Origin of the sequence: Phenylobacterium conjunctum (genome assembly GCF_042679085.1) — a bacterium.
GTDB classification, from domain to species: Bacteria; Pseudomonadota; Alphaproteobacteria; order Caulobacterales; family Caulobacteraceae; genus Phenylobacterium; species Phenylobacterium conjunctum.
The window spans coordinates 1-54,233 of record NZ_JBHTLQ010000020.1; the positions used below are offsets into that span (position 1 = coordinate 1).

Below are 54,233 nucleotides of genomic sequence, written 5' to 3' on the forward strand. Positions count from 1 at the left end.
ACCTGCTCTTCTTCACGTCCGTCTCCTTGGGTGACGGACTCTCACTCAAATCGAGGGATCAGGAAGGGGGCAGGTCATTCTTTTGCGCTCATGGCGGCGGCTCCGATCTGTTGAAACCGATATGAGGCGCCGAAGGCCTCGCCGCAACTTTGAGGGGGAGGCACGTGGGTCACCCCCGCCATGGGTCTATGAATGGTACGCGGGGAATGCGGGATGCCGGAATCCAGTTTGGCCGGACATCCTGATTCGTAGGGCGCCCGGGTCCGCCCCCTGGGAGACACTAGGGTCGCCGCCTGGGAGACACATCCGTCCCCCTAGGGAGGCCCCTGTGTCCGGGGGAGGAGCCAAAAAAGTGACAGACCCCTCGGTTTTTACCCCGCTTGGGGCCGCAATCCTAGCCCAACTCTTCGGCCCTGGCCCCAGACAGTCTCTGGAGCCTGTCGCCAAGGGCGAGGCTAGCCATCCAGGGGCGGCCCGTTCCAGACAGACCTGGGGAACCGACCATGTTCCAAGGCCATATCGAAAAGGTCGTGCAGGGCGTTCAGAAATCTCGCCGGCGTCCGCAGGTTCTGCGACACCACATGAAGACCGGGGTAGTCGATCAGCATGATCGGCAGCTGCAGTTCGTCGATCATGGCAAGAACCGGTTCGCTATTGGCGACCTGGTCGTGATCGAACATCTCGCGGACCACGATGAGCCCGAGCAGCTGGCGTCGGGCTAACGGAACGCCGATCGGCTCTGGCCGGCTGGCGATGACGACGCCGTCGGTCTCCTGGGCATAGACCAAGGCCCGCTTCAGCTGCTTGGTCGCCTTTTCGATCTGATTTTGGATCGTCAGCCGCTTACGGTCCATCGTCCGGCCGAGCGACGCGGCGGTGTTGGGGCTGTCTTTGGTCTCGATGAACAGCATTACCTTGTCGGTGACGACCATCACATCACTGAGCTCCTTGCCGGTGTCGGCGCGGATGGGGTTGAGATAGATGCTCTCGGCCGGGAACACGCGACCAAGCATCACGGCGATGTCCCGCTCCTGGGGCGGACCAGGATCTTCCCGGACCAGCCGAGAGATCGCAGGGTGTTGGTGTGCGTCCCGGAAGGCGTAGGCCTCCGGCCTAGTGTCGTAGAGCACCAAGTCATCGGGATAGAGTCGCTCGCCAAGCGTCAGCGTGAAGGCGGCTAGGTCGTCCGCCGCATCCCGGATGGCGAAGCGCTGGGCCAGCCGTTCCGCCAGGGCGCCATAGGTCTCCAGGTCGAACGGCGCAAACGTCGCAGCCGCGACCTCGCATTGAAACCGACTGGCATCCGCGTTGCGGACGCGCACGCCCATCAACTCGCGGTCGTGTTCGTCGAAGAAATATGCGTCGAATTCGATCTGGCTCAGCGCCGCGGTGACGTCCGCCAACAGCTCGTCGCCGTCAAAGAGGGCGGTGACCACGGTGAGCGGCTCCTCATGGTCATCGAAAGACGCGGTCACGATCCCCAGGTGGCGGTCCGATTGGTCTGGATCGCTGAACAGAAAGACTTTCAGTTCGCCGCGGAGCCGCGCGGCCAGGATCGCTTCCTTGGTCACCTTGAGCACCAAAGCGACGGTGCCGTCCGGCCATTTTACCGGCATCACGCCATACCGAAGCTGGCGCAGGTCGGGCAGAAGATAGGGATGGTTGGTCGACAACATGCTTCCGCCCCCGGCGCAGACGGCCGCCAGGGCGGCGAGACGCCACGTGTCTTAGACCTCTTCGCCTTCGGCTTCCGCTGCCACCGACGCAGCTCCGCCCAGGGCTTCATAGCGCCTGGCTGAAAGCCATTGCAGGCGTTTGGCCTGTGTCAGCAGAACCCGCCGCAGACCGCCCTGGACCTTTCGTTCAGAAATCACCTGGGCAAGTCGCGAAATGATCAGCGCGCGTCGGGCGATGCGAAAATCGGGATGAGAGCGAAGCTCGAAGACGCGCTCGGAGACGATGCGCCCGCGCAACGAAGGCGGCGCCTGTACCGCGAGGGCGCCAGGCGGCGGGTCTTTCTCGTTGAGGATCGCCTTGAACTGCGATCCCTCGACCGCGCGTTCCGTGATCAGACGCTCCAGCGCGTCTAGGTGCTGGCGGGCGGCGTGGTCGGCGCGGTTCGAGTCTTGGAACTGGGGTAGGGGCCAGACCTCGATCTCGAAGACTTCGAAGGGATCGAGCACCGACATGGCCACGGCGTCGGTCCGCTGATTGGTGAGGTGGCGCCGGATACGCGTGCGCAGTCGCTCGTTAGTCTGGCCGACGTAGATCGGCTCGCCGTCGTAGTCGAAGAAGGCGTAGACGCCCCAACGGAAGTTGCCGACCGGTGGGGCCGGTCCGCCAGGCTGCTCAAACGGCGTGTCGAGGAAGCGCGTCAGGTTCTCCCGCAGGTCCTCGGTCTCGAACGGTGGGAAATTCACCGCGTCGGGATTGCGCCCGAAGGGGGGACCCGGATCAGACACGCTGGATGGCCGTCATGTCGGACGCGTGCTGTACGGCGCCGGCGCGCCGGATCACCGTCCGGCGGAAGAGCTCATCCGCCTGTTCCCCGACCTCGAAGTCCACGTAGTTGATCTCCTCGTCGCGTCCGCCGAAGGCCGCGTGGAAGGCGGCCAACAGCTCCACCTGTTGCAAAGTCTGCGCGGCCGACTGCGGATGGGCGCGCGATGGGATGGCGGCCGGGAAGACGTAGATGCAAGGCGGTGGGGTGAGGAACGGGCCGACGGCGGTGCGACGAACGGCGCCGTCCAGCGCCGCAAGCTTAGGACAGGGTCGCCCGAGCGCGCCGCAGATCATGTCCCAGATCACGACGCCATCGACGCGCTTATTGCGGCTGATCATCTCGGCGCTGAGGCGGGTGTGGATGCCGGACCAGGCGTTCCGGCGAGGGTCTGCGCCGGAGTTTGTGCAGAGGCTCCAAGTGATGAACTCGTCGGCGTCTGCGGGGCGTTCGAACTTGTTGGTGTTCTCGCCGTCGAGGCAGCCCTTCAGGTCGATGACGGCCAGGCGGCCACTATGCAATCGGACGTAATAGTCGTTGCGCGCCTTGCCCTGGGTCCGGTCCCATCCAGCGATGAAGCCGCCGTCTTCCATGTGGTTGAGGACGTGCTGCACGAACTCGCGCTTGCCCCGCATCGTCGCGGAGAATTCACCGCGTACCTTCTCGATGGCGCCGCGGAAGATCGGGGAGCTGTAGAAGCTGGTTTCGTCTAGCCCGTGGTCGCCCAGCTGATGGGCTTGGGTTTTCAGGACCTCCGCAAAGCGTTCGATCTCGGCACGGAGCCGCGGATCCTGCTCGCAGGGGATGACCGTCACGCGGCCGCCTGCGCCGCGTCACCGACGCCGAGAAGGGGCTCGAAGAGCTGTTCCGCCAGGTGGCGAACCACATGCACGGCGACGCCGTCGCCGGTCAGGTGATAGGCCTCGTTGTAGTTCTTCGGCAGCTTATAGCTCTCGTCCAATCCCATCAGGCGGGCGGTCTCACGGGCGGAAATCAGCCGGCTACGCACCTTCTTGCCGTCGACCACGACGATCACCTGGCGGCTGGAGCCGCCGGCCGGTGTCCGCAGGCAGCCGGCGACATCGTCGAACCGGACTTCCGCCCGCTGCACCTTCACCCCGCGCTCATCCAGCCGTGTGCGCTTGTAGACGCAGCCCACCATACGCCGGCCGGCGCGTTTAGCGGCTTCCAGCTTGGCCTTGTTGACCGGAGACATCTTGCCGATCAGCAGATCCCGCTCGGCGTCGGTGTGCCAGCTGACGCTGGTCGGGTTCTCTTCGATAAAGTCGGCGAAAGTGGTGTTGCGTCTCGCTGGCGCGGGAATGTTCCACCAAACCATCTTCTTCTGGGCCGTCTTGCTGACGCGCTCGAAGGCGCGCTGCAGGGCGGCGGTGTGGAACGGCGCGATCGGCTCTGGCGAAAGCAGGGCTGGGTCGACTTCGACGTCGTCGCGGACGCCGATGATGAACAGCCGCGGCCGCGACTGCGGTACGAACAGGGCGGCGTTGATGACCAGCGCGCCATAGCGATAGCCGGCGTCGGCGAAGGTCTTGCAGATCGCCTCGAAATCGCGGCCGCTGTGCGAGGTCAGGGTCCCGAGGACGTTTTCCAAGGCGATGAGCTTCGGAGCGCGCCCGTCGGCGACCAATCCCTTCACGATCTCCCAGAAGGGATAGAAGGTGCCCGAGCGTTCGCCCTTCAAGCCGGCGCCGCCGCCGGCCAGCGACAGATCCTGGCACGGAAAAGAGCCCCAGATCAGATCGGCGTGTCCGGGCAGTTCAGCCGCCTTGATCTTCCGGACGTCGTCAATCCTGAGCACGTCCCCGGTGGGATAGTTCAACTGGTACGTCAGGCCCTTCTTCGTGTCGAAGTCGTTAGCGAACAGACACGTCCAACCCTTGCCGAGGCCGGCCCGCGCCATGCCGCCGCCCGCGAAGAATTCGTAGAAGCTAGGCATGGTCCGCGCCGCCTTTTCCTCGGCCGCTCTCTGCGCGATCACGGGCCAATTTCTCTTCGACTGCTTCGGTTATCCAAGTGTTACGCGAGATGTTCCCCGGACGAGCGCCTCGGGCCGCATCAATGGCGTCGAAGGTTTCGCCCGGGAGCCGCAGATTGATCCGGTCTAGGGTGCGGACCGTCGCCGTTTTCGAATCAGGTATCATGGCGCCAGAGTGGCGCCACATGGGCGACCCGTCGAGCGTAGTTTCTATTTTGTTCTACTTCTGCCGTAGGTCAAGCTTTCCGAGGGGAGGCGAGAATGATCGGTGTTCGCGTCTACCCGGCCCCTCCCGAGCGTGAGATCGATGTCGAGGCGCTGGCCGTCCTCTCTGAGGAAGAGGCGGATGCCGGCGAGGACGATGGCCTGCAGGGCAACCAGCAATACCGCGATCTACGCGGCATCAGCTGGGAACAGGTGGCGGACGGCCTGAGGGCCGAGGCGGCGCTATTACAGCGCTTTGAGGCGAGCGAAGATCTCGACGCAGAGGCTGAGCGCTATGACGAGGAGCGGGACGAGGCCCTCCTGCCAGAGGACGACCATTGGGGGCTGGACGTCGGTGTGATCGGCGCGGCCTTGGCCTTGTCGGCCATGGGCGCCACGACGGTCAGCAGCTGCAATGCGGGCGGCTTCGGCGGTTTCCACGTCGCCCAGTTTCCACACATCGCCTTCTTCCTGCCCCGGGAGATCGCCGAAGAGGTATTGGCGGTCGCCGAGGCGGCCGGCGTCGGCTTGGCTATGACGACCGGCGGGCTGGTCTGCCTATCGGGCCGGACAGACCTTGACCTCCACCGGTTTGGCGAAGTCGCGTTGACGCGACATCGCAAGGCGGAATGACTCGGAGGCCTCGTCGCCACGCCGAGCGAACGGCTCGCTGATCGGCTCCGCCGCTACGCACGCGGCCGGTAGCGCTCGATCGCCAAGTAGGCGACGATGGCCAAGCCCGATGCCACGACCCAAAACGGCATCCAGGCGGAAGCGTCTGCGAGAATGGAAGCCATCACGCCGGCGAGGCCAGCCAGGGGCATGGCTAAGAGCAGGTCTCTGCGACGAAACCTCACTTGCTCACTCGGGCTTGGACCGGCCCTTGGAGTCGGGCGACGGGTGATCATTAGCGGCGATTTCACGGGCCAGGTCGGCGAGGCCCTTTCGGACGCTGCGCCTTCGAATGCTCAAGAAGGCCTCCGCGAGCGCCTTGCCGTTGGGTTCCGCGAGGAGCTCCTCGACGACTCCACTCCATGCTTTTGCATAGGCGTCGCCATCCGGCGTCGCAGGATCCGCGAGCCCTTCGAAGAAATGGCTAACCGGCACGTCCAAACATCGGGCCGCCTCATAGAGTTTTGAAGCGCTGATGCGATTCGTCCCACGTTCGTATTTTTGGACTTGCTGGAAGGTCAGACCAAGACCGCAGGCCAAGCGTTCCTGGCTCATGCCGAGCTGTCGACGCCTCAGCCGAAGGCGATTGCCAACGTGGATATCGACGTGAGCTGGCTCCGAGCCCATGTGAAGCATCTCCGCGGGTGCCAAATCCTACCGCCACCCCATCAATAGGACATATATGTCCTAGAAGTTGTCGACGCACCGTTAAATCCATCACGCATGGATTGGAATAGGGTCGTCGGGCGCAACGTGCGGCGTCTCAGGTTGGCGCGCAAGTTGACCCAGGAGGACCTTGCCGGAGAGGCCGGCCTGGCCATGCGGCACCTGGGCCGGATCGAACGCGGGACCAGCAGTCCGACGGTCGCCATCCTCGGTCGCCTTGCAGAAGCGATGGAGGTGCAGCCTGGCGCGTTCTTTGCGGACGAGCATAATGATGATGATGGCGTGTAGCGGTAGCCGTTCCGCATTTTGCCGGCCCGGCTCGGGACAGCTCGAAACCGGCGTCGCCGAAGCTGCAACATTCGTTCAGCCGGGCCCGCCAGTGCGCATCGTTTCGAGGAGAGCAACGATCTGGGGAGTGATCGCCGCCCCGATCGTCAGGACCGCGACGCACTCGCCGTAGGCCTCGGCCGACGCGAGATTGAAGAGCGAGCGTTCGTCAAACCAGCGCAGCCCGGCGGCGAGCGTTACGTCCTCGGACTGGTGGGTCATGGCCTCACTCCAGACTTGGCTGTAGAGGCTCGCATCGTCAAAGAGGATTCGCCAGATTTCACTTTCCGTACAGGATGGCTCGATTGCGATCTGCACGCGTCGAAGCTCGCTGTGCATCTTCTCAAGGAAGGCGCTCATGACTGCCTTCGGCTTGTCACCGGCCAACTTGCAGCGCGCCAGCTCGGCGTCCGCCGAGATCCAGGCGACAGCCATGAAGTATCGGGTCACGTCCGCCCTAAATTGCGCCTCGGCTGGATCGCTGAGCGGACCCATGACGACCTTGTCCCGGGTGCGTGCGACGATCTCGAACAGCCGGTCTCCAATGGGGTCCGTTCGTCGTTTCACCGTTCAGCTCAGGCCGGTTTGAGATCACTGCACCCGATTATGTATACGCACGGTGAGAGGGGTTTCCCGCACCCTCCCAACGTGGACACGTCAATGGTCGACCCCTCCCGCTGGCGCCGGCTTGGTCGAACCACGCCAACTCAGGAGGCCTTCGCGCCTACGAGCCCAGTAAATGTCGCAGCCTCTGCGGACCTACGCTTGTAGCCCAGTTGGCCCGCGGGTCGAGATCGGGATCAGCGCTTCAAGAGATCAAGCGTCCGCTTCTCCATGGCGTCTTGGGTCTCGAGCACGTTCAGATTGGCTTCGTAGGCGCGCATGGCCTGCTTCATGTCCAGCCCTTCGACCAGCCCATCAACATTGGGCAGCAGAACATAGCCGCTCGCGTCGGCGGCGGGGTGCCCGGGGTTGTAAGCCTTGGTGAACGCCGATGGGTCGGGTTTGACGCCGGCCATCTGGACGCCGTCGCCGCCCTCCATCCGCAGGACCTTGAACACAGGGACTTGACGTCGATAGGGCTCCCCGCCCGGGGTTTGCGCCGTCGAAGATGAATTGGCCATGTTTTCGGCGATGACGCGCATTCGGGCTTGCTCAGCCCGAAGCGCCGATGCGGCAATGGCGGCGACGCCGTCGCCCGGCATCCCGATCTTGGCCATGACCGTCCTATTCCTCGTCAGCTCAGCGTAGATTCAAGCGTCGTGGTTAATGCCGAGTTAACATCGTGTAAACCCGAGAAAAGACCGTCCCGGCAATCTCTCAAATCTGGGACAACAACTCTAACATTCCAAGAATGTTAGAGTTGTTGTCTGGATACATCTTAGGGGCCTCCGGCCCGGTGGTGACAGGCCGCAGTCTGAGCCTTAGCGCGCCGCCATTGGCAGTGCGCGCGATGACCAGTGCACGTGAACGATCCGCCAGGCCCCAGCCGCCTTCTCCAAGATCATGGTCTCCGTGGTGATCCGCGGCTGCGCCTTGCCTTCGGCTTGCGGGCGAACCGCGCCTTCCGAGGCGATCCAGGCAAAGTTACCGTCGCCGCCGCCACTGCGACGGTTCAGGGTTTCCGTAGCCAGCTTGGCGAACGCCGCGTCAGCCGGCAGATGATGGGCCGCGTAGTCCGATCTCGAGCGCTCGGCCCCACCGGCCTCGAAGATCAGCACGGCGTCCGCGAGCAGGCTCTCGGCTTTGGACGTGTCGCCCGCTTTCAGAGCCGAATGGAACGCATCGACCACGGTCGCCGCCTCGGCGGCGGCGGGGTTGAGATTCGCGGCTGTCAGCGAAGGGTTGGGGACCGGATCATGGGCGGACGCCGCCATCGGCGCGGCGAGCAGGGCCGCGGCTATGACCGGGACCAGTTTGGCGAGACGAACCATCTAAGGGCCTTTTCGACAGTGGGAGAGCTTGTGATCGGAGGTCGGCGCAGCGAACATGCGCGCCTGCGGGGGGATGGGTTTGTCCGACGAGTTGACACGTGAACTGCTGAGCCGGTGGCGGAACGATCCGGCGGGCGCCTATCAGAGCTGGTTCCTTTGGGAGGACCGCCTGAAGAACTTCCGGTCGATCCGACGCGGCGTCCAACAGGTGGCCGCTGAGATCGAGGCCGAGAGATTCGGCGTCGCCTACCGCGGATCGTCTCTGGAGACCGTCGTCCATTCGATCGCCGAGCAGCGGCAGGTGTTCAAGGGGGCGGACCACGCCTTCCTGTGGAAACCCAAGCTGCGCATCCCCGACATCTATGAGCACCCGGGCAACCAGCGCGCCTTCGGTCAGCTGCTGGACGCCTGTGTCTGTTGCGACACCGAAGAGCATGTCCTGGCCGAGATTCACCGGATCGATGCGCTGAAGATCAAGGGTCTGGGCCCAGCGGTGGCCAACATCCTCTACTTCCTGCATCCGACCATCGCGCCGCCGTTCAACACCGCGATCGTGCGCGGCTACAACGCCTTGACCGGCGCCAACGTGAAGCTCGGTCGCTGGGACGAGTACCTGGCGATGCGGCAGGGCCTGATCGCCTTTAATCGCAAATACCGCGACTTGCTGTCCAATGACCTCGGCGCGGCCGCTGCGTTCTGTTTCGACCTGGGCATGGGGCTTTATGCGCCGCCGCCGCGCACCAATGACGCCGCCGCGCGAGCCGACTGGGCGGCGGATCTGGCCAGAGTTCGCGCCCAGGCCGCTAAACCATCGGCGGCCGATGCGGACGCGCGGACCCACACCGAAATCCAGGGCTGGCTGCGCGATCTCGGGCGCGCGCTGGGCTACGATGTATGGATCGCGCAGAACGACCGTGGGCGGCCGTGTGGGCCCGGTCGCCTGGGCGATCATTGCCTGGAGCGATTGCCGACGGCGCTCGACAGTCGCCCAGGCGCCGAAGCCGTGCGCCTGATCGATGTGCTGTGGCTGAACACGGCGAGCGCCATCGTGGCCGCCTTCGAGGTGGAGCATACGACCTCGATCTATTCCGGGATCGTGCGGATGCTGGACCTCGCGCTCGGCGGCGACGCGAGCGGCCTTCACAGCCTGTTCCTCGTCGCGCCCGACAAGCGCGAAGCTGACGTGCGCGCGCAGATCGCCCGACCGGCCTTCAGCCGGATCGCCGACCTGAGCGTGCGGTATCTGCCGTATAGCGCCCTGGAGCAGCATCGGGAGGCGATGGCCCGTTTCGGATCCGGGGTTGCGGCGCTCGAGAAGGTCTCCCACCGGCTCACCTAGCCGAAGGCCGCATGTCGGTGTCGAGCTGCTCGGCCAGAAGTTTGCGCGCCCGGTAGACGCGGGTCTCGATCGTTTTGATCGAGACGCCGAGGATTTGCGCGGCGTCCTGCTGGCTCAGACCTTCGAATGCGGTCAGCAGCAGCGGCTCCTTTAGGGCGGCTGGCAGCCGCGCGACGGCCCGGTCCAGCCGTACCGCCTGTTCGTCCTCCAACACGCCGGCTTCGGCGCTGGGCGAGGGGTCCGGCGCGCTCAGAGCCTCGGTGTCATCAAGTCCGCCCGACCCGAAGATCACACGACGGACCACCATTCGGCGGCCACGATCGCGCGCCTTGTTGATCGCGATCGTGCGCAGCCAGGCGCCGAAGGGGCGTTGCGAATCGTAGCGCTTCAGCGCGCTCCAGGCGGCGATGAAGGCTTCGTGGACGGCTTCGTAGGCTTCGTCAGAGTCCCCGGTGTAGCGGCGCAGCAGGCGATAGAGGCCATCCTTGTGGCGACGAACGAGCACCGCGAAAGCCCGATCATCCCCGGCCGCGGCTGATCGGGCGAGGATGCTGTCGGACGCCTCGGCGTCCACGGTCACCTCGTGTCTTCGGTCAGGGACCTGACGACAGTCTCGTCGAACCTGGCCGTCTGAGCAGGCGTCAGCACCGCGCGCATCGCCAGGGTGTGCACGATTGTTTCTTTTTGGAGTTCGCCCATGGCGCGGTGGAAACGATCGATCGCCGCCTGCACCTGCGGCGTGTAGGCGTGGTTCTGCTGGAAGGCCTGCGCCAATTGAGCGTTGGCGGCCCGCATCTCGGCCTCGAGCGCTTGGCGCCTGGCTTCGTGGTCACGTTCCATCCCGGCTATGCGCCGCTCCTGGTCGGCGGTCAGGCCGAGCTTCTCATGCACCAGCTCATGCAACGGTGTCGGCCGCTGCATCCGGTGCATGACGTATTGCGCGCCGCCCCAGACCCCTAGGATGGCCACCAACACCGACAAGATCAGCGTCAGCGCCATGCTCCTCATAACGCTCACCGGCGGCCCTCCAACAGGTTGGACGGGGCGAGGTGGGCGCCACTGGAGAAGGCGCCATCGTGCTGCGGCGCCAGCGCGGCCGAGGCGGCGACCGCTCCGCCCGCCGTCAAGCCCATCGCCAGGGCGAGGCTCACCGAGGCGAAGCGAACCGGCGCGAGCGCGGCGAGCGCGCGCGCGTCGCGCCGACGCGCTGCGATGCTGCGGCCGATCCGCGCCTCCAGTCCGTCCAAGGAACGGTCAGCCGGGGCCGCCGCCAATCGATCGACCAGCTCGTCCAAGCGTTCGCTCATGTGAAATCCTTCAAGGTCGCCCCTAGGAACTATACGTTCCAGCCCGGCCTAACCCCTAAAGGATCATTGGACGACGCGCACGACGAGCCGCCGTCGACCGTCGGGACTCGCCGCCGCACCCGTTGGGATCAGCCGCCGTGCGCTTTGAGCCAGGCCTGGAGTTCGGCCTTGCCCTTGGTGTTCTCGTCGATCGTCTGCTGGGCGATCATCTTGGCGTCCGCATCGCTCCCGTGCCGAAGCTGGATCTGCGCCATGTCGATGGCGCCTTGGTGGTGGGCCATCATCTTGCGGGCGAATGTCACGTCGGGCGTGGAGCCCTTCGCGCTCATCATCGCCTGATCCATCTTCTTGATGGCCGCCATGTAGTCGTTCATGGCCATCATATTGTGATCGCCCTTCATGCCCTTCATCCCCGGCATGGCGCTGTGGTCCATCCCCTTCATGGGGCCTTGATTCGATTGGGCCGACGCCGTGGCCGCCCCGACCGAGAGCGCCGCGATCGCCGCGAGGATCGTCGTTGTCTTTCGCATCTTCTCTGTTCCGTCCTGACATTGAGGCGCGACCTTGGCCACTCGCCTGGTCACGAACGCGAATAGAACCGCCACAACCGGACTTCGTTGCTTGAACCCCGCAAAGGGTCGCAAGCCAAAGGCCTCCCATGATTGGAGGGTCGCGCGATGCGCGTCGCCTGTTTCTTGGCCATGACTTTGCGCGCGCTTCCAGAGCGCGACGGCAGGCAAAGCCCTGAGGGGCGTGCTTGCGCTCGCGCGTATCCCAAGAACAGCACCGACGGAGCCTTGACCTTCCCATGATGGGAAGCCCTATCTGAGTTGGGCATCGGAAGAAGGAACCCTGCGATGCCCGAAGCTGCGACCCTCGACGCCATCGAACTGCCCGTGCTCGGCATGACCTGTGCGAGCTGCGTGGGTCGGGTCGAACGGGCGATCGGCGCCGTGCCCGGCGTGCGCCGCGCCAGCGTCAATCTGGCGGCGGAGCGCGCCCATGTCGAAGGTGGCGATCCCGCTGCTGTGGCCGCCGCCATTCGCGCGGTCGGCTACGAGCCGCTCGAACATACCGTTGAGCTTCAGGTCCGCGGCATGACCTGCGCGAGTTGCGTCGGCCGGGTTGAACGCGCGCTGAAGTCGGAACCCGGAGTGCTCGACGCACAGGTCAACCTGGCGACGGAACGGGCCACGGTCCGGGTACTGGAGGGAACGGTGACCTCTGAGCGTCTTGCCGCGGTGATCGCCGAGGCCGGCTATGACGCAAGTATGGTGGAAGCGGCGGGGGGCGCCAACGAAGACCGCGAGCAGGCCGCGCGTCTGGCGGAGATTGGCGCCCTGCGCCGATCCGTCATGCTCGCCGCGGTCGCGACCCTTCCGCTTTTCACGTTGGAGATGGCGCGTCACGTCTCGCCCAGCGTCCACCACTGGCTGGCCACGACCTTGGGGGAACAGCCCTGGCGGTTGATCAGCCTGGCCCTGGCGAGCTTCGTGCTCTTCGGCCCCGGGCTGCGCTTCTACAAGAAGGGCGTGCCCAACCTTTTGCGGCGCGCGCCGGACATGAACAGCCTCGTCGTGCTGGGCGCCACCGCAGCCTGGGCCTATTCGCTGGTGGCGACGCTATTTCCCCGGGCGCTGCCCGCCGGGACGAATAACGTCTACTACGAAGCCGCCGCCGTGATCGTGACCCTGATCCTGCTCGGCCGCTGGTTCGAGGCCCGCGCCAAGGGGCGCACGAGCGAAGCGATCAAGCGTCTATTGCATCTGCAAGCCAAGACCGCGCGCGTTCAGCGAGGCGGGGAAGACGTCGAAGTGCCGATCGAGGCCGTGCGGCCCGGCGATCTGGTGATCGTCCGCCCCGGCGAGCGCATACCCGTGGACGGCGAGATTCTCGACGGCGGCTCCTTCGTCGACGAATCGATGATCACCGGCGAGGCGATGCCGGTCGAAAAGGGTCCAGGCGCGGTCGTGGTCGGCGGCACCGTGAACAAGACTGGCGCTTTTCGCTTCCGCGCCACCAAGGTCGGGGCCGATACCCTGCTGGCGCAGATCGTCCGCATGGTCGAGCAGGCGCAAGGCGCCAAGCTGCCGATCCAGGCCCTGGTCGATCAGGTCACAGCCTTCTTCGTGCCCGTGGTGATCGCGCTTGCCGCACTGACCTTTGGGGTCTGGCTGGTGTTCGGACCGGCCCCGGCGCTCGGGCTTGCGCTGGTCAACGCCGTCGCCGTGCTGATCATCGCCTGTCCCTGCGCGATGGGCTTGGCGACACCCACGTCGATCATGGTCGGGACGGGCCGCGCGGCCGAGCTCGGCGTGCTCTTTCGCCGCGGGGAATCGCTTCAGGCGCTGCGTGACGTGAAGGCCGTGGTCTTCGACAAGACCGGGACGCTCACCTTGGGCCGTCCAGCGCTCACGACCTTGCAAGTCCTCGAAGGATACGAGGAGAACGAGATCCTGGCCGCAGCCGCCAGCGTCGAGAACCTCTCCGAGCACCCGATTGGCGAAGCGATCGTCAGCGAGGCGCGGCGGCGGGGCCTGCCCCTCCATCCGGTCACGGACTTCCAGGCCACCCCAGGCTTTGGTGTGACGGCGGCGGTCGCCGGGCATGACCTGGTGATTGGGGCGGGACGCCACCTTCAGGCCGCGGGGATCGACGTCTCCTCCTTGTCGGATCGAGCGGACGCCTTGGCCGATGCGGGCGAGAGCCCCCTCTTCGTCGGCATCGATGGTCGCCTCGCGGGCTTGCTCGCGGTCGCCGACCCGATCAAGCCAACCTCGGCCGAGGCGATCGCGGCGCTGCACAAACTTGGGCTGAAGGTGGCCATTGTCACCGGCGACCATCACCGCACCGCCGCGGCCGTCGCCCGCGCGCTCGGGGTGGATGAGGTTCTCGCCGACGTCTTGCCCGACGGCAAGGCGCGCGCCGTGGTGCGCCTGCGCGAGCGCTATGGCGCCGTCGCCTTCGTCGGTGACGGGGTCAATGACGCGCCCGCCCTGGCCACGGCCGAAGTGGGCATCGCCATGGGGCAGGGGACCGATATCGCCATCGAAAGCGCCGACGTGGTGCTGATGGGGGGCGATCTGACCGGCGTGGTGACGGCGCTCGGCCTGTCCCGCGCGACGTTGCGCAACATACGGCAGAACCTCGGATGGGCGTTCGGCTACAATGTCGTGCTGATCCCGCTCGCCGCCGGCGTCCTTTACCCGGCCTTCGGTTGGCTGCTGTCGCCAATGCTGGCGGCGGGCGCGATGGCGCTCTCCAGCATCAGTGTTCTGACCAACGCCTTGCGCCTGAGACGCTACAGGCCACCGGGGATTTCGGCGGCAGGGGGAACTGCATGAACATCGGCCAGGCTGCGCGCGCCTCCGGCGTGTCCGCGAAGATGATCCGCTACTACGAGCAGATCGGACTGATCCGGCCGGCCGAGCGCACCGACAGCAACTACCGCAGCTTCAGCGAACGCGACGTCAACGATCTGCGCTTCATCAAACGCGGCCGTTCGCTGGGCTTCTCGGTCGAGGAGATCACCAATCTTCTGTCCCTTTGGCGCGACCACACCCGTCCGAGCCGAGAGGTGAAGGCGATCGCCGACGCCCACGTCTCGGACCTGCGGGCGCGAATCGCCGAGATGCAGGCCATGGCCGACACGCTGACGGCGCTCTCGGAGGGTTGCGCCGGCGACGAGCGCTCTGACTGTCCAATCCTCAGCGACCTTGCCGAGGGGCCCAAGCCGCGCGCGGCCCGGATCGCAGACCACGACGGGGCGAGCTCGTGATGCGCCGGGGCTGGCTCTTGGCGCTGACCCTCTGGCCCACTGCAAGCCAGGCGGGCCCGGCCGACTATCGGTTCGAAGCCGTGGCGCCCGTTGTCGAACGTGGCGTGGGCGTGCCGATCAAGATCCAGGTCTGGTCGCGCGCAGGCGCGGTCCTGGTTGGGGGCGTGGACATGGGAGAGGCGCGGGTCGACCGGTCGCCAGAAGGTCAGCTCGGAGGGGCCCTGCCGGCGTTCTTCACACCGAGCCTGGAATACGGGACCTACAACTTCCGCGCCGACCTGCCGACCGATGGGATCTGGGCGCTCAAGTTTATCGCTCGCATTCCGGGAGAGGCTCAGCCAATCACCGGGAGCGTCACCTTCAAGGTGGTGGGCCGGATCGTGGCCAATAAGCCGCCGGGACGGCGGCCCTAGTCTGGCGCGCCGTCCCGCGGACCGTCCTATTTGGGTTGAATAGCCACCACTTCGGGGGTGGCTCCCGGCTTCACGGTGAAGCTGACTTGCTGGCCCACCTTGAGCCCTTGCAAGAGGGCGGGGTCAGCCTTGAACGGCATCGTCATCGCCGGCCAGCCGAGAGTCGCAATCGGGCCGTGCTGCAGCGTCACGGAGCCCGCCTTGGCATCGAGCTTCTTGATCACACCCGCGCCTTGGGCGCCGGCGGCGGCCGGCTGACCCATGCCCGGCATCTTGCTCATGTCGTGGCCAGCCTGGGCGAAGGCGGGGCCGCCGAGGGCGAGCGCCGCGACGGTGGCGAGTAGCAACTTCATCCGAATCTCCTGGTCTTGCACAAAGGGAAAGAGGCGCGGGGCCTCACAGGTCATCTCGCTAGGATTACGCACGACGGACGTCGCGGCCCTCAACCGGCGCGTCTCACCGCCGGGGTGGGGCGGCGATTAAGCCGCCGCAGCGACGTAGCCGGCGTCCGCTATCGCCCGGATGACCGCCTGTGGGTCTGCAGCGGTTTCGGCCTCGACCCGCTTGGCGCTCAGGTCCACGCGCACGTCCGCTTTCGGATCGACGCTCTTCACGGCGTCGGTCACCGACCGCACGCAGTGCCCGCAAGTCATGCCCTCAATGTTTAGGCGAAGCATATCTCATCTCCTCGTTTCGGTTCACTTCGCCCCGGAACATAGGGATTCCCACGGTGGGAAGGTCAAGGGCAGCCGCTGTAAGTAAATGCGGGCAACCCTCCAAGGATAGTAAGCTTCTGTCTTTTCTCAGTAATCCGCCCTTTCTGCGGAACTCCGTCAGGCACTGCCGGTTCACGACCATGACCCCGAAGCCAGAGGAGAATTGCCATGCACGTCCAGCAGATGATCGCGACCCACCCCGACGTTCAGGGGAACACCAACGAGGCCCTGATCCGGTGCATCGAGGCCTGCTACGAATGCGCCCAGACCTGCACGAGCTGCGCCGACGCCTGTCTGGCGGAGGACATGGTCAAGGACTTGGTCCAGTGCATCCGCCTCAATCTCGACTGCGCCGACGTGTGCGCGGCGACAGGATCGGTCGCGTCACGGCGGAGCGGGAGCAACGAGCTGGTGATCAAGCGGATGATCGAGACCTGCGCCGAAGCTTGCCGGCTCTGCGGTGAAGAATGCGAAAAGCACGCGCAGATGCACGACCATTGCCGCATCTGCGCTGAGGCCTGCCGGCGGTGCGAGCAGGCGTGCCAAGAGGCCGCTGACACCATTACGCCAACGCTGCAATAGCGCCTGCTGATTGAGGCGTCAGCCGCGCGCCACGGGCCGCAGGCCGTCCAGCGTCACCTCGACGAGCCGGCTGACCGCGGCCTTGGTCGGCAAGGCGCCCGCGGCGGTGAGGGCGTGCAGGCAGTAGCTGGCCAGTTCGTCCGGGGCGATGTCGGACCGCAGCGCCCCGCTTTCGGCGCCCTCCGCCAGGAGTTCCCCGACGAGGTCGCGCAGGCGTTGATGCGCGCGGACAACATGGTCGCCTCGATGCAGCAGCGCCGCCAGGTCGGCGTCGTGGCGTTGGTGCGAAATCATCGCGAAGGCCATGAGCACCGCCTTCAGCCGCTCGCCGATATCGCCGCCCTGGTCGCGGATCCGGGTCAGCTGGTGCAGGTGGGCGCCGATCTGGCGCTCGTGCCAGGCCGTCAGGATCGCCTCGATGTCCGGGAAATACTTGTAGAGCGTGGCGCGCCCGATGCCGGTGGCCTCGGCGATCTTCGACATGGTCACCGACGCCAGCCCGTGTTCGGCCACCAGCGCCGCCGTGGCGTCCAGGGTGGCATGACGCACCGCCTCGCGGTGGCTTTCGATCGTATCGTTCCAGAGTCTCGGCACCCGGCCACCATAGGCGCTCCGACTGGTCTGTCGATATGCGAGACGGATTGACTCTAGCGAGACATACTGTCTCGATAAAGGGCGAGGGTGAAACAACCCCGCTTGAGAGACAGGCCATGGCCGAACCCGCCGACAGACCAAATGATGACCCTGCCCGCCGGGCGTCTGCGCCGGGTGCGCCGCGCTGGGTCAAGGTGTTCGGCCTTATCGTCGCCGCCCTGGCCCTTCTGTTCGCGGCCCTGCATCTCACCGGCCTGCCCCCAGGTGCACACGGGGTCCACGGTGCGCACGCGGGGGCCGCGAGGACCGGGGCGGCGTCGTGACCCTGACGCCGGCTCAGCGCAAGCTCGTCCTCACCGTGCATGTGATGACCTCGGTCGGCCTGCTCGGTGCGATCGCGGCGTTCCTGGCGCTGGCCATCCTGGGTGTCGCCGCGGCGGACGAGCAGACCCAGCGCGGCGTCTATCCCGCCATGGCGTTGGTCGCGCGGGCCGTGATCCTCCCCCTGGCCGCCGCGGCCCTGGCGATCGGGCTCGTCCAGGCGCTGTGCACGCCTTGGGGGCTCATCCGCCACTACTGGGTGTTGCTCAAGTTGATGCTGACGAGCTTCGCGACCGCGATCCTGCTGATCAAGATGCGGATGATCGGCGACGCGGCGCGGCTGGCGAGCGACTTCGCGGTGTCCCGCGCCGAGCTGAGCAGCCTGGGCGTTCAGCTTCTGGTCCATGCCGCCGGCGGCTTGGCGGTGCTGCTCGTCCCGGCCGTGCTGTCAATCTACAAGCCGCCTGGTCTCACGCCCTATGGCTTCCGTCGCCAGCAGGGGTGCCGCGCAGGGTCCTGAGGCGGCGGCATCTATCGCCGCGCCAGGGCGACCTCGGCCACGCGGCCCGCCAGGGCGGCGCGTCGGCGCATGAAGGGCACGCCATGGCGCCGCATGGCCTCGCGGGCGGGACGCTCGACGAGGTGATGGACCACCATGGCCGCCGGGACGACGCCGACGAACAGGACCGCCCAGAGCAAGGGCGGCAGGGTCTCGCCGGAGAGGCCGAGCAGCTTCCTGGCGCCATGCTCGAAGACCAGCTGCCAGGGGATGCAGACCATGTAGACGGCGAAGCTGACCTCGCCCAGATAGACCCAGAGCGGGGCCGTCAGCAGCCGCGATCCCGTGCTGGCTAGGCTTCCCAAGCTCAGGATCAGCGCCCCGAACAGGCAGACGCTCAGCCAGTCGGGCGCGCCGACGAAGGCGCAGGCCGCTATGGCCGCGACCGAGCCGAGCACGCCGGTGACGGCAGCACGTGGAGACCGGATGACGTCCGACCGCCACAGCAGCCAGACCGCGCAGCCGAGCACGAAACAGGGCACGATCCGCAGCGCGCCCCAGGCGATGGTCGCCCGGGTAAGCGGGAAGCCGGCGACCTGCTGGAAACCGATGTTCAGGCCGATGACAAGCAGGACGGCCAGCGCGATGGCGACCCAGGGGCGGGTGCGCAGCGGCCAGATCACGAAGGCGAAGACCGGGAAGGTCAGATAGGCGAACCACTCGGCCGAGATCGACCAGGAGGGATGGTTCCAGCCGCCCGCCAGGCCTAGGCCCCAGGCCTGGGTAAGCGTTAGGTGCGCGGGCAACGACGACCAGGCGAGCACCTTGTCGCCGGCGTCGACACCGGCGATGGCCGCCGCGGCGACCACCAGGCCAAGGCCTGCGAGGGTGGCCAGATGGACCGGGTAGATGCGCGCCAGACGCGCCCACAGGAAGTCGGGATAGCGGAACCGCCGCTCACCGAACGACTGCATGTAGACATGGCTGAGGATGAAGCCGGAGAGCACGAAGAACAGCTCGACCCCTAGATAGCCCTTGGCGATCAGGGCGGGCATGCCCAGGCCGAGGCTCGGCGTGAAGTGGAAGGCGACCACCCACATCGCCGCGAAGAAGCGCATGGCGGTGAGGGGCTTGAGGTTCTGAGGCATGGGACCGGTCCGGATGCTGGCAAGGCCATCCTCGGTCAGCGATCCTAACATTCCGCAAATGCAGCCTCGCCGGGTCGAGAATAGAGACCGCGCCGACAAGCGTTCCAGTCGTGGAAAGGATGTCTATCGCGACGGCGACGAAACATCGTCCGTGAGCAACAAAGCACCCCTCGACCAGCTTTGCTGGAGGAACGGTCTGGTCCGTCTTGCTGTTTGCAGACCGGAGGCTGGTCAGATTCTCGTGTCGACCAACTTATCACACCATAACAGTACAACCGTTGGAAGGTACGATGGTAAATTCAAACAATAATAGCCTGCGCGGCTCGGACGCGGTCCATGAGACCTTTGGTGAGTACGACCTGTTCATCGGCCGGCCGAACAGCAACTTCCATTCCAGCAGCATGCCGATGAGCGCCCAATTCGGCCGTAACGGAGCGGATTTCCTGACCGGCGGGGCGATGGATGATGATCTGATGGGCGGCCGCGGTACGGACGTCTTGAACGGCGGCGGCGGCGCCGATCACCTCGACGGCGGGGACGGCTCGGACTTTCTGACCGGCGGGGCCATGGACGACGCGCTCCGCGGCGGCGACGGTCGCGATTTCCTGGATGAGGGTGACGGCCATGGTGACCTCGAGGGCGGGAGGGGTGACGACTTCCTGCGTGGCGGGCGCGGCGCCGATGCGTTCGCGGTCGACCCGACGAGTGGCCACGACATCATCTATGACTTCAAGCCGGGCGGTCCGATGTTCGACCACCTGGCGATACGCGACATCAAGCCTGAGGACCTGCGGTTCGCAGACACCATCTTCGGCGTGAAGATCAGTTGGAACAACGACCAGGGATCGGTCCTCCTGGTCGGTGTGCAGAAGAACGAGCTGGCGCAGAGCGACTTCATGTTCGCAGACGACCGCTATCTGCTGCAGCCAACCGATGCCTCTGCAGACCGCCTGACGGCGATCAGCTTCGCCAAGGACGAAGGGGGCGCGCTCACCGCGCCGCCGGCGGCCGGCAACACCGCCGCCGAGACCTTCGATTTTGACGATTTCCACGTGCAGAAGGGCGCCGAAGCCGCCGATGTGATGCAGGCCACTGGCGATCGCGACGCCTTCTTCGGACTCGGCGGCGACGACAAGCTGTTCGGCGGCGCCAACGACGATCACCTAGCCGGTGACGGCGGAGCCGACACCTTGGACGGCGGCGACGGCATGGACGATTTGCGTGGCGGCGCTGGAAACGATCAGCTCTACGGGGGCGCCATGGCGGACAACCTGATGGGCGACGACGGTGACGACCAGCTGTTCGGCGGCGGCGGTCACGACATGATCGATGGCGGCGCCGGAAACGACACCTTGAACGGCGGCGACGGCGCTGACGCCTACATCGTCACCCCGACCAGTGGGCGGGATGTGGTGGTCGCCGGATTCGACGCCGGGCCGGGAGCCTTCGACCACATCGCCTTCGAAGGCGGCATCATGCCGAACCAGGTCCAGGTGGCCGACACCGCTCAAGGCGCGCTCGTCACCTGGGGCACGAGTGCGTCGATCCTGCTGGTGGGCATTACGACCGCGCAGATGTCGCAAGACGACTTCATGTTCAGCGACGTCGAGGGCGGCGGCTACGTGAACAATGCGCTGATCCAGACGGCCGGCACGGACTTCCTCTTCGTCTGACCTTCCTCGGGCGGGCCTTAGCGGCCTGCCCCGGGCGTCGTCGCGACATAGAGGGAGATCGACCCGGTCGGCGTCGGAACGACCCGGCGTTCGGCCACGCCGAGCAGTCCTGCCTCGGCCATCAGATCGGGCAGTTTTCCCTTGGCGTTGAACCCGGTCCGCTCCCAGCCGTCGAGGGCCTGAACCTGGCGGAACAGCAGCCGCATCAGCAGGGTGCGTTGCAACCCGTAGTCAGCAATCACGACGCGGGCGTCCGGTCGCCCCAGGCGAACCATGGCTTTCAGGATCTCCGCCTTCACCGGCACGTCGCACTGGTGGAGCACGAGGCTCGAGATCACCTTATCGGCGACGGCGGAGCCCAATCTGCGATCCGCCTCATCGCCATAGCCCTCGAGCCATTCGACCTCGACCCCGGCCGCCGCCGCCTTGTCCTTCGCAATTCGCAGGACCGCAGGATCCGGATCGATTCCCACCACGCGGGCCCCCGGGCAGCGCGCCTTGATGGCGATGGCCTGGGAGCCGGTCCCCGCGCCAATGTCGACGATCAGCTCGCCGTCAGAAGGATCGAGCAGATCTAGGAGAGCCGCCCGCCATCGGCGTTCGCGGGTCATGACGGCGATCACGCGGTCGTAGTCGCCGGTGAGCTCGGCCCGCCCCAGTGCGGGTATGAAGTCTTTCTGGTCGGACATGACGCACCTCTTGCCAACAGGATGCGCCGCCGGTCCAAGCGGGTCTTGAACCGAACGCTTGCAGCCCCGGGCGCCGTCCCTGATCATCTGGCATGAGGTCAGTGCATCCTTGGTCAGGACAGGTCTGGTTTGCCGAGGACTGGGCGTGCTTCGAAGGTCTCTGCGGCGACGCCCAAGCGCATGGCCATCTCGCAGCCCAGGTCGTCGTCGGCCTTTCTGGCCCGGTAACAGTTGAGGGCGCGAGGGGCGCTGTGGTCGGTGAGGCCGTGCTGATTGCGCCGGGCGCCCTGCATGCGATCGTCCCATCCGACCGGATCGTGCGCGTGGTCTATTTGCAGAGTTTCGGGCGGCTTGCGCGCAGCTGGGGCGTCGAGACGTGGCCCGCCACCCCGTGCGCCCAATCTGCGCGATGGGCGGGCCGCCTGCGCGGGGCCGATCCCGGCCGGAGCTTGGCGGCGGCCGCCGCCGCATCCGAGCCGCAGCGTCTGGATCCGCGGTTGGCAGCCGCGCTGCAGGAAATGCGGAGCTCAGCCCAGGCCAACGACGATCTGGGCGGCGTCGCCCGACGCGTTGGTCTCTCGCCGGCGCGTCTGCGTGCGCTGGCCCGGAAGGAGCTCGGCGCGCCGCTTGCCCACTGGCGGGCATGGCTCCAGCTCGAACGGGCGATCGGCGCGCTGCGCCGCGGCGAACCGCTCGCCGCCGCGGCGGCGTTGGGAGGTTTTAGCGACCAGGCCCACCTCAGCCGGACGATGCGCCGCTTCTTCGGAATCACGCCGCTGACAGCGTCGCGTGTCGTGCGTGCGCCAGCGGTGGCCTGAAACGTGATGCGTTTTTCGACATTTCCATAAGGGCGCCAGCCGACCCCGCGCGTATTCCATGAAAATGCGCGGCCCAGCAGCCGCGTTATTCATTCGCCTGGGATACCGCATCGACATGAAGGACTTCGATCGTCGCCAGTTGCTGCGTGGCGCCTCACTGATGGGCGGCGGCCTGGCCCTCAGCACCTTGCTGCCAGGTTGGGCGCAGAGCGCCACGATGGGCGCCGGTCCGACGTTGCCGACCTTGAGCGGGCCGAACATCGACCTGCGGATCGGTCACTCGAGCCTTACGGTCGATGGTCGCGCCGGCCACGCGGTGACCATCAATGGGACGGTCCCGGGGCCCCTGCTGCGGCTGAAGGAAGGCCAGAACGTCCGGCTGTCGGTCACCAACGACCTCGACGAGGACACCTCCATCCACTGGCACGGCCTCCTCGTGCCGTTCCAGATGGACGGCGTCCCGGGGGTCAGCTTCCCGGGGATCAAGCCCCGGCAGACCTTCGTCTACGAGTTCCCGATCAAGCAGTCGGGCACCTATTGGTACCACAGCCACTCTGGTCTGCAGGAGGCTGAAGGGCACTACGGGCCCATCATCATCGACCCGGCCGGGGCCGATCCGATCGCCTATGATCGCGAACACGTCATCGTGCTCTCCGACTTCAGCTTCATGCACCCGCACGTGATCTTCAAGCGCATGAAGCAGCAGGGCGGCATGTTCAATTTTCAAAAGCAGACCATCGCCGGCCTGCTCGCCGGGAAGGACCAGACGCTTCAGGAGCGGATGGAATGGGCCAAGATGCGGATGGACCCGACCGACATCTCCGATGTCACGGGCGCGGTGCTGAAGTTCCTGATCAACGGCCACGGGCCGAAGGACAACTGGACCGGCCTGTTCACACCGGGTGAGCGGGTGCGCCTGCGCTTCATCAACACGGCCGCGCAGATGGTGTTCGATGTGCGCATCCCCGGCCTGAAGATGACGGTCGTGGCCGCTGACGGCCAAGATGTCCGCCCTGTGGAGGTGGATGAGTTCCAGATCGGCAACGCCGAGACCTACGACGTCATCGTGCAGCCGACGGAAGACAAGGCCTTCACCATCGTCTCAGAGGCTGTCGACCGCTCGGGCATGGGCCGGGCGACGCTGGCGCCGCGCGTTGGGATGACCGCACCGGTCCCGCCGCTTCGGGACCGGCCGCTCGCGACCATGAAGGACATGGGCATGGACATGAGTTCCATGAAGGGCATGAACATGGGCGGGTCTGGCGCGATGGCCGGCATGGACCATGGCGCGGCGGGCCACGACATGGCCGCGATGCCTGGAATGGCTGGCATGCCGGGCATGGCCGCTGCGCCCGGAATGGCCGCCCCGAAGCCGCGCGGTTCCGATGCGATGGGCGACATGGGCGGCATGAAGATGTCGATGCGCGACCCGCAGAACGCCCCAGGCGTGAAGCTGGGGCCCGGGGTCCAGACCATCGCGCCGATGCCCATGGATCGGACCGGCGAGGTCGGCCAAGGCCTGGAGAGCGTCGGCCATCGGGTGCTGGTCTACAAGGACCTGGTCGCGCTGACGCCGAGCGTCGATCCGCGAATGCCGACCCGCGCGCTCGACATCCACCTGACCGGCAACATGGAACGCTTCATGTGGGGGTTCGATGGCCTGAAGTTCAGCGAGACCAGCAAGCCCTACACCTTCGAAAAGGGCGAGCGGGTGCGGGTGACGCTGATCAACGACACCATGATGGCCCATCCGATCCACCTGCACGGTCACTTCTTCGAGCTGGCGCACGCGCCACCAGGCCAGGGACCCAGAAAGCACACAGTCATCGTCGCGCCCGGCGGCAAGGTCTCGTGGGACTTCACGGCGGATCCCGGAGACTGGGCCTTCCACTGCCACATGCTCTACCACATGCACGCCGGGATGTTCCAAGTGTTCAGCGTGCGGCCGCTCGACGGAGGCGCCGCATGAACCGGTTGGCCCTGATCTCGCTGATCCCTCTGGCGCTGGCGACCTCGGTCGCGGCCCAGACGATGGATCACTCCTCGATGCCCGGCATGGCCATGCCGGCGCAGCCAGCCCAGAAGCCGAAGCCGAAACCAAAGGCGAAGCCTGCGGCGGCGCCTGCCCGCAAGACCCCTCAGTCGAAAACCGCCTCCAGCCCGGCTGCGACACCCTCAGCCGCGCCGATGGATCACTCGACCATGCCCGGCATGACGATGCCGGCGCCCGCCGCCCCGGCGGCCCCGGCGCCGGACCATAGTGCGATGCCCGGCATGGCGATGCCTGCGGGTGCGGCGCCGATGGACCATTCTGCCATGCCTGGCATGGACATGGGCCCGACGGCCCAGCCGGACATCCCCAAGTCTCCGCCCCCGCCGCCGCCTGCGGATCGCGCCGCTGACCGCTTCTTCCCGCGCGCCGAGATGGACCAGGCGGTGGCGCAGCTGCGACGCGAGCATGGCGCCGCCATCACTTCCAAAGTCATGACGAACCTCGCCGAATTCCAGGCCCGGAAAGGCGCTGACGGCTATCGCTGGGATGGCCAAGCCTGGTTCGGCGGCGACATCAATCGCTTTGTGCTGAAGAGCGAAGGGGAGGGGACCCGCGGCGAAGGGGTTGAGGCCGCTGAGTTGCAGGCGCTCTATTCGCGCGCCGTCGGGGTCTACACCGACGTTCAGATCGGGGTGCGCCAAGATTTCGAGCCGCACAATCGGACCTACGCAACTGTCGGTTTTGAAAGCCTGTTCCCCTACTGGTTCGATATCGAAGGGGCGGCCTTCTTGTCCAACAAGGGCGAGCTGCTCGGCCGCATCGAAGGCACTTACGACCTTCGCCTCACCAATCGCCTGATCCTGCAGCCTCGCGCGGAATTCAACCTGGCGGCCCAGGACACGATCGAAACCCGGACCGGGTCGGGCCTGTCGAATGCCGAGCTGGGACTTCGCCTGCGCTATGAGATCCGACGGGAGTTCGCCCCGTACATCGGCGTCTCCTGGGACCGCAAGTTCGGCAAGACCGCGGACTATGCGCGGACCTTCGGTGAAGACGTCAAGGCAACAAGCTTCGTCGTGGGTGTTCGCGCCTTCTTCTAGTTCTGCGGCCCAACAGGGAAATACCGGCGCAATGTCGAAGCGATAGAGGTCGCTCGGTAACTAGAAGTCCGGGGGCACCATGCTGCGACTGTCGCTTCAACTGCACAAGTGGATCGCCTTGGTTGTCGCGATACAGGTGCTCGGCTGGGTCGCGGGTGGGCTCATCATGACCGCGATACCGATCGAGCAGGTGCGCGGCGAACAGCACATCGGTTCCGCGGCGCTGCCGCCGATCGACACCAAGCGCTTGCTGCCGCTGGAGAAGCAACTGGCTCTCGCGGACATGACGGATGTCGGTGAGGCGACGCTCAAGAATACACCGCGAGGCCCAATCTGGGTGCTGAAGTCGGCCGCGGGCAGCGAGGGCTGGTGGAATGCCTACAGCGGCGAGAACGTCGATGAGATCACCGCCGCCGCCGCCCGGACCTATGCGCAGATGGCGTACAAGGGAGCCGGCAAGCTGCTCGCCGTCGACTATGAAGAGAGCGCGCCGAAGGAAGCCCAGGTCAGCGGACCGCTCTGGCGGGCGCGTTTCGGCGATAAGGAACACAGCCGGCTCTATCTCGACGCCTTTACCGGCGAGGTGCTGAGCCGACGCTCGGACCTGTGGGCGTTCTACGACTTCTTCTACCAGATCCACATCATGAATTTCGGCGCTTCGCGCAGCTACAATCATCCGCTGATCGTCGCCGCCGCAGCGGCGACCCTGGCGGTCGTCGTGACCGGGATCGTCCTGCTCGTGTTGCGCCTGGGAAGCGATCTTCGGCGGCTGAGGGCGCGCCCGCGCGGCGGAGCGCTGGCGACCCCAATCGATCGGAGGCCCGGCGTCTGATCTCACCTGGGCGGCCCGCAAGCCTCCAAGCCTGGAGGTGGCGCTCAGGGGGGCTACATTCGGCGCCTCACCTACCCGAAGGAACTCGATCGACCTCCCGGAGTGCACAGTTCCGGAGCTGGCGGCTGAGGGCCGGCGTTGTCCCCGCGCGTATACTGAGGAGTGGGGCGGGGATCAGAATGGGAAACGGCGAGCCTTTCAAACCTGAAGGGACGACAGGGTCGCCCTTCCCGAACAACCTGCCTGCCCTGACCTCGGTCCGCTTCGCGTTGGCGCTGGGGGTTGTGCTCTTCCACTACCAACTCCAGTGGCCTTGGGACTCCATGGCGTCGACCGGGATCCTCAATCGGGCCCGGCTCGGCGTCGACGCCTTCTTCATCCTGTCCGGCTTCGTCCTCACCCATGCCTATCGTCAGGCGCTGGAGGACCGGCGGCTGGACTACCGCCGCTTCCTGGCGGCGCGCTTCGCACGCGTCTACCCGGCGCACGTCGCCGTCCTGGCGTTCGTCCTCGTGATGGTCGGCGCGGCGACCTTGATCGGCGCGGAGTTTGATCACGGGCTCTACAATCCGCTCGGCCTGCTCACGACCTTGTTGTTGGTGCATGCCTGGTTGCCCGAAACCGTCGTGGCGGAATGGAATGGACCCTCCTGGTCGCTTTCCGCCGAATGGTTCGCCTATCTCGCCTTCCCCGCCTTCGCCTGGGTGGGTCTGGTTCTTGCGCGCCGGCCCTGGGTCCTGCTCGCCCTGTCGGGGCTGGTCTTCCTGGTGCTGGATCTGATCTATCAGGCGGTGTTCGGCGATGTGGTGGTCCATGCTGAACTGAATATGGGCGTGCTGCGGATCATCCCCGAGTTCCTCTATGGCATCGGTCTCTACCGGTTGGGACAGCGCCTGCGGCCCACGCGGCAATGGGCGATCGGCGCGGCTTGGCTGTCGGCGATCACCTTGCTGACGCTGATGCATCTCAAGGCGGACGACCGGATCGTCGTGGCCGCGGCCGGGCCCCTGATCCTCAGCCTGGGCCTGCTCTCGAAAGCCAGCGCGGATCGCGCGCTTGCACACCCCTGGATGCTGGCCGGGGGCGAGGCCTCCTACGCGCTCTATCTGGTTCACATGCCCATCCTGATTGGATGGAAGGGCGTCAATTCCGCTCTCACGCAGCGGCCGAGCGCCTATGTGCTGGCGTGGTGGGAGATCGCATGCCTGCTCACGCTCACGCTCGTCGCCGCATTCGCCCTGCACTACTTGTTTGAGGGGCCGGCCCGAACCTGGATCCGGCGCCGAGCTGACCGCCTATGGCCGGCGCCCGGCTCGCGGGCGGCCATGGCGCCCGGATCACAGCCCCCCGACGTCTAGCCGAAGGATGAGGCAAGAATGATTTCCCAGGCAATCCACCGGCGCGGCCTTCTTCTCTCCGGCGCCGCTGCGCTCTTGGTGAGCAGTTGCGCCCGCGCGGCCAATCCCAAGACATTGGTCGTCTACAAGACGCCCTATTGCGGCTGTTGTAAGGGTTGGGTGGCCCACATGACTCGCGCCGGCTTCACTCCGACCATCCATGAGGTGGAGGATCTAGCGCCGGTGCGCGCCCGCTATGGCGTGCCGTTCAAACTCTCCTCCTGTCACACCGGCGTCATCGGCGGCTATGTGATCGAAGGACACGTGCCCGCAGACGATGTCGCGCGCCTGCTCCGGGAAAAGCCGAAAGCGCTTGGTCTCACGGCGCCGGGCATGCCGATCGGTTCCCCGGGCATGGAAGTCCCGGACCGTCCGGCGGAGAGATTTGACACTTTGCTGCTCCTGGATCGGTCCGGACGGACCCAGGTCTTCGCGACACATGGGGCCTGACTAGCCGGCGTGCGCGAGCGCGATCTCGCGCAAGCCTTTGGAGGCCATGAGCCGTTCGGGGATGACCCCCCGTCGAAGCATGGCTGGGCGTGCCGACCGTCCGAGGCTTTCTGATGTCTTGATGTCGCCGGGTCGTATTGTGCCCAGACTTTCTCGATCTGAATCGCGCTGCGCGGAAAGCCTCGTGCTATACTCCGAACATGGAGCGGTTACGGTTCTTCGTCCTTGTGGCGGCGATCCTCACGTTCGCCATCAGCGTGCCCTTCTCAGTGAACCGCGCGGCTCAATGTCCGTGTGCCGCATCAGCGCCCTGCCACTGCCCGCTCGTGGACTGCAAACTGCTTCCTGCGTCCGGTTCGTCCTGTCACTGTTCAGTCTCCGCCTTGTGCTCCGCGGACGTTTTCGACCATGCCGCGGGTACTGGTCCGAGCGCCTGGCCGACGCCGGTGCGGCTTGACCCGCATGGGCTCCGCCTGGTCCCGCCCCTTCGACCGCCCATCCCTGAGACGACCTTCGCCGCCTGAAGGCGGCCGTTCACACGCGGCCGGCGTCTGTCGGCCGCAAAGTCTCAGGAGAACATCATGAAGATCATTGTGACGGCCTTGAGCGCACTTTTGCTCGTCGCAATCAGCGCCTGCGCCAGCACGACCGGTGATCGCGTCCACTGGCGACCGGGAAATTCCAAGTTCACGACCGGAATAAACGCTCCGGCGCCTGTCGTGGAGGATTCACATCGGTAGCTGCGAAGGCCACTGGGCGCGGCTTCGGCCGCGTCCAGTGGCCATGCGCTCACTCACTTGGGCAGGATTCGGGTGCGCGGCGCTGGGCGCGCTGGGGGAGGATCGACCCAATCAGCACTGGTGCCATCGGCGAAGCGCTGATGGACCTTCCACTGCACGCCAAAGCTTGGCTCCGTTGGATTCTTCGCCACAAGTGCCAGCTGCTGGCGGCCGCCAGGCGGAATATTCACGCTCCAGATGATCCCGACAATTCGGTCCGCTGACTTGGTGAGCGTGTATCCACTCGCCGGACCGTTTACAGAGACGATGGTCATCTCAGGCGGGACCTCGAGTTCGACCGCTGTCGTCGGACTTTTGCCCTCGGTCGGCACGTTGAACGTATAGGTTTCCGTTTTCCCGGGCGTGGACTCGCTCGGCGAGACCGTGACATGAGCGTGAGCCACGACTGGAAGCAGGGCGAGAGGAAGCGCCAGAGCCGTGAAGCGGTTCATTGAAAGTCCTCCCCTAGATTTGCCGCCCGAGCTTGATGCTGGATCAGGCGGTAAGTCTAACCTGGACCGGGAACAGAGCAAGCGAACGGCGACGCCGCTAAAGGCGCCTGCGCCGTAGCAGCAGATAGCCTGCGGGAATGACCAGCATCGAGAGGAGGGGCGCAGTCAGCATCCCCCCGATCATGGGGGCGGCGATGCGGCCCATGACCTCCGAACCCGCCCCATGACCGATGAGCATGGGCAATAGGCCAGCGATGATCACCGCAACCGTCATCGACTTCGGCCGGACCCGAAGCACCGCGCCGTCCCGAACCGCCTCTTCAAGATCCTGTCGGGAGGGGTTCGGCCCACGCGCCTCGAGGGCATGTTTAAGGTAGATGAGCATGACGACGCCGAATTCGGCGGCGACCCCGGCCAGGGCGATGAACCCGATGCCGGTCGCCACGGACTGGTGGAAGCCCAGCAGGTAGAGCGTCCAGAGCCCGCCGGTCAGGGCGAAGGGCAAGGTCCCCATGATCAGCGCCGCTTCATCCAATCGGCCGAAGGTGACGTAGAGCAGCACAAAGATAATCAGCAGGGTGGCCGGGACGACGATCTTCAGCCGCTCGACGGCGTGCTGAAGGTACTCGAATTGGCCCGAATAGGAGAGGCTGATCCCCGGCGGAACCTTGACGTCCTTGGTGACCGCCACCTGCAGATCCTTGACGACGGACGCCAGGTCGCGCCCGCGCACGTCCACATAGATCCAGGTCGAAGGCCGGCTGTTCTCACTCTTGAGCATCGGCGGCCCCTCGGCCACCTCGACCTTCGCGACCGTGCCCAGGGTGATCTGTTGCCCCGAAGGCGTGAAGATCGGCAGGGCGCGCAGCTCGTCGAGGCTGTCGCGAATCTCACGCGGATAACGCACATTGATCGGATAGCGCGCCAGGCCTTCGACCGTCTCACCGACGTTTTCGCCGCCGACGGCCCCGCCGATGATGTCCTGGACATCGGCGATGTTCAGTCCGTAGCGAGCCGCCGCGGTGCGATCGATGTTCACATCCACATAGCGGCCGCCGGTGAGCCTTTCCGCAAAGGCCGTGCTGACGCCGGGAACGGTCTTGGCCACGGTCTCGATGCGATGCGCGATCGCGTCGATCTGGCTGAGATTGGCGCCGGAGACCTTTACGCCGATCGGGCTCTTGATGCCGGTCGCGAGCATGTCGAGCCGGTTGCGGATCGGCGGCACCCAGACATTGGTCAGGCCCGCCACCTTCACCTTGCTGTCGAGTTCCTCGATCAACTTGTCTGGTGTCATGCCTTTGCGCCACTGGCTCTGGGGCTTGAACTGGATCACGGTCTCGAACATCTCCAGCGGGGCCGGGTCGGTCGCGCTCTCCGCGCGTCCGGCCTTGCCGAAGACGGTGGCGACCTCAGGCACGGTCTTGATCATCCTGTCGGTCTGCTGGAGCAGCTCGGAGGCCTTCGCGGCCGACAAGCCCGGCAGGGCGGACGGCATGTAGAGCAGGTCGCCTTCGTTCATGGCCGGCAGGAACTCGCCGCCTAGGTGGGTGAGCGGCCAAGCCGTGGTCGCGAAGGCCAGGAGCGCCGCGAGCAGCGTCTTCCTCGGGTGTTTCAGAACCCAGTTGATGGCGGGTCGATAGAGGGCGGTCAGCCCCCGGTTCAGGAAGTTCGAATTCTCCGGCGGGATGCGGCCGCGGATCAGGTAGCCCATCAGCACCGGCACGAGGGTGATCGACAGGATGGCCGCGCCGGCCATCGAGTACGACTTGGTGAAAGCGAGCGGCTTGAACAGCCGGCCTTCCTGCGCCTGCAGGGTGAACACCGGCACGAAGGACAAGGTGATGATCACCAGGCTGAGGAAGAGCGCCGGCCCCACCTGGGCGGCGGCTTCCGTGATCACCCGCCAGTGCTCGGCGCCTTTCAGCTTCTCTCCGGGATGTTCGTGCTCCCACTGCTCGATATGCTTGTGCGCGTTCTCGATCATGACAACGGCCGCGTCGACCATGGCGCCGATGGCGATGGCGATGCCGCCCAGCGACATGATGTTGGCGTTGACGCCCTGCACGCGCATGACGATCAGGGCCATCAAGACGCCGATCGGCAAGGACAGGATCGCGACCAGGGCGGAGCGCATGTGCCAGAGGAACAGCGCGCAGACCAGCGCCACGATGATGAACTCTTCGATCAGCTTGCCACGCAGGTTCTCCACCGCGCGATCGATCAGCTGCGAACGGTCATAGGTGGTGACGATCTGGACGCCAGGCGGCAGGCTGTGTTTGAGCTCGTCGAGCTTCGTCTTGACCGCGGCGATGGTCGCCCGGGCGTTCTTGCCGGATCTGAGCACCACCACCCCGCCGGCCACCTCGCCCTGGCCGTTCAACTCGGCGATGCCGCGCCGCATCTCCGGCCCGATCTGGATGGTGGCGACATCGCCCAGGCGGACCGGGACCCCGCCGGCGGCGGCCCGCAGCGGGATGGCGCGGAAGTCGTCCAGCGACTGAAGATAGCCGCCCGCGCGGACCATGTACTCCGCCTCGCCCAATTCGAGGACGGACCCGCCGGCCTCCTGGTTGGCGCGCCGGATCGCCTCGACCGCCTGTTGCTGGGTGACGCCGTAGCCGGCGAGCTTGGTCGGCTCGAGGACGACCTGGTACTGCTTGACCATCCCGCCGATGCTGGCGACCTCGGCGACCCCGGGAAGCGTCTTCAGCTCGTAGCGCAGGAACCAGTCCTGCAGGCTGCGGAGCTGCGCCAGGTCGTGGCGGCCGGTCTTGTCGACCAGGGCGTATTCATAGACCCACCCGACCCCGGTGGCGTCCGGCCCCAGCGAGGCCTTTGCCGAGGGCGGGAGCCGGCTTTGCACCTGGTTGAGATATTCGAGCACCCGCGAGCGGGCCCAATAGAGGTCCGTCCCCTCGTCGAAGATGATGTAGACGAAAGAATCGCCGAAGAATGAATAGCCGCGCACCGTCTTGGCGCCCGGAACCGACAGCATGGTCGTCGCCAAGGGATAGGTGACCTGGTTCTCGACAATCTGAGGGGCTTGGCCTGGATAGTTCGTCCGGATGATCACCTGCACGTCGGAGAGGTCCGGCAGGAAGTCGACGGCCGTCGACTTGACCGCCAGTCCGCCGGCGACGGCAATGGCCAGGACGGCCAGGAGGACGAAGAAGCGGTTCCTGACCGACCAGCGAATGATCGCGGCGATCATTGACCGGCCTCCTTGCTGAGGCGGCGCAGGGTGGGACCGGACGCCGGCTGGTCGAAGGCGAACCGCACGCGGTCGCCCTTCTTGATACCCTTCAGCAGCGCTGGATGCCCGACGCGGAACGTCATGGTCATGGCGGGCCAGCCGACGGCGGGGACCGGCTGATGGGAGATCGTCACGCCGTCGATGCCGATCGACTCGATGTGGCCGGTCGTTTCGGCCAATCCGGCCGCGGCTTTCGGGGCGGCCGTCGGGGGCGCGGGCATGGTCATGCCGCCGCCGATCGGGCGGGCCTGGACACCGGAAAGGCTGGCCTCGGAATCGATGAGGAACTGGCCGGAGGCGATGATACGCTCGCCTTCGGAGAGCCCGGCCAGGATCTCGGTCTTGTCACCGCCGCTCTGTCCGACCTGCACCTCGGCCGGCTGGTAACGGCCGCCCGGCAAGGCCAGCATCACAAGGCTGCGCTTGCCCGTGCGGATGATCGCTTCGGTGGGAACAAGGATCGCGGGCCGTGCGGTGGAGGTGAGTTGGACGTTGGCGAACATGCCCGGCTTCAGCCGACCGCCGCGGTTCGGCAGCTCGATGCGCACCTGCAGCGTTCGGCTCTCCACCTGGGCCTGCGGCAGGACCGCCGTCACCCGTCCCGAGAAGGTCTCCCCGGGGTAGGCCGCGAGGGTGGCGGTGACCGGCTGCCCCGGCTGGACCTGGCCAGCCATCGCCTCGGGCACGGCCGCGTTCAGCCACACAGTGCCCAGGCCGGAGATCTCCGCCAGGGTTTCGCCGGCCGAGACCGACATGCCGCTGCGCACGTTGAGCGTCTTGATCACCCCGCCGATCGGGGCGGTGACGGTCACCACATTGCGGGCGCGCCCGCTCTGGTCGATCTGGCGGATGAGCCCAGGCGACATCCCGAGCAGTTGTAGCCGCTGCTGGGCGGCGCGGATGAGCGCTGGATCTCCCGTCCGGCGCACCGCCAGGTACTCCGCCTGCGCGCCGCCCCACTCCGGGACCAGGAGGTCCGCAAAGGCCGCGCCAGCTGGAATGATGTCGCCGGGCGCGCGGCCATAGACGCGTTGCACGAAGCCCGCCGAGCGCGGCTGCACGATGGCGACGTCGCGCAGATTGAAGTCGATCGTGCCGGTCGCCGTCACCCCGCTGGCGAGTTCCCCGCGCGTGGCGGTCGCGATCCGAAGCCCGAGGTTGGCGACCTTGGCGGGATCGATCTTGAACCCGACCGCGCCGGCGCCGACGCTCTCGTCGGCGTACTTGGGCACCATGTCCATGCCCATCGGCGACTTGCCCGGAGCCGGGAAGTGCTGCTGGGGAACCATCGGGTCGTACCAGTAGAGAACCTTCTTGCCGCCTGGGGCGCTGGCCTCGGATGCGGCCTGTGGCCGGAGTTTCAACTGGGCGAGGCCGTAGCCGGTCGCTGCGGCGACGATGGCGATGACGCCGGCGACCGAGAGGGTTCGGAGGTTTGACTGTGATGCGGAGCTCATGGCTGGCGGCTTTCGTGGGTGGTGCTGGCTTGGATGTGATCGCTCGGATGGGTGTGTTCTGCGGCGCACCGGACAGGGTCGGGCCGCCTGAAGGCTGAGGCAACGCTCATGGTCGGTCGCTCGCGTAGGTGAGCACGAGGGTGGCGGCGTCGGCGGCGACCGCCGCCTCGCGGTCCAGCAAGGTGAGCTGGGCGTTGGCGAGCGCCGTGAAGGCCTGGAGCACGTCGGTCAGCCCGCCGCGGCCCGCGCCGTAACTGGCCGTCTCCAGGTCGGCGCGCCGCTTGGCGAGCGGCAGCAGCACGTCCTTGGCCCGGCTCCATTGGTCGTGACGCATTAGGTAGTCGGCCAGCCCTGCCTCGAGCTGGGCGGCGAGTTCGCGACGGGTCGCCTCGGCTTCGGCCCGACTTTCGGCCGCCGCGGCGAGTTTGGCCGCGATGATCGGGTCCTGCCGCCGGGCGGCGAACAGCGGCAGGGTCACGGTCACGCCCGCGGAGATCATGTCGCCGAACATCGGGTCTCGGCGCTGGTAGGCGAGCTCCCAGCTCCAGTCGGGGCGCTTCTGGGCGCGGGCGAAGCGCACTTCGGCCTGGGCTTGCGCGGTCATCGCCGCCCGCTCCGCCAGCCGCGGGTGGCCGGTGAGCCCGGCCCGCAGTGCGGTGGCATCGACCTCGAACCTCGGCGGGGATCCGGCGACGTCGGCCTGCGGATCGCCCGTCCAGCGCACGAGGTCGGCGCGCGCGCGTCCCACGGCGGCCAGGATCTCACTGCGCCGGTCCTGCAGGTCGGCCCGCATCTGCTCGACCTCCAGGGACTGCGCGGGCCGCGCCGCGCCCGACGCGACCGTGGAGGGGGCGCTGTTCCACAGGGGATCGAGGCTCTTCGCCAGCTCGTCGATCGCCGACAATCGACGTTCGGCATAGTAGAGGTTAATCCAGGCGAGGGCCGTGGCGGTGCGCACATCGCGGGCTCCGACCTGTGCGGCGGCCCCGGCGGCCTGGATGTCGGTCTGGGCGCGGGTGCGTTCGGCGGCGCGTTTGGCCCCGTTCGGCATGTCCTGCATGATGCCGACCCGCGCCATGGTCATGCTTTCCTTGTTGAACCGTCCGGCCGGTGGACCGGAGACGGGGAAGTTGTCGAGTCCGAAGGCGATCTTCGGATCGGGAAGCGCGCCCGCGGCGCGCGCGGCGGTGCGCGCGCTCTCGATCTGCAAAGCGCGGGCCTGGAGGCTGGGCGAGGTCCTCTGGGCTGCGTCGAGCGCGGCGGCGTAGGTCAACGGCGCGGCCTGCGCGCCGCTGGCCACCAGCAGACTGGCGAGGGCGATGGGAAGACGCATGTTCGGGATCCGAAGGGGCATGGAGCAAAGCCGGTCGGGACACGCCGGCGGAGCGCGGGGCTCCGCCGGCGGCCCGTCAGGACCGCGCCCAAGGGGATAAGAGGACGCGGCCCCTTGGCGGTTCAGCCGTTGGGCGTCTGTGACGCCGGGCCCTGCATCATCGGGCAGGGGCAATCCTTGGCGGCGACGGCCGCGTCAGGTTTGGCGGTTCGGATCACCGGTCGGAAGACGTCGTGCGGGTTGGAGGGCGGGGGCCCCACCCGGTACTCATATTGCCCGTCTGGAGCCGAGGCCGCGAGGGCGGAAGTGCTCACGGCGGTGAGCGCGGCGACGCAGGCGGTCGCGGCAAAGAGCTTGGAAAGGTTCATCGTAATCGTCCTGAATGACTGATGAGGCCGCGGGATTGCGGTCCTCTAGCCCACATGCGTCACGGCCTCAGAAGAGTGTCGGCCACGACCTGTGAGCGGGGCCCGCGCAGGTCGCGCGGACAGTTCAGGCGATCGATCTCGGTGGTCGCTCCGTCCGGGGCGGCGGGCGAGACTTCAACGGCAAGACCCGCTCGGCGACAACCAACGCCTTCGGCCGTGGGGCGACATAGACGTTCGCGGTCGGCAGCGCTGCGGTGACGCCGCACATCGTGGCGCAGGCCTGCGCGCATGCCTTGCCGTCCATCGCCTTCTTGCCGTGGTCGCAGCATGGGTCGGGGGCGTTTGGCGCGGCGTGATCGGCCGCCGTCGCCGCCATTACCATGCCAGCCATCTCGGCGCCCGCCTCGACGCACGATCGCTGGGCGGCGGCGGCGGCGGCCGGGCTGTAGAGCAGGCCCAAGAGGGCGAAGAGGACGAGGAGACGCCGCATCGCCGCGGAACCTACGCCGGCAAAGGGTCCAAGTCGACAGCCGCCCCGTTTCGGCGCGGCTGCGCCATGGCGGGAGGAGCGGCGGGCGTTCATTGCGCGGACACCGGCGCGAGCATGCCCAACCAGGCGATCACGCCCAGCACCAGGAAGGCCAGCGCCGTCTCGACCACAAGGCTTTGACGCAGGGCGGCCAGCGCCTCCTGTCGAGTTTCGTTGTTCTCTAGAGCGGCGCCGAGAGCCGGGGTCAGGCGGAACCGATTAGCCGCAGCCAATCCCAACATCCCGGCGAACAGCACCAGCTTCAAGAGGAGGAGTTGTCCGTAAGGCGTCGTCCAAAGGCCGCTGATGCGCGCAGGGCCCACCAGGAACCAGCTGTTGACCAGGCCTGTGCCGACAAGGACCGCTACGAGCCCGGATCCAACGCCGGCGAAGCCGTGGAGGGCTCCATGCACGGCGTGATGATTTCTTGCGTCGCCCGTGGTCGGGTGAAGCAAGCCGAAGAAGACCACCAGCGCACCGATCCAGACCCCGGCCGCGAGCGCGTGAAGAATGTCGGCTGTCAAATGAACCGGGCCGCCCGCTCCTTCGCTCGCCGCGCCATGGCCCATCCAGGCGAGACTGGCGCTGACGACAGCGCCGAGGGTGGTGCAGAGCCAGAACAGGGGCCGGCCAGGGCGGAGCACGAGCACCGCGCTGAGCGCCAGCCCCGCGGCGACCGCGCGGACGATCGCCGCCTTGCCCAGCGACATGGTGGTGACGACGGCGGTCAGCGACGACAGTTTCAGGCCCTCAGAAATCGATCCTGCGAGGACTGACGTCTGCGCCGCCAGGCCGAGCAGGGTGGCGCCCAAAAGGGCGCCAGCGCTCCATCCCAGTAAGGACCGGGACCAGTTCAATTGCGCCCCGGATCCAGGACCCGCGCTGGGCAGGGCGTAGATCAGGAAGAGCGATGATCCAAAAAGGATCATCGCCCCTGCGAACTGAACCAGCCTGAGGAAGATGACCGCAGGCTCAAGCACGTTCTATTTCACCGTAAAGGCGAGGTCGCCATTCATCTTGTGGCCGTCGGAGGACGCGGCATGCCAGGTGACCTTGTAGGCGCCGGCCATCAGCGCGCCCTGGGGCGTGCCGACGATGGACAAGCCGTCCTTCGAGACCGTGGTCTTCACCGGCATCTTCATGCCGCCGCCCATCTCCAGCTCGAATCCGGAGAAAGCCGGCGTCAGCTTTTCGTTGAAGGTGAGCGTGATCGTCTTCGGCGCAGCCACCGTAACATTGGCGGCCGGGTTCGACTTGACCAGGTGGGCGTGGGCCGAGGCGGTCCCGGCGACCAGCAAGGCTGCGCCCGCGACGAGGCCGGCGATGGAAAGGCTTCTGTGATTCATTGGGTATCCCCGAGGTTTGAACGCTGTCCCTTGAGAGAATACGCAGCGCCTTGCCATTTCCCCTCATGCGACCTCTGCGACCGCAGGACGCAAGTGGGAAGCCTGGGCACATAGTCCGCATAACGGGCCCGCCGCGCCTGCTGACCAACTTCCGATCCTGCGTGCTCTTGTGCATCGCGGCTCCGGCTTTGAACCTCGGCCATGAAGCGGCGTTGTAGTCGATAGATCTGCGGCGAAGCCACAATCTAGAAAATGAGTCGGACAGGAGAGGTGACGTGGAGGCAGAGCACAAGGGTGGGGGGTCAATGGATCGCCAGATGATGCAGCATCACTACAAGATGCTGGCGCTCAATCTCGCCTTGAGCTTCGTCATCATGTATGTCGCCATGTTCGCGATGATCTCGAGTTGGGGCGAGTTCGTTCAGAACATCAACTTCTTCTATATGGCGCTGGTGATGTGGGCGCCGATGGCGGTTGTGATGCTGCTGACAATGAAGTCGATGTACAAAAACACCAAGCTCAACCTCCTGCTGTACGTCGCCTTCGCCATGGTGTTCGTCCTTTCGTTCGCAGGAATACGCGCGCAGGGGTTCGTAGGCGACCGGCAGTTCGTTCGATCAATGATACCGCACCACTCCGGTGCGATTTTGATGTGCAGCCAGGCACCCATCAAGGATGCTGAGATCCGCGAACTTTGCTTCGGCCCCAATGGGATCGTGGAATCCCAGAAGCGCGAGATCGCGCAAATGAAAGCTATTCTGAAGCGCCTTTAGCTTCACGCGCCCAAATGCTCTTGTTTAGGTCGGCCAGCCTCACGATCGATCTCCCCGCCAGCTCAGCCGTCGCCGCGCGCGGGCGACTAACGGAGCGCCGGCTGAGCGGTTGGGCTCACGCGCCAGATGGATCAGACACCTAGTGTCCTGGTTCAGAAGTTCGTTGGGTTATTGTAGACACAGAAGCGTTCGATGGAGGCGAGGATGTCATCGGCGGACATGGTCCACGTGAAGCGCTTTGGATCGGCGTTGTGGGCCTCGATGAAGAAGTCGCCGACGGCCCTATGAGGCCAACCATCAACTTTGCGTTGGCCGACAACGCTCGCGGTCTGGCGACGCTCCGCTATGCGCCACACCCCCAAAGCGGCGCAGTTTGTACCCGACCTCACTAATGCGACGCACCGGCGCGGCAAGCTGATTCCGAAACGGGCCATGTTTGGCCTATTTGGTTGACAAAATAGGTGTAAACGGCCATATACGGCCTCATGTTGAAGACCCCACAGGAGCTCCTCCATGAACTCGGCGAGGCTATCCGGGCACGTCGGATCGGGCAGGGCTGGTCACAGAATGAAGCCGCTTCGCGGGCCGGCATCGGTCTTCGCACCTGGCGGCGCCTGGAAATCGACGGGCAGGCGACGATAGACACCCTGGTCAATGCCGCCATCGCCCTGAGGTGCGAGGAGGGGCTGTCCCAGCTCTTCCCGGCGCCGGCCGCCAGCAGTCTCGACGATCTCCTCACGCGACAGGCTTCAGCGGCGAAGCCCAGGCCCCGTCAGCGCGCGCGCCGACACGGAAAGTCCCCATGAAGCTGGCGCCCGGCACGCCGCTCTCCATCTCGCTCGCCTTCGATCCGATCCGGCCGCGCCTGCCTGTCGGACGCCTCGCCATCGACGCTGGCCTGGCGCAGCTGGAGTGGTCCCGGGAGGTGATCGCGCGCAAGCTGATTGTTGCGGGGCTCTTGTACCCGCCCGAGGTCGGGCTGCAGGCGGCGCGCGGACGCGCCTTTGACGGGCTTCACGGTTTCCTTGCCGACAGCCTGCCCGAGGGGTGGGGCTACCTGTTGATGCGCAAGCGCCTCGCCAAGCTGGGCGTCGACATCGCGAGCCTGACGCCGCTGGAGCGTCTCGCCCTGATCGGCGATCACGGCCGCGGCGCCTTGGTGTTCGAGCCCTCGACCACGCCGCCCGAGGATGTGGAGACTCTGGATCTCGACGTCTTGGCCGAGCAGGCCACGGCGCTGCTGACCGGCGAGGAAGCCCGTTTGGCCGACACCCTGGCGGGCCTGGCTGGCGGCTCTGGCGGCGCGCGGCCGAAGGTGCATGTGGGTTTCGATGGCCAAGGGGGCGTCTCGGTGGGCGAGGGGGAGATCGCGGCCGGCCACGTCGCCTGGCTAGTGAAATTCCGCGCGCCCGAGGACCCGATCGACATCGGCCCCATCGAGGAAGCCTATGCCGCGATGGCCGAGGCGGCCGGCTTAAAGCTGAGCGCGCACCGTCTGATCGAGGCCCGACATGGCCCCGGCTATTTCGCGGCGGAACGGTTTGACCGGACTGATGGCGGAGGACGACTGCACATGTTGTCGTTGGCCGGCGCCATCGAGGCGCCCGCCAGCGTGCCATCGGCCAGCTATGACATGTTCCTGCGAGCAACGAGGGCGATCACCCGCCGGGCCGACGATGTGGCGGCGGCGTTCCGGCGGATGGTGTTCAACGTCCTGACCTCCAACCGCGACGACCACACGCGCCAGCACGCCTATCTGATGGATTCTGCGGGGGACTGGCGGCTGGCGCCAGCCTACGACTTGACCTATTCGCCAGGGCCCGGCGGCGAGCACTACATGGACATCGCGGGCGAAGGGCGACGGCCGACACGCGCCCATATCACGGGCCTTGGCGAAAAGCACAGTTATACCCCCAGACAGGTCTCCGCGGTGATCGACGAGGTCCGAGCTGCGGTCGCTGATTGGCCCACGCTCGCGAAGCAATCCGGCGTCACCGTGGCCTCGGCCAGGACCATTGGCGAGGCGCACGCGAGGGTCTGGGCGGATTTCGAGCCGAGGTAGAGGACGTGGAATTATCGATAATGTCGAAAACTGGGCTGGCCCGGGCCCAAAAATTGTTGCGCCTAAGGTTCGTTATCGGAAATTGCCAAGCAATATCAGCAACATAGAGCGAGACAGAAATACCCTCTTCTTGAATGACGCGCCAGACGCTTGGCGAGAGCGGATCGATCCGGCCGCCTCGGGGCCAGGCTCCTCGCGAAGTTCGTTGGCCGCGGTCTGACGTGCGCGAATAAGCGGCTTGATCCTCTAGCGGCTTGAGGTCGTAGGCTTCCCGGCCTTCGGAGGCCGAACCTGATGGCCGAGAGCATCCTGCTCGATACGCGCAGAGCCGCCAAAGCCGATCGGGCGGGCATTGAACGCCGCCAGCGCGCCCGCCTCGCCGACATGGTCGCGTTTGCGCGCCAGCATTCGCCCTACTACCGCGAGCTCTACCGCGATCTTCCGGACCGCATCGAAGATCCGTGCGGCCTCCCGGTCACTGATAAGAAGACGCTGATGGAGCGCTTCGACGACTGGTGCACAGACCGCGCGGTAACGCTCGAAGCCGTGGAGGCCGTCGTCGACGACCCGGCTCGGATCGGTGAGCGGTTCCTGGGAAAGTACACGCTCTACACCACGTCGGGCACGACCGGTCGGCGCGGGATATTCCTGGCCGACGATCGCACGATGGCGGTCGTGACCGCGATGATGCTCCGCTGGATCGGTGGCTGGCTGAGTCCCGGCGATATCCTCAGGATCATCGCGCGGCGCGGGCGGACTGCGATGGTCATGGCGACGGGCGGCCACTTCGCCTCGGCGGTCGCCGCCGCCCGCCTCAAAAAACGGCAGGGGAAGCGCCTCGAGGTGCTTTCGGCCCACATGCCGATGACTGAACTGGTCGATCGTCTGAACCGTTTCCAGCCGGCGATGCTTGCGCCCTATGCCAGCATCGCCGCTATGCTCGCCAACGAGCAGGAGGCCGGCCGGCTCGCCATCCATCCCGTGCTCCTGGCGCTTTCGGCCGAGGGCCTGCCACAGGCCGAATACGGCCGGATCGCCCGGGCGTTCGACGCCAAGGTGGGCAACAGCTACGCCGCCTCGGAATGCGTGTTCATGAGCGCGATGTGCGGCGAAGGCTGGCTGCACGTCAATGCGGACTGGGTGGTGTTCGAGCCCGTCGATGCGAACCATCAACCCGTCGCGCCAGGCGAGCCGTCGCACACGGTCCTGATCAGCAACCTCGCCAACCGCGTGCAGCCTATCCTGCGCTACGACCTCGGCGACAGCGTGGTGCAGCGGCCCGACCCCTGCCCATGCGGGAACCCCCTGCCCGCAATCCGCGTGCAAGGGCGCTCCGCCGACGTTCTCACCTTCCGCACACCGCGCGGCGAGGTCAGAATTGCGCCGCTGGCGCTCAGTCAGCCGATCGAAGCTGTCCGCGGGATCACGCTCTTCCAGATCGCGCAAACCGCGCCGGAAACGCTCGAATTGCGCCTGCAAGTCGCGTCGACGGCGAACGAGGACGCGGTCTGGCGCGAGGCCGAGACTGGCCTGCGCAAGGTGCTTGCCGCGCACGGGCTCGAACAGGTCGCGCTCGAGCGCGGCGGCGACCCGCCGGAGCAGGGGCATGGCGGCAAGTTTCGCGAGGTTATCCCGCTCGCGGACTGATCCCTGGCGGGCTCGGACAGCTACTCACCCTGCCTGAGCCGCCGCGCTACGACGACCCGTCCATAGGCGCCGACGTTGGCCGGGCGAGGAGTTGGTGAGCTGTGGCCGAACCGGCCTTTCCCGCTCTCGCGCGCAGGCTTGATCTCGGTCAAGGCGGCCGTTGCCGCGCGGCGCAGGATTGTATGGAGCCGGCGAGGTGGGCTCCCCGGACATCCCGAGCGGAGGTGTACTCAAATGTGTCTATCGACAACCGCATACGCCTTCGCGGCGACGGTGGCGGCCTTCGGCCTGGCTGGCGGCGCCCTGGCGCAGCCCGGACCGGGCATGATGAACCACATGAGCGGCCATCCCATGATGATGCATCGCGGCATGATGATGGGGAACGGGAACTGGTGCGGCGGCTGCGGCTACATGGGTCCCGGCTGGTCCTCGCAGCGTTCGAACCTGAATCTCAGCGCCGCCGACGTCAGGGCGTACATGGAGCGCTACCTCCAGTACGAGGGCAACCCGCGGGTGAAGCTGGGTTCCGTGAAGGAGACGGACGCCAACACGATCACCGCCGACGTCGTGACCACGGAGGGCGCGGCGCTCGTCCAGCGCTACGTGTTCGACCGTCAGACCGGCGCCTTCCGGCCCGGCTAGGAGATCGAAGTGGCCTACTACTTCGCGACGACCCTGCCCGTCGCCTTTGAGGAAGCCGTGCAGCGCGCGACCGACGCCCTGAAGGCGGAGGGGTTCGGCGTGATCACGCAGATCGATGTCCGGGCGACCTTCAAGGACAAGCTGGGCGTCGATTTCCGCGACCACCGCATCCTCGGCGCGTGCAACCCAGCCATGGCGCATGAGGCCCTTCAGCTGGAAGACAAGGTCGGCGCGATGCTGCCGTGCCACGTCGTCGTGCAGGCGCTCGGTCCTCGGAGGACGGAGGTGGCGGCGATCGATCCGGTCGCGTCGATGCAGGCCATCGACAATCCGCAGCTGAAGCTGGCCGCGGCCCAGGTGCAGGCGCGGCTGAAGCGGGTCGTCGAAGGCCTCAGCGCCGCCTGTCCCCTCCTGGAGCAGGAGCTCGATCGGGAGCTTGCGGATGGCGGCCCGGCGGGCGATCCGCCCTCGCTCACCGAACCCGCCGGCGGGGCCCGCGACTGCTGCGGACCCGCCCCCTAGGCCGCCGTGATCGCCTCGAAGGAAGCGCAGGAAGTGGCTCAACGCGTGGCGAGGACGGCCATGTCCGATGCCATGTCGAGGAGAACCCATCCATAGGCGCCGACCGCCGGAAGCGCCGTCGTGGCGATGCCGAACGCGCGGCCGCCCGCACCACGCGGATAGCCGCGCAGGAAGGTCGCGCGCCCGAGGCTGAACAGGATCACGGTCGCGACAATATAGGCCAGCGCGGCCTCGCCGCCGACGGTGGCCAGCGCGAGCATGCCGACGCTCGTGATGAACGCCTGTTCGAGGGTGTTCTGCAGGAAGGCCTTCGGCACCGCCAGGCGCCGGCTCGGCGGTCCGTAGGCCGAACCGGCGTTGTCCTCGGCGGACCTGAACCGCACCTTGGCCACCATCCGCACGCCCAGCACGACCCAGAGCGCAATCACGAGGTCGGCCCTCAGCGCGAAGGCGAGACGCTCGTCGAGGGCTTCCGGAAAGGTGAAGATCCTGGGCAAGCCGAGGCTCGCGAACACGAGAGTGGGCGCGCAGACGGCGAAGGCCAGGAGAGCCTGCCGGACGACGGCCCCCTGCTCCTTCGGGAGATCAACATGCGGCGGCGCGAGCGGCTGTGTCATCTCCTTGGCCTCCTTGGACGCGCCCACAGCCGGTAGGTGTCCCCGAAGACCTCGGGATGCTGGAGCTCGTGGCGGTGCAGAGCCTCCAGGTCGCGAAGCGCCCCCCGTCGCGGGTTTTCCGTGAGGTATCGCGCCTCGTCCGCCGCATGGCCGAACCGCACGCCGAGAAACTCGAGGCCGGCGGCGCTCAGCAGCTCGCCGATCTGAGGGAGCGTGAAGCGATGCTCGTGGACGTGGAACAGCAGGTCCCGACAGTCGGAGAGCGTCCAGAAGTCGGAGGCCGGGCTCATGACCCGTTCCAGGGCCGGCGGCGCGCCGTCCAGCATGAGGTCCCGCCGCAGGGCGCGGATTCCATCCGCGTCATCACGGTAGCCGGAAGCCGCGATGTGGGCGCGCGCCGCGGTCACCGCCCGCCGGCCGATCTCGCTGTAGAGGCCGACGAAGAGGAACCCGTCGGGTCTGAGCAACGTGCCGAGGACCTGCAATCCCGTCGCCGGCTCGGCCATGTGATGCAGCACCCCGAAGCTGTCGATCAGGTCGAAGCGCTCCCCGAGCGACGGCAGGTCGAGGATGTCGGCTTGCAGGTGTTCCATTTCGGTGAGCCCGTAAGCGCGCGCCTTGCGCATGGCGTAGCCGAGACTGGCGGCGCTGAGGTCGATCGCCAGGATCGAGGCGCCGCGGTAGGTGGTCGCCACGCGCATGGTCTCGAGGCCCGTGCCGCAGCCGGCGACCAGCACGCGGGGGCGGGCGAGATCCGGGATCTCCCCGGCCGGCAGGTCTGGCAAGGCGCTCTGGATCGCCCTTCGGAAGGGCAGCGGCTCGCCGAAGCTGCAGCGGGTCCAGCGCGGGTAAGGGTTCTGCTCGTACTGTTGCTGGACGGTGCGCGAGATGGCGTCGGTCGGGGGTTTGAGAATCTGCAGCTTCGCGCGCAGTGCGGCTTCCTCCGCCGGCTCGCTGAGCTGCTCGCGAAGGAGGTCTGCGAGCGCCGGCAGGGCGGCGCTCTGGAGACGCGCAGCGAGCGGCGTTGTGGCCAGCGGGCGATAGGCCGCGACAATCGCGATTTTGGTGAGATCGCCGCCCTGCTCTCCGATATCGTCACGATCGAGGGCCGTGATCAGATTGGCCACACGGGCCTGCTCGTCCGACGCGGCGAACAGGACATATTCATTGAGGAACGCCTGCCGGGCCAGCGCGGCGGCGAGGCCCAGCTCCTCCTCCAGGACTCCGGGGTCCGCCTCGGCAAGATCGAGAAGATCGCTTCGTAGCTGCACGAGCGGCAGCTCGATCGCGACATCCGGGATCGGCGCGCCCGTCAGGAGGGTTCGGAAGAGCGGATCTTGCACGAGCCGCGTGGCGGTCGCGGCCTCGCGCTCCAGCGTCTGCGCAGTCTCACGCGGAGCCCCCACGATCGACTCCAGCAGCCGATCGATCTGCGGCTCCTGCCGCAACACCGCAATGGCCGCCGTCGCCAGGTTACGGGGATTGACGTCCGGCCGGTCGAACAGCTGCAGCAGGATGTTTCGGAAGCGGGCCGTCGCGGGCGCCACCCGCGTGTGTCGAAGCGCGCCGGCCAGTCGCCGCCAGGCCTCGGCGTCCCCCGGCGCTGCTTCGACGGCTTGGGCAAGCAGGGCCAGCCCATCCGGGCCTTGACCGAGCTGCAGGCGCGCCAGCCCGAGGTTCGCCAGCAGGATCGCCCGCAGGGGATGGCCCGCCGGCGCGGCCTTGCAGCCGGCTTCGAAGCGCTCCGCAGCCGCGGCGGCGTCGCCCTTCTGGAGGCGCAACAGGCCCAGACCGTTGAGCGCGGCCAACATTGCGGGCGCTCGTTCCAGAGCGGCGCGGTAGCAGCGCTCCGCCTGCGTCCCCTGCCCCATCAGACGGTAAGCGTCGCCGCCAGAGGCATGGGCCTCGGCGAAGTCGGGTTTCAGAGCCGCGGCCTGTAGGAAGAACTTCGCCGCCGCCTCGTAGGCCTGCAGCCGGCGATGAGCTTCGCCCAGATTGAATTGGATGAACGGGTTCTTCGGCTGGCCGCCTGCCGCCTGTTGAAACCATGCGATCGCCTCGGCCGAGCGCCCGGTGTTCATGGCGACGGTGCCGAGGACGTTCAGCGCCGAGGGGTCCAGCGGCTGGGCCGCAAGAACCTTTCGGGCATAGAGCTCGGCCTCGGTCCATCGACCGGCGTTCGCGTGCGCGACCGCCTGCTGCAAGTCGGCCAGGACCTGTGGTGGCGGACCGTCTGGCGCCCGGGCCCGCACTGGAGGCGAAAGCCGTCTCATCCGACGTTCACGCGGCGCTCAGCGACCGCGCTTCCCGCAGGTCCGTGCGGGCGTCGCGAATGATCGACCAGGCGGACTGGAGGAAGAGCCCCGAAATGATCACCGCCACCACGAGATCGGGCCAAGCGGTCCTGGTCCAGAACACGAGGCCAGCGGCGATCACGACGGCGAGGTTGCCCAGGGCGTCGTTGCGCGAGAAGAGCCAGACGGCGCGAACATTGGCGTCGCCGGCGCGGTGTGGGATCAAGATGAGCGCCGCTGCGACATTGGCCACGAGCGCGATGACCCCAAACACGCCCATGAGCTCGGCTTCCGGCTGGTTCAGGACGAGGACGCGGTAGGCCGTGTTCAGGAGCACGCCCACGCCCAGCGCCGCCAGGAAGAGACCTTGGATCAACGCCGAGCGGGCCCGCCAGACGAGCGACCAGCCGATCGCCAGCAGACCTAAGAACGTGATCAGTCCGTCACCCATGAAATCGAGGGCGTCGGCCTTCAGCGCCTGGGAACGGGCGACAAACCCCGCGACGATCTCCACCAAGCCGTAGCCGACGTTGATCAGCACCACGATCCAGAGGGCCCGCCGGTAGGCCGGCGTGATGTGGCTGAGGTCCTTTGGAAGCTCATCCGGGTCGGCCGTCGCCGGACTTCCTTCGCGATCAAGATGGTAGCCGAGCTCCGTCACCGTCGCCTCCACCGCCGGCGAGCGCCTGGCCGCGTCATCGACCTTCACGGTCATCATCGAAGAGGCGATGGAGACACGCGCCTCTTCCACACCCGGCAACTTGGTAACGGCGGCCTGGATCTTTTCGGCGCAGCTCGAACAGTCCATGCCGGTGACCCGGTAACGGAGCGTCCCTGCGGCCGCCGTCGTACTCGACATGCGAATTCTCCTGACCGGGGCACCCTACTTGATCTAGCGGCTAGAGGATCAAGCCGTTGCGGCGCGTTTTTTCGCAGGCTCGCGGAGGCGCCTCTTGATCCTCTAGCGGCTTGAGCATGCATCCTGTTGTTGAGACCTATTCGCAGTCGCACTCAGGACGCTTCGATGCTGGCGCTCGCTCGCCTCTTCCTTGCGGTCGCCCTGCTGGCGGTCGCGAATCTTCCCCAGGCCGCCCGGGCCCGAGACGCCACCCCCTCGCCGGAGGTGGCTTGGCGCCTGCTGGACTATATCGCCGTGGATTACCCCGGCGCCGTCTCCAAAGGCCGGATCATCAGCGAGGCCGAGTATGCGGAGATGCGGGAATTCTCCGCCTCCGTGCGCAGCCGCATCGGCGGCCTGCCGGCAAGTTCGGCGAAACCGCAGCTCCTTACGGAGGCCAACGCGCTCATCGCATCGGTGGATCAGCGCGCGGAGCCTGCGGACGTGGCGCGACAGGCCCGGACCCTCGCAACCGATCTACTCAAGGCCTACCCCGTGCCGCTGGCGCCGCAGCAGGCGCCGGACCTCGCCCGGGGGGCGGCCCTCTATGCCGAGCAGTGCGCGTCTTGTCACGGCGCCGGCGGTAAGTGTGACGGTCCGAACGCCAAAGGGCTGGAGCCGCCGCCGATCGCCTTCACCGACCTGGCGCGCGCCAGGGAACGCAGCCTCTTTGGTCTCTACCAGGTGATCGGTCAGGGGCTCGACGGCACGGCGATGGCGAGCTTCGCCCATCTGTCGTCCGAAGACCGCTGGGCCCTCGCCTACTATGTGGGGAGCCTCGCCTATTCGCGAGAGGCCGAGCGGGCCGGCGAGCAGGCTTGGCGCGCCGGGCCACAGATGCGAGGCGTCGTGCCCGATCTGCAGGCGCTCACCCAGACCACCCCCGCGGCGCTCGCCGCTCGCGTGGGCGAGCCGCAAGCGAACCAGCTCATGGCCTATCTGCGCCGTCATCCGGAGGCTGTGGCGACCCAGTCAGCCGGCGGTCTGGATGTCGCGCGCCAAAAGCTCGCCCAGAGCCTTGCGGCCTACCGGGCTGGCGATCGCAAGCGGGCGGAGGAGCTGGCGCTGTCGGCCTATCTCGACGGCTTTGAGCCTGTCGAACCTCTGCTGCGCGCGCGCGACGGCGCGCTGATGGCCAAGGTCGAGGGCGCCATGGGCGAGCTGCGGGCGAGCCTTAACCGCGGGGCGCCGCCGGCCGAGGTGGCCGCGTAGGTCCGCGGGCTCGAGGCCTTGTTCGATGAGGCCGCTCGCGCGCTCGCGCCGGAGCAGGCCAGCGCCGCCTCGAGCTTCCTGGGCGCCTTCACCATTCTGCTGCGCGAAGGCGTCGAGGCGCTGCTGATCGTGATCGCCATGATCGCCTTCCTGCGGAAGGCCGAGCGCCAGGACGTGCTTGCCTATGTGCATGGTGGCTGGATCACGGCGCTCGTGGCGGGCGGGCTCACCTGGGCGGCCGCGACCTACCTGATCTCGATCAGCGGGGCGAGCCGTGAGCTCACCGAGGGGTTCGGCTCGCTGGTCTCGGCAGTCGTGCTGATCTCGGTGGGCGTCTGGATGCACGGGAAGGCGCAAGCCGGCGCCTGGCAGGCCTACATTCGCGACAAGCTGTCGGCGGCGCTCTCGAAGCGGTCGGCCTGGTTCCTGTTCCTGCTGGCCTTCATCGTTGTCTACCGGGAGGTCTTCGAGACCATCCTCTTCTACGCCGCCCTCTGGAGCCAAGGTGGTCAGCTCGCCATGCTGTCGGGCGCCGCTCTGGCCGTGGCCAGCCTGGCGGTGATCGCCTGGGCGCTCCTAACCTACAGCAAACGCCTGCCCGTCGCGCAGTTCTTCTCCTACAGCTCGATCCTGATCGCGGTGCTGGCTGTCGTGCTCACCGGCAAGGGCGTCGCGGGGCTGCAGGAGGCGGGGATGCTGGACGTGCGGCCCCTGGCCGCCCTGCCCCGCATCGAGGTGCTCGGTGTCTTCCCGACCTGGGAAGGGCTCATGGCCCAGCTCCTGACGCTGACGGCGGTAGTGGTTGGGTTCTGGGCGGCGGGCCGGCGCGCCCAGGCTGCGGCCCGCCTGCGGGTCGATCCTTGATGATCGAGCGCAAGGAGCAGGGCTGGCGGCCGAGTCCTCAGACCCGCGACTTGAATGGGGCGGCTGATCGGAGCCCGCCTTAGCCAACCGCCACGTTCAAGTCGGGCCTCGGGTGATCGCGTAGCTTCCTCCCTGCTACAGGTCGAGGGAGCTTTCATGCTTAGGGTTTTGCGGGCGGCGTACGCCCCGCGTTCATGTTCGGGTTCATCGGCGCCGCGCTGGCGCTCGTTGCGAGCGGCCTGCCCTTGGCTTGGCTCGCCGCACTTCTGGGCGCCGCCAGCGACAGCCGCGCCCGGGTGGACGACATCTGGCGGCCTATGACGCTGAGCCGAACAACTTGAGCAGGAGCACAAAGACAAGCGCGGCGGCCGGTAGGATCGCGAGCCGGATCCAGGGGTTCAGGTGCCTGAGGTGTTTCATTTGTCGCCCTGTTGACCGCGAGCGGGCACCACCTGCGGCCTCCGCCATCCGAACGTCACGATCGCGGTTCCGTCGGCGTCGCCTGGCGTTGGTCGCGATCGCGGGCGTCAATCGTCTCCATACCCGGCGACGGCTTCGGCGTCGGGCTTGGACTTTCGCCGGGAGCGCCCCACATCGGGCCGGGTCGACTTGCGGGGCCCATCTTTCCGCAGGCGCTGAGCGCCAGGGCGACGGCCAGAAGGCAGGCGGCCTGGAGCGGCTTGCGTCGTAGGTGGTTCATTCGCATCTCCGTTGCCGAACGATTGGGGGCGGTCGGGCCGCGCGGCCCGCTGTCGTGAACGGTCATGGCCGAGGCCGCGGGACGACGTTGGCCGATGGGCTTGGATCGGCGACGTCAGGGGCGCGGACCTCAGGTCCCGCGACCATCCGCGGCGAGAACGGCCTGAGGTCGGCGATCTGCTGGCTCTCGAGACGGAAGCGGACCTTGTCGCCGGGCGCCACGCCGGCGAGGAGCGACGACTTGGCGACGCCGAACGGCTTCGTCCCACCCGGCCAATTCAGGCTCTCGATCGGCTCATAGGCGATGGTGACCCGCCCCGCCTCTACATCAAGGGTCTGTACGACCCCGACCGCCACTACATCGCTCATCTTGAAGGGGGCCTGTGGCGGGGGCGGCGGACTGCGCACGTGCGTCGACGGACGACTCGGCGCCCGGGAGACCGGCGGTGGGCGCCCCTGGCCGGGGCGACCATTTGTACCGCGGCCGTATTGGGCGAGGGCCGGCGTCGCCGCCATGAGCGCCACCAGCAGGAGGGGGGCGACCGAGTGCCGAGTGGGCGCCGCGATCGACGGCATCGGGAGGCGGATCATGACGTCGCCGCGGGCCGCCGGATGAGCGGCTCTAGGTTCTGCTGGACCGCGCGGGCGTCGAAGGCGCGCGGATCGCCGGCTGGCTTCAAGCCCCGCCGCAGCAGGATTTCCGCCGTGGCGGTGAACCGCTCGACGGTGCGGACATCGAGCCCACTGGCCCACCCCGGATAGAGGCCCCCGCCGGGACCGAAGCCGTGCAACCCCGCATGTCCGAACCCGTGGCGTCCGCCGTGCCCCAGTCCGTGGCCGAACCCATGGCCCCAGCCTCCGAAGGCCGAAACGCCCCCGTAGCCGCTGACGGCGGAGGCGTAGGCCTTGCGGTCTGTGGCCCGGTCGGCGAGCTCGAACCAGTCATACCCGCGCGCGAGGGTGAGCTCTGCGGCTCGATAGAGCAGTCCCACCTCCACGGTCTCGCGGGAGGTAAGGGTGTTGCCGGCAAAGGAGACGCGGAGACGGTCGGGCTCCACCTGGGTGTCCGTGTAGCCGCCGCTCACTGGCCCACGGCTGACCTGCGGCTGATAGGGGGTGACCGTGGCGCAGCTCGCGAGCAGCGCGGCGCCGGCCACAAGCGACAGAAGTCGAAGAGGGTGTGTCATGTTGCATCTCCGCGCTGGCGCGGAGCTCCTGTGGAGGGGGACTGAGGACGGGCGAGTGTCAGTCGAAGACATCGAAGATGCTCCGACGGCGGCCATGCTTGCCGTAGCCGCCGCCATGACCGCCGCCGTGGCTGTCGCGGCCCCGGTCGTGATCGCCATGGCCGCCACGACGCGAGTCATACCGCTCCGGCGGGGGCTGTCGCGCCACCGGCGCCACGTCGGCCTCGGCGCGGGCGTCGGCTAGGAGCTTCTCAAGCTCGCCGCGATCCAGCCAGACGCCCCGGCAGGTGGGGCACATGTCGAACTGAACGCCATCGCGGGCGATGACCTCCATCGCGGCGTTGTCGTTGGGACACATCATCAAGGGCATGGAGCCTCCAGGCGCCGAGGCGCGTTGCACGGGTTGGGGGATGTCACCGCCGGGTCTCCGCAGCGTCGGCGGGGTCGCGCTGGGCGAACTTTTTGATGGGCTTGAGGCCGCGCATGGTGAGGAAGGCGGCGAGGGCCAGGATGGCGGCGATGTCGAACAGGCCATAGCCCACCGCCGCGCCGATCGCGCCCGTCACCCATAGGCCCGCCGCCGTGGCGGTGCCGTCCGCATGGCCGCGGTACTTCAGGATCGCTCCGCCACCGATGAAACCGACGCCGGTGATCAGGCCCTCCATGACCCGGCCTTGGGCCTCGCTCTCGCGCCCCAGCACGCTGACCGCCACGATCACGAAGCCGCAGGCCGCCATGGCCACCAGCGGAAAAGTCCGCAGCCCGGCACTGCGTTCGTGACGTTCGTTGTAGAGGCCGATCGGCAGGGCCAGGAGGAAAGCCAGGCCCAGATCGGCCAAGTGGCGCACGACCGCGCCCGGATCGGCGAGGCCCCAGGCGGAGAGCCAATCAACCATGGGCGGACCGCCGGTCAGACCTTTGCGGGGGCGGTTTCACTTGGACTGCAGCAGGCGCATGGTGCTCTGCTCCATCGCGTGGGAGGTGTCGATGACGTTGAGGTTGGCCTCGTAGGCGCGCTGCGCCGCCTTGAAGTCGAGGGACTCGACTAGGGTCTCGACATTCGAGAGCGTCACGTAGCCGCTCGGATCTGCGGCCGGATGGCCCGGGCTATACTCCTTCTTGAACGCCGTCGGATCGGGTTCGGTCCGGACCAGCTGGACGCTCACGGACCCATCCTCCAGCTTGAGCGGCGCGAAGATCGGCATCTGGCGTCGGTAGGGGTCGCCGCCCGGGGTGGCAGCGGTGGTCTGAGAGTTCGCGATATTCTCCGCGATAATCCGCATCCGCGCCTGCTGGGCGCGGAGCGCCATCGCCGCGATCGCCATCGGACCGCCTTCACCAAGCTTGGTCATGAGCAACTCCTGGGGTGTCGTCCTCTCGGACTCGGCTGAAATGGGAGGTTGGGGGCGCCGCCGGTAATGACGCGCCACCGTCGGGTGATCGGCGGGGCGCATTCGGGACGGGGACCGGCCCGCCCGCCGCCGGCAAAGCCCTCTCGAGGCGGGCTGCTTGCAGTTGACTCCTCCTCCGCGGGCCAGGGTCACCCGTTGCGAAAGGAGGCCTAATGGTGTGCGCCGGCTTGGGCGGCTTTCGCCGTCATGCCGGCGCGTCCGGTCGCCTCCGTGATGGGTGGGGGGCGACGACCGGAACCGACATTCGAGCTGGGCCCCTCGAACGGAAGGAGGACGGGGAAAAGGGTAACGCCGGCGTGGCGTCGGGAGTGACACGCCGGCGCACCCAGCCAGGCCTGGCGAATAGGCAACGACCTGGTTGGACTGCGCTGCGCCGCCCGGTGGAGTTCGGGAGCGGAGAATGGTTCGATGCACGACGCAGCGCCGCACACCCAAGGGTGGGCGGCACGAGAAGCGACCGCGCGACACGGCCTGCGGCGACTGTCGGGGCACAGCTTTGACATCCCTCTGCGAACAAGACCAAGGCGACGCCCGAAGGGGCGCTCAGGCTTGGCTCAGGCGCGAGGGGGACGCTCCAGGCGGTCAGGCTCGACCGGCGGCGGCGGCAGGGCGAATTCTGAGCGCCAGCGCAAGGGCTGACGCGCCACCGTCTCGGCGACCTGCATGTCGGCCGGCATCGGGGCCATGTGGCCCGCGCAGCCGCCGCAGGTCCGGGCGGGCGCCGTGATCGGGGCCCCGACATCGTCCGGTCCGCCGACGGGCGGAGCTTGGACCGAGGTTTGCAGCCCCGCCCCCTGCGTCTGTTCGACACCGACGTCAGCCGCCGGCGGGCCGGCATGCGCCAGCGGGCCACAGGAGAGGCAGGTGCCCAGCAGGCAGAGCGCGAAGACCGGTGTGAGCAGAAGCCGCAGCCACCCGTTCGCCGTCGGGCGCGACGACCGGTGCGTCCGCCAATGCGGAGCTCCTCGCGTCGTGACCGAAGCTTCGAACATGGTGGGATAGTGCCTGCATTCTCGCGCTTCGGGAAGCACGATCGAGTCGCCAACCCGCGCAGCGGGGCGGACCGAAGCGCCCCGATCACTACGTTGGCGAGCGGCCGTTGAATCTCCGGTCCGAAGTAGCCTTGCGATCAGGACCCCGGCCGCGCCTGAGCCGCCGGCACATTGGCTACGATACCGGCCTCGTTGCCCGAACTGGCCGGCGACCGCGACGAGGGGGAAGTCCGACGACGCGATGCTCCGCGCAGCCAAAGGCCAGGACGGCCACCCGCGACGTTACGCCAGCAGAAGGAGAGTTGGTCGTGCTGAAATCTAGACGCGCGGATCGTCCTGATGCTCGCCGGACTGGCAAGCGTCGTCCTGGCGGGCTGCTCGACGTGCGGCGCCGGCAGCTACGGTTCGCATGGCCGTTCCTATCCCAGCTACGGGTACAGCACGCCTTACAGCTATGTCGAGGGTCGCTACGCGACGCCTCGCGCCTACGATCGCGCCTACGATCGCGGCTACGGGTTCCGCGGCTATTCCAGGAGCCCAACGGCTTTGGCCACCTGGGCGGGCGGTGGCACTAGGCTGACCAAGCCGGCGGCGCGGGCTTCAAGGCATAGAAGGCCCCGCGAACCCGCGTGACCCGCTCAGACCGCGTGAGCGTAAACCGCTCCCCGTCCAAAATCGCGGGGATCGGCCGGCTGGAGGCGATCTCCAGGCTCTCCAAGTGCGCGAGCGTGACGGTCTCATCGGCTCGCCAGCCGCGAAACGCGGACATCACCGCCAGACGGATCGCGTCCCCCGCGCCATCGACATCGATGGCTGCGGCTTCAAGCAGCACCTCCCCGTCAGTCTCCGGCGGCGGCAACGGACAGAGCACCACAACCGCTTCGGCCTTCGAGGCGGACTTTCCCTCGAATCGGTATCTGAGTTCGGCTCCCAGCGCCTGCTTG

General features: G+C 67.0%; 58 protein-coding genes (1 of these 58 running past the window's edge). 23 read left to right on the forward strand and 35 right to left on the reverse strand.

From position 1 onward, the window contains the following. Positions 1–455: 455 nt before the first annotated feature. Genes ACFQ27_RS10365 through ACFQ27_RS10380 form a run of 4 tightly spaced genes read right to left on the reverse strand, consistent with a single transcriptional unit; the run spans position 456 to position 4,457 of the window. A complete protein-coding gene (locus ACFQ27_RS10365) occupies positions 456–1,676 on the reverse strand; it encodes a hypothetical protein (protein WP_377353531.1) in 1,221 nt (406 codons plus the stop codon). Positions 1,677–1,727: 51 nt separating this feature from the next. Then, positions 1,728–2,462 (reverse strand): GIY-YIG nuclease family protein, encoded by a 735-nt coding sequence (locus ACFQ27_RS10370; RefSeq protein WP_377353532.1) that lies wholly within the window; start codon positions 2,460–2,462, stop codon positions 1,728–1,730. Continuing rightward, positions 2,455–3,315: a hypothetical protein gene (locus ACFQ27_RS10375; protein WP_377353533.1), complete on the reverse strand. Its 861-nt coding sequence runs from the start codon at positions 3,313–3,315 to the stop codon at positions 2,455–2,457. The genes ACFQ27_RS10370 and ACFQ27_RS10375 overlap by 8 nt, the downstream gene beginning before the upstream one ends. After that, complete coding sequence (locus tag ACFQ27_RS10380; RefSeq protein ID WP_377353534.1) at positions 3,312–4,457, reverse strand: DNA cytosine methyltransferase; 1,146 nt, start codon at positions 4,455–4,457, stop codon at positions 3,312–3,314. Before ACFQ27_RS10380 ends, ACFQ27_RS10375 begins: the two co-directional genes overlap by 4 nt. Here ACFQ27_RS10380 and ACFQ27_RS10385 point away from each other — a divergent pair. Both ACFQ27_RS10385 and ACFQ27_RS10390 read left to right on the forward strand, forming a co-directional pair. After that, on the forward strand, positions 4,456–4,626 hold the full coding sequence (locus ACFQ27_RS10385) for a hypothetical protein (protein ID WP_377353535.1): 171 nt from the start codon (positions 4,456–4,458) through the stop codon (positions 4,624–4,626). The genes ACFQ27_RS10380 and ACFQ27_RS10385 overlap by 2 nt on opposite strands. Before the next feature lie 131 nt (positions 4,627–4,757). After that, entirely contained in the window at positions 4,758–5,333 is a 576-nt protein-coding gene (locus tag ACFQ27_RS10390) for a hypothetical protein (protein ID WP_377353536.1), read from the forward strand. 228 nt (positions 5,334–5,561) lie between these two features. On the opposite strand, the gene ACFQ27_RS10395 is transcribed toward ACFQ27_RS10390, so the two are convergent. Beyond that, the gene (locus tag ACFQ27_RS10395) at positions 5,562–6,008 is read right to left on the reverse strand and encodes a helix-turn-helix domain-containing protein (protein ID WP_377353537.1); all 447 of its coding nucleotides are present in this window, start codon (positions 6,006–6,008) and stop codon (positions 5,562–5,564) included. Positions 6,009–6,095: 87 nt separating this feature from the next. Between ACFQ27_RS10395 and ACFQ27_RS10400 the strand changes: the two genes are divergently transcribed. After that, a complete protein-coding gene (locus ACFQ27_RS10400) occupies positions 6,096–6,326 on the forward strand; it encodes a helix-turn-helix domain-containing protein (RefSeq protein ID WP_377353538.1) in 231 nt (76 codons plus the stop codon). A gap of 75 nt (positions 6,327–6,401) precedes the next feature. Here the strand turns inward: ACFQ27_RS10400 and ACFQ27_RS10405 are convergent, their stop codons facing one another. The 3 genes from ACFQ27_RS10405 to ACFQ27_RS10415 form a co-directional block, all read right to left on the reverse strand. Next, positions 6,402–6,932: a hypothetical protein gene (locus ACFQ27_RS10405; protein WP_377353539.1), complete on the reverse strand. Its 531-nt coding sequence runs from the start codon at positions 6,930–6,932 to the stop codon at positions 6,402–6,404. Between the two features lie 233 nt (positions 6,933–7,165). Then, positions 7,166–7,585 carry a flagellar basal body rod protein FlgC gene (gene flgC / locus ACFQ27_RS10410; protein ID WP_377353540.1) on the reverse strand — a complete coding sequence of 140 codons (420 nt, stop codon included), beginning with the start codon at positions 7,583–7,585 and terminating at the stop codon, positions 7,166–7,168. A gap of 204 nt (positions 7,586–7,789) precedes the next feature. Then, the gene (locus ACFQ27_RS10415) at positions 7,790–8,299 is read right to left on the reverse strand and encodes a YybH family protein (protein WP_377353541.1); all 510 of its coding nucleotides are present in this window, start codon (positions 8,297–8,299) and stop codon (positions 7,790–7,792) included. A gap of 79 nt (positions 8,300–8,378) precedes the next feature. On the opposite strand from ACFQ27_RS10415, the gene ACFQ27_RS10420 reads away from it, so the two are divergent. Continuing rightward, positions 8,379–9,638, forward strand: coding sequence for a type II restriction endonuclease (locus ACFQ27_RS10420; protein ID WP_377353542.1), 1,260 nt, complete (start codon positions 8,379–8,381; stop codon positions 9,636–9,638). Here the strand turns inward: ACFQ27_RS10420 and ACFQ27_RS10425 are convergent. The 4 genes from ACFQ27_RS10425 to ACFQ27_RS10440 all read right to left on the reverse strand — a co-directional run bounded on the left by ACFQ27_RS10425 (position 9,631) and on the right by ACFQ27_RS10440 (position 11,517). Further along, the gene (locus ACFQ27_RS10425; RefSeq protein WP_377353543.1) at positions 9,631–10,218 is read right to left on the reverse strand and encodes an RNA polymerase sigma factor; all 588 of its coding nucleotides are present in this window, start codon (positions 10,216–10,218) and stop codon (positions 9,631–9,633) included. The genes ACFQ27_RS10420 and ACFQ27_RS10425 overlap by 8 nt on opposite strands. Beyond that, entirely contained in the window at positions 10,215–10,637 is a 423-nt protein-coding gene (locus ACFQ27_RS10430) for a Spy/CpxP family protein refolding chaperone (RefSeq protein ID WP_377353544.1), read from the reverse strand. Before ACFQ27_RS10430 ends, ACFQ27_RS10425 begins: the two co-directional genes overlap by 4 nt. Before the next feature lie 14 nt (positions 10,638–10,651). After that, the gene (locus ACFQ27_RS10435; RefSeq protein ID WP_377353545.1) at positions 10,652–10,945 is read right to left on the reverse strand and encodes a hypothetical protein; all 294 of its coding nucleotides are present in this window, start codon (positions 10,943–10,945) and stop codon (positions 10,652–10,654) included. Between the two features lie 128 nt (positions 10,946–11,073). Beyond that, the gene (locus ACFQ27_RS10440) at positions 11,074–11,517 is read right to left on the reverse strand and encodes a DUF305 domain-containing protein (RefSeq protein WP_377353546.1); all 444 of its coding nucleotides are present in this window, start codon (positions 11,515–11,517) and stop codon (positions 11,074–11,076) included. Positions 11,518–11,802: 285 nt separating this feature from the next. On the opposite strand from ACFQ27_RS10440, the gene ACFQ27_RS10445 reads away from it, so the two are divergent. The 3 genes from ACFQ27_RS10445 to ACFQ27_RS10455 are packed head-to-tail and all read left to right on the forward strand — an operon-like array spanning position 11,803 to position 15,136. Further along, positions 11,803–14,289 (forward strand): heavy metal translocating P-type ATPase, encoded by a 2,487-nt coding sequence (locus tag ACFQ27_RS10445; RefSeq protein ID WP_377353547.1) that lies wholly within the window; start codon positions 11,803–11,805, stop codon positions 14,287–14,289. Next, positions 14,286–14,723, forward strand: a complete 438-nt coding sequence (cueR, locus tag ACFQ27_RS10450) for a Cu(I)-responsive transcriptional regulator (RefSeq protein ID WP_377353548.1) — start codon at positions 14,286–14,288, stop codon at positions 14,721–14,723. The genes ACFQ27_RS10445 and cueR overlap by 4 nt, the downstream gene beginning before the upstream one ends. Then, a complete protein-coding gene (locus ACFQ27_RS10455; protein WP_377353549.1) occupies positions 14,723–15,136 on the forward strand; it encodes a hypothetical protein in 414 nt (137 codons plus the stop codon). Before cueR ends, ACFQ27_RS10455 begins: the two co-directional genes overlap by 1 nt. Positions 15,137–15,162: 26 nt before the next feature. Here ACFQ27_RS10455 and ACFQ27_RS10460 read toward each other — a convergent pair whose 3' ends face one another. Together ACFQ27_RS10460 and ACFQ27_RS10465 are read right to left on the reverse strand one after the other, a co-directional pair. Continuing rightward, positions 15,163–15,489 (reverse strand): copper-binding protein, encoded by a 327-nt coding sequence (locus tag ACFQ27_RS10460; RefSeq protein WP_377353550.1) that lies wholly within the window; start codon positions 15,487–15,489, stop codon positions 15,163–15,165. Between the two features lie 126 nt (positions 15,490–15,615). Further along, positions 15,616–15,813, reverse strand: a complete 198-nt coding sequence (locus ACFQ27_RS10465; RefSeq protein ID WP_377353551.1) for a heavy-metal-associated domain-containing protein — start codon at positions 15,811–15,813, stop codon at positions 15,616–15,618. A gap of 207 nt (positions 15,814–16,020) precedes the next feature. Here ACFQ27_RS10465 and ACFQ27_RS10470 point away from each other — a divergent pair, with 207 nt between their 5' ends. After that, positions 16,021–16,434, forward strand: coding sequence for a four-helix bundle copper-binding protein (locus ACFQ27_RS10470; RefSeq protein ID WP_377353552.1), 414 nt, complete (start codon positions 16,021–16,023; stop codon positions 16,432–16,434). Positions 16,435–16,452: 18 nt separating this feature from the next. Here the strand turns inward: ACFQ27_RS10470 and ACFQ27_RS10475 are convergent, their stop codons facing one another. Further along, positions 16,453–17,028, reverse strand: coding sequence for a TetR/AcrR family transcriptional regulator (locus ACFQ27_RS10475; RefSeq protein ID WP_377353553.1), 576 nt, complete (start codon positions 17,026–17,028; stop codon positions 16,453–16,455). A gap of 319 nt (positions 17,029–17,347) precedes the next feature. Between ACFQ27_RS10475 and ACFQ27_RS10480 the strand changes: the two genes are divergently transcribed. Beyond that, on the forward strand, positions 17,348–17,869 hold the full coding sequence (locus tag ACFQ27_RS10480) for a hypothetical protein (RefSeq protein ID WP_377353554.1): 522 nt from the start codon (positions 17,348–17,350) through the stop codon (positions 17,867–17,869). A gap of 11 nt (positions 17,870–17,880) precedes the next feature. Here ACFQ27_RS10480 and ACFQ27_RS10485 read toward each other — a convergent pair whose 3' ends face one another. Further along, positions 17,881–18,996 (reverse strand): acyltransferase family protein, encoded by a 1,116-nt coding sequence (locus tag ACFQ27_RS10485; protein ID WP_377353555.1) that lies wholly within the window; start codon positions 18,994–18,996, stop codon positions 17,881–17,883. A 206-nt stretch (positions 18,997–19,202) separates the two neighbouring features. Here ACFQ27_RS10485 and ACFQ27_RS10490 point away from each other — a divergent pair, with 206 nt between their 5' ends. Continuing rightward, on the forward strand, positions 19,203–20,669 hold the full coding sequence (locus tag ACFQ27_RS10490) for a calcium-binding protein (RefSeq protein WP_377353556.1): 1,467 nt from the start codon (positions 19,203–19,205) through the stop codon (positions 20,667–20,669). A gap of 17 nt (positions 20,670–20,686) precedes the next feature. On the opposite strand, the gene ACFQ27_RS10495 is transcribed toward ACFQ27_RS10490, so the two are convergent. Continuing rightward, positions 20,687–21,358: a class I SAM-dependent methyltransferase gene (locus tag ACFQ27_RS10495; RefSeq protein ID WP_377353557.1), complete on the reverse strand. Its 672-nt coding sequence runs from the start codon at positions 21,356–21,358 to the stop codon at positions 20,687–20,689. A 92-nt stretch (positions 21,359–21,450) separates the two neighbouring features. On the opposite strand from ACFQ27_RS10495, the gene ACFQ27_RS10500 reads away from it, so the two are divergent. The 6 genes from ACFQ27_RS10500 to ACFQ27_RS10525 all read left to right on the forward strand — a co-directional run bounded on the left by ACFQ27_RS10500 (position 21,451) and on the right by ACFQ27_RS10525 (position 27,948). After that, the gene (locus tag ACFQ27_RS10500) at positions 21,451–22,176 is read left to right on the forward strand and encodes an AraC family transcriptional regulator (RefSeq protein ID WP_377353558.1); all 726 of its coding nucleotides are present in this window, start codon (positions 21,451–21,453) and stop codon (positions 22,174–22,176) included. A gap of 115 nt (positions 22,177–22,291) precedes the next feature. Continuing rightward, the gene (locus tag ACFQ27_RS10505) at positions 22,292–24,145 is read left to right on the forward strand and encodes a copper resistance system multicopper oxidase (protein WP_377353559.1); all 1,854 of its coding nucleotides are present in this window, start codon (positions 22,292–22,294) and stop codon (positions 24,143–24,145) included. Beyond that, positions 24,142–25,269, forward strand: coding sequence for a copper resistance protein B (locus ACFQ27_RS10510; protein WP_377353560.1), 1,128 nt, complete (start codon positions 24,142–24,144; stop codon positions 25,267–25,269). Before ACFQ27_RS10505 ends, ACFQ27_RS10510 begins: the two co-directional genes overlap by 4 nt. A 79-nt stretch (positions 25,270–25,348) precedes the next feature. Continuing rightward, positions 25,349–26,101 (forward strand): PepSY domain-containing protein, encoded by a 753-nt coding sequence (locus ACFQ27_RS10515; RefSeq protein WP_377353561.1) that lies wholly within the window; start codon positions 25,349–25,351, stop codon positions 26,099–26,101. 179 nt (positions 26,102–26,280) lie between these two features. Continuing rightward, complete coding sequence (locus ACFQ27_RS10520) at positions 26,281–27,459, forward strand: acyltransferase family protein (RefSeq protein WP_377353562.1); 1,179 nt, start codon at positions 26,281–26,283, stop codon at positions 27,457–27,459. Positions 27,460–27,477: 18 nt separating this feature from the next. Then, on the forward strand, positions 27,478–27,948 hold the full coding sequence (locus ACFQ27_RS10525) for a DUF411 domain-containing protein (protein WP_377353563.1): 471 nt from the start codon (positions 27,478–27,480) through the stop codon (positions 27,946–27,948). Between the two features lie 793 nt (positions 27,949–28,741). Here ACFQ27_RS10525 and ACFQ27_RS10530 read toward each other — a convergent pair. The 8 genes from ACFQ27_RS10530 to copC form a co-directional block, all read right to left on the reverse strand. Next, positions 28,742–29,179 (reverse strand): DUF1775 domain-containing protein, encoded by a 438-nt coding sequence (locus ACFQ27_RS10530; RefSeq protein WP_377353564.1) that lies wholly within the window; start codon positions 29,177–29,179, stop codon positions 28,742–28,744. A gap of 97 nt (positions 29,180–29,276) precedes the next feature. Beyond that, positions 29,277–32,393: an efflux RND transporter permease subunit gene (locus tag ACFQ27_RS10535; protein ID WP_377353565.1), complete on the reverse strand. Its 3,117-nt coding sequence runs from the start codon at positions 32,391–32,393 to the stop codon at positions 29,277–29,279. Continuing rightward, positions 32,390–33,892, reverse strand: a complete 1,503-nt coding sequence (locus ACFQ27_RS10540; RefSeq protein ID WP_377353566.1) for an efflux RND transporter periplasmic adaptor subunit — start codon at positions 33,890–33,892, stop codon at positions 32,390–32,392. The genes ACFQ27_RS10535 and ACFQ27_RS10540 overlap by 4 nt, the downstream gene beginning before the upstream one ends. A 106-nt stretch (positions 33,893–33,998) precedes the next feature. Continuing rightward, positions 33,999–35,225, reverse strand: coding sequence for a TolC family protein (locus ACFQ27_RS10545; protein WP_377353567.1), 1,227 nt, complete (start codon positions 35,223–35,225; stop codon positions 33,999–34,001). A 122-nt stretch (positions 35,226–35,347) separates the two neighbouring features. Then, the gene (locus tag ACFQ27_RS10550) at positions 35,348–35,593 is read right to left on the reverse strand and encodes a hypothetical protein (protein ID WP_242562165.1); all 246 of its coding nucleotides are present in this window, start codon (positions 35,591–35,593) and stop codon (positions 35,348–35,350) included. 124 nt (positions 35,594–35,717) lie between these two features. Further along, positions 35,718–36,083 (reverse strand): hypothetical protein, encoded by a 366-nt coding sequence (locus tag ACFQ27_RS10555; protein WP_377353568.1) that lies wholly within the window; start codon positions 36,081–36,083, stop codon positions 35,718–35,720. A gap of 89 nt (positions 36,084–36,172) precedes the next feature. Next, complete coding sequence (gene copD / locus ACFQ27_RS10560) at positions 36,173–37,102, reverse strand: copper homeostasis membrane protein CopD (RefSeq protein WP_242562163.1); 930 nt, start codon at positions 37,100–37,102, stop codon at positions 36,173–36,175. A 3-nt stretch (positions 37,103–37,105) separates the two neighbouring features. Beyond that, the gene (gene copC / locus ACFQ27_RS10565; protein ID WP_242562162.1) at positions 37,106–37,468 is read right to left on the reverse strand and encodes a copper homeostasis periplasmic binding protein CopC; all 363 of its coding nucleotides are present in this window, start codon (positions 37,466–37,468) and stop codon (positions 37,106–37,108) included. A gap of 305 nt (positions 37,469–37,773) precedes the next feature. Here copC and ACFQ27_RS10570 point away from each other — a divergent pair, with 305 nt between their 5' ends. The 5 genes from ACFQ27_RS10570 (at position 37,774) to ACFQ27_RS10590 (ending at position 43,114) form a co-directional block, all read left to right on the forward strand. Next, on the forward strand, positions 37,774–38,241 hold the full coding sequence (locus ACFQ27_RS10570) for a DUF305 domain-containing protein (RefSeq protein WP_272886651.1): 468 nt from the start codon (positions 37,774–37,776) through the stop codon (positions 38,239–38,241). A gap of 802 nt (positions 38,242–39,043) precedes the next feature. After that, positions 39,044–40,303, forward strand: coding sequence for a type II toxin-antitoxin system HipA family toxin (locus ACFQ27_RS10575; protein WP_242562160.1), 1,260 nt, complete (start codon positions 39,044–39,046; stop codon positions 40,301–40,303). A gap of 294 nt (positions 40,304–40,597) precedes the next feature. Next, entirely contained in the window at positions 40,598–41,950 is a 1,353-nt protein-coding gene (locus tag ACFQ27_RS10580) for a phenylacetate--CoA ligase family protein (RefSeq protein WP_377353569.1), read from the forward strand. 234 nt (positions 41,951–42,184) lie between these two features. Beyond that, positions 42,185–42,592 (forward strand): hypothetical protein, encoded by a 408-nt coding sequence (locus tag ACFQ27_RS10585; RefSeq protein ID WP_377353570.1) that lies wholly within the window; start codon positions 42,185–42,187, stop codon positions 42,590–42,592. Positions 42,593–42,601: 9 nt separating this feature from the next. After that, positions 42,602–43,114 (forward strand): DUF302 domain-containing protein, encoded by a 513-nt coding sequence (locus tag ACFQ27_RS10590; RefSeq protein WP_377353571.1) that lies wholly within the window; start codon positions 42,602–42,604, stop codon positions 43,112–43,114. A 38-nt stretch (positions 43,115–43,152) separates the two neighbouring features. On the opposite strand, the gene ACFQ27_RS10595 is transcribed toward ACFQ27_RS10590, so the two are convergent. The 3 genes from ACFQ27_RS10595 to ACFQ27_RS10605 form a co-directional block, all read right to left on the reverse strand. Beyond that, a complete protein-coding gene (locus tag ACFQ27_RS10595; RefSeq protein WP_012520514.1) occupies positions 43,153–43,731 on the reverse strand; it encodes a hypothetical protein in 579 nt (192 codons plus the stop codon). Further along, a complete protein-coding gene (locus ACFQ27_RS10600) occupies positions 43,728–45,935 on the reverse strand; it encodes a class I SAM-dependent methyltransferase (RefSeq protein ID WP_041374519.1) in 2,208 nt (735 codons plus the stop codon). The genes ACFQ27_RS10595 and ACFQ27_RS10600 overlap by 4 nt, the downstream gene beginning before the upstream one ends. Positions 45,936–46,011: 76 nt before the next feature. Continuing rightward, a complete protein-coding gene (locus ACFQ27_RS10605) occupies positions 46,012–46,884 on the reverse strand; it encodes a cation transporter (RefSeq protein WP_012520512.1) in 873 nt (290 codons plus the stop codon). A gap of 165 nt (positions 46,885–47,049) precedes the next feature. On the opposite strand from ACFQ27_RS10605, the gene ACFQ27_RS10610 reads away from it, so the two are divergent. After that, positions 47,050–48,135 carry a c-type cytochrome gene (locus tag ACFQ27_RS10610; RefSeq protein WP_377353572.1) on the forward strand — a complete coding sequence of 362 codons (1,086 nt, stop codon included), beginning with the start codon at positions 47,050–47,052 and terminating at the stop codon, positions 48,133–48,135. 18 nt (positions 48,136–48,153) lie between these two features. Next, a complete protein-coding gene (locus tag ACFQ27_RS10615; protein ID WP_377353573.1) occupies positions 48,154–48,999 on the forward strand; it encodes an FTR1 family iron permease in 846 nt (281 codons plus the stop codon). A 762-nt stretch (positions 49,000–49,761) separates the two neighbouring features. Here ACFQ27_RS10615 and ACFQ27_RS10620 read toward each other — a convergent pair. From ACFQ27_RS10620 to ACFQ27_RS10650, 7 genes are all read right to left on the reverse strand, one after another. Continuing rightward, the gene (locus ACFQ27_RS10620; RefSeq protein WP_187149127.1) at positions 49,762–50,067 is read right to left on the reverse strand and encodes a copper-binding protein; all 306 of its coding nucleotides are present in this window, start codon (positions 50,065–50,067) and stop codon (positions 49,762–49,764) included. Positions 50,068–50,285: 218 nt separating this feature from the next. Further along, positions 50,286–50,885 carry a CC0125/CC1285 family lipoprotein gene (locus tag ACFQ27_RS10625; RefSeq protein ID WP_041374518.1) on the reverse strand — a complete coding sequence of 200 codons (600 nt, stop codon included), beginning with the start codon at positions 50,883–50,885 and terminating at the stop codon, positions 50,286–50,288. A gap of 58 nt (positions 50,886–50,943) precedes the next feature. Further along, positions 50,944–51,255, reverse strand: coding sequence for a TFIIB-type zinc ribbon-containing protein (locus tag ACFQ27_RS10630; protein ID WP_041374517.1), 312 nt, complete (start codon positions 51,253–51,255; stop codon positions 50,944–50,946). Between the two features lie 43 nt (positions 51,256–51,298). After that, positions 51,299–51,781 (reverse strand): MgtC/SapB family protein, encoded by a 483-nt coding sequence (locus ACFQ27_RS10635; RefSeq protein WP_012520508.1) that lies wholly within the window; start codon positions 51,779–51,781, stop codon positions 51,299–51,301. Positions 51,782–51,817: 36 nt separating this feature from the next. Further along, positions 51,818–52,237, reverse strand: coding sequence for a flagellar basal body rod protein FlgC (flgC, locus tag ACFQ27_RS10640; protein WP_148217051.1), 420 nt, complete (start codon positions 52,235–52,237; stop codon positions 51,818–51,820). A 614-nt stretch (positions 52,238–52,851) separates the two neighbouring features. Beyond that, a complete protein-coding gene (locus ACFQ27_RS10645) occupies positions 52,852–53,289 on the reverse strand; it encodes a hypothetical protein (RefSeq protein ID WP_377353575.1) in 438 nt (145 codons plus the stop codon). 571 nt (positions 53,290–53,860) lie between these two features. Continuing rightward, positions 53,861–54,233: the final stretch of a diacylglycerol/lipid kinase family protein gene (locus ACFQ27_RS10650; RefSeq protein WP_049758527.1), read on the reverse strand. 518 nt of this gene lie beyond the right edge of the window; 373 of the gene's 891 nt are visible here — the last part of the coding sequence; the start codon falls outside the window, past its right edge; the stop codon is at positions 53,861–53,863.

What these genes read in the sequence shown, in the direction of transcription:
- ACFQ27_RS10595 (WP_012520514.1), bottom strand. Translation starts at nt 43,731, where the DNA reads ATGACACAGCCGCTCGCGCCGCCGCATGTTGATCTCCCGAAGGAGCAG.
- ACFQ27_RS10585 (WP_377353570.1), top strand. Translation starts at nt 42,185, where the DNA reads ATGTGTCTATCGACAACCGCATACGCCTTCGCGGCGACGGTGGCGGCC.
- ACFQ27_RS10620 (WP_187149127.1), bottom strand. Translation starts at nt 50,067, where the DNA reads ATGAGCGATGTAGTGGCGGTCGGGGTCGTACAGACCCTTGATGTAGAG.
- ACFQ27_RS10525 (WP_377353563.1), top strand. Translation starts at nt 27,478, where the DNA reads ATGATTTCCCAGGCAATCCACCGGCGCGGCCTTCTTCTCTCCGGCGCC.
- ACFQ27_RS10535 (WP_377353565.1), bottom strand. Translation starts at nt 32,393, where the DNA reads ATGATCGCCGCGATCATTCGCTGGTCGGTCAGGAACCGCTTCTTCGTC.
- ACFQ27_RS10455 (WP_377353549.1), top strand. Translation starts at nt 14,723, where the DNA reads ATGCGCCGGGGCTGGCTCTTGGCGCTGACCCTCTGGCCCACTGCAAGC.
- ACFQ27_RS10520 (WP_377353562.1), top strand. Translation starts at nt 26,281, where the DNA reads ATGGGAAACGGCGAGCCTTTCAAACCTGAAGGGACGACAGGGTCGCCC.
- ACFQ27_RS10500 (WP_377353558.1), top strand. Translation starts at nt 21,451, where the DNA reads ATGAGGTCAGTGCATCCTTGGTCAGGACAGGTCTGGTTTGCCGAGGAC.
- ACFQ27_RS10505 (WP_377353559.1), top strand. Translation starts at nt 22,292, where the DNA reads ATGAAGGACTTCGATCGTCGCCAGTTGCTGCGTGGCGCCTCACTGATG.
- ACFQ27_RS10495 (WP_377353557.1), bottom strand. Translation starts at nt 21,358, where the DNA reads ATGTCCGACCAGAAAGACTTCATACCCGCACTGGGGCGGGCCGAGCTC.
- ACFQ27_RS10555 (WP_377353568.1), bottom strand. Translation starts at nt 36,083, where the DNA reads ATGCGGCGTCTCCTCGTCCTCTTCGCCCTCTTGGGCCTGCTCTACAGC.
- ACFQ27_RS10390 (WP_377353536.1), top strand. Translation starts at nt 4,758, where the DNA reads ATGATCGGTGTTCGCGTCTACCCGGCCCCTCCCGAGCGTGAGATCGAT.
- ACFQ27_RS10430 (WP_377353544.1), bottom strand. Translation starts at nt 10,637, where the DNA reads ATGGCGCTGACGCTGATCTTGTCGGTGTTGGTGGCCATCCTAGGGGTC.
- ACFQ27_RS10515 (WP_377353561.1), top strand. Translation starts at nt 25,349, where the DNA reads ATGCTGCGACTGTCGCTTCAACTGCACAAGTGGATCGCCTTGGTTGTC.
- ACFQ27_RS10625 (WP_041374518.1), bottom strand. Translation starts at nt 50,885, where the DNA reads ATGACACACCCTCTTCGACTTCTGTCGCTTGTGGCCGGCGCCGCGCTG.
- ACFQ27_RS10470 (WP_377353552.1), top strand. Translation starts at nt 16,021, where the DNA reads ATGCACGTCCAGCAGATGATCGCGACCCACCCCGACGTTCAGGGGAAC.
- ACFQ27_RS10365 (WP_377353531.1), bottom strand. Translation starts at nt 1,676, where the DNA reads ATGTTGTCGACCAACCATCCCTATCTTCTGCCCGACCTGCGCCAGCTT.
- ACFQ27_RS10465 (WP_377353551.1), bottom strand. Translation starts at nt 15,813, where the DNA reads ATGCTTCGCCTAAACATTGAGGGCATGACTTGCGGGCACTGCGTGCGG.
- ACFQ27_RS10635 (WP_012520508.1), bottom strand. Translation starts at nt 51,781, where the DNA reads ATGGTTGATTGGCTCTCCGCCTGGGGCCTCGCCGATCCGGGCGCGGTC.
- ACFQ27_RS10550 (WP_242562165.1), bottom strand. Translation starts at nt 35,593, where the DNA reads ATGAACCTTTCCAAGCTCTTTGCCGCGACCGCCTGCGTCGCCGCGCTC.
- ACFQ27_RS10630 (WP_041374517.1), bottom strand. Translation starts at nt 51,255, where the DNA reads ATGCCCTTGATGATGTGTCCCAACGACAACGCCGCGATGGAGGTCATC.
- ACFQ27_RS10460 (WP_377353550.1), bottom strand. Translation starts at nt 15,489, where the DNA reads ATGAAGTTGCTACTCGCCACCGTCGCGGCGCTCGCCCTCGGCGGCCCC.
- ACFQ27_RS10395 (WP_377353537.1), bottom strand. Translation starts at nt 6,008, where the DNA reads ATGCTTCACATGGGCTCGGAGCCAGCTCACGTCGATATCCACGTTGGC.
- ACFQ27_RS10545 (WP_377353567.1), bottom strand. Translation starts at nt 35,225, where the DNA reads ATGCGTCTTCCCATCGCCCTCGCCAGTCTGCTGGTGGCCAGCGGCGCG.
- cueR (WP_377353548.1), top strand. Translation starts at nt 14,286, where the DNA reads ATGAACATCGGCCAGGCTGCGCGCGCCTCCGGCGTGTCCGCGAAGATG.
- ACFQ27_RS10575 (WP_242562160.1), top strand. Translation starts at nt 39,044, where the DNA reads ATGAAGCTGGCGCCCGGCACGCCGCTCTCCATCTCGCTCGCCTTCGAT.
- ACFQ27_RS10400 (WP_377353538.1), top strand. Translation starts at nt 6,096, where the DNA reads ATGGATTGGAATAGGGTCGTCGGGCGCAACGTGCGGCGTCTCAGGTTG.
- ACFQ27_RS10580 (WP_377353569.1), top strand. Translation starts at nt 40,598, where the DNA reads ATGGCCGAGAGCATCCTGCTCGATACGCGCAGAGCCGCCAAAGCCGAT.
- flgC (WP_377353540.1), bottom strand. Translation starts at nt 7,585, where the DNA reads ATGGCCAAGATCGGGATGCCGGGCGACGGCGTCGCCGCCATTGCCGCA.
- ACFQ27_RS10435 (WP_377353545.1), bottom strand. Translation starts at nt 10,945, where the DNA reads ATGAGCGAACGCTTGGACGAGCTGGTCGATCGATTGGCGGCGGCCCCG.
- copC (WP_242562162.1), bottom strand. Translation starts at nt 37,468, where the DNA reads ATGAATCACAGAAGCCTTTCCATCGCCGGCCTCGTCGCGGGCGCAGCC.
- ACFQ27_RS10610 (WP_377353572.1), top strand. Translation starts at nt 47,050, where the DNA reads ATGCTGGCGCTCGCTCGCCTCTTCCTTGCGGTCGCCCTGCTGGCGGTC.
- ACFQ27_RS10570 (WP_272886651.1), top strand. Translation starts at nt 37,774, where the DNA reads ATGGATCGCCAGATGATGCAGCATCACTACAAGATGCTGGCGCTCAAT.
- ACFQ27_RS10445 (WP_377353547.1), top strand. Translation starts at nt 11,803, where the DNA reads ATGCCCGAAGCTGCGACCCTCGACGCCATCGAACTGCCCGTGCTCGGC.
- ACFQ27_RS10540 (WP_377353566.1), bottom strand. Translation starts at nt 33,892, where the DNA reads ATGAGCTCCGCATCACAGTCAAACCTCCGAACCCTCTCGGTCGCCGGC.
- ACFQ27_RS10415 (WP_377353541.1), bottom strand. Translation starts at nt 8,299, where the DNA reads ATGGTTCGTCTCGCCAAACTGGTCCCGGTCATAGCCGCGGCCCTGCTC.
- ACFQ27_RS10385 (WP_377353535.1), top strand. Translation starts at nt 4,456, where the DNA reads ATGGTCCGCGCCGCCTTTTCCTCGGCCGCTCTCTGCGCGATCACGGGC.
- ACFQ27_RS10380 (WP_377353534.1), bottom strand. Translation starts at nt 4,457, where the DNA reads ATGCCTAGCTTCTACGAATTCTTCGCGGGCGGCGGCATGGCGCGGGCC.
- ACFQ27_RS10645 (WP_377353575.1), bottom strand. Translation starts at nt 53,289, where the DNA reads ATGTTCGAAGCTTCGGTCACGACGCGAGGAGCTCCGCATTGGCGGACG.
- flgC (WP_148217051.1), bottom strand. Translation starts at nt 52,237, where the DNA reads ATGACCAAGCTTGGTGAAGGCGGTCCGATGGCGATCGCGGCGATGGCG.
- ACFQ27_RS10485 (WP_377353555.1), bottom strand. Translation starts at nt 18,996, where the DNA reads ATGCCTCAGAACCTCAAGCCCCTCACCGCCATGCGCTTCTTCGCGGCG.
- ACFQ27_RS10530 (WP_377353564.1), bottom strand. Translation starts at nt 29,179, where the DNA reads ATGAACCGCTTCACGGCTCTGGCGCTTCCTCTCGCCCTGCTTCCAGTC.
- ACFQ27_RS10510 (WP_377353560.1), top strand. Translation starts at nt 24,142, where the DNA reads ATGAACCGGTTGGCCCTGATCTCGCTGATCCCTCTGGCGCTGGCGACC.
- ACFQ27_RS10605 (WP_012520512.1), bottom strand. Translation starts at nt 46,884, where the DNA reads ATGTCGAGTACGACGGCGGCCGCAGGGACGCTCCGTTACCGGGTCACC.